Annotated in this window: 42 protein-coding genes and 1 pseudogene (1 of these 43 running past the window's edge); 26 read left to right on the top strand and 17 right to left on the bottom strand. The window is 66.8% G+C overall.

Translation table 11 applies throughout. The features are described 5' to 3' along the window. Positions 1-656 precede the first annotated feature (656 nt). The 3 genes from EV148_RS09515 to EV148_RS09505 all read right to left on the bottom strand — a co-directional run bounded on the left by EV148_RS09515 (position 657) and on the right by EV148_RS09505 (position 4,690). Complete coding sequence (locus tag EV148_RS09515; RefSeq protein ID WP_131997123.1) at positions 657-1,988, bottom strand: delta-60 repeat domain-containing protein; 1,332 nt, start codon at positions 1,986-1,988, stop codon at positions 657-659. A 183-nt stretch (positions 1,989-2,171) separates the two neighbouring features. After that, a complete protein-coding gene (locus EV148_RS09510) occupies positions 2,172-2,984 on the bottom strand; it encodes a C40 family peptidase (RefSeq protein WP_131997120.1) in 813 nt (270 codons plus the stop codon). Positions 2,985-2,998: 14 nt separating this feature from the next. Then, entirely contained in the window at positions 2,999-4,690 is a 1,692-nt protein-coding gene (locus EV148_RS09505) for a GGDEF domain-containing protein (protein ID WP_158287416.1), read from the bottom strand. Between the two features lie 262 nt (positions 4,691-4,952). On the opposite strand from EV148_RS09505, the gene hutU reads away from it, so the two are divergent. From hutU to EV148_RS09450, 11 genes are all read left to right on the top strand, one after another. Further along, complete coding sequence (hutU, locus tag EV148_RS09500; protein WP_131997114.1) at positions 4,953-6,623, top strand: urocanate hydratase; 1,671 nt, start codon at positions 4,953-4,955, stop codon at positions 6,621-6,623. A gap of 182 nt (positions 6,624-6,805) precedes the next feature. Beyond that, entirely contained in the window at positions 6,806-7,195 is a 390-nt protein-coding gene (locus tag EV148_RS09495) for a hypothetical protein (protein ID WP_131997111.1), read from the top strand. A gap of 60 nt (positions 7,196-7,255) precedes the next feature. Further along, positions 7,256-10,240 carry a type I restriction endonuclease subunit R gene (locus EV148_RS09490; RefSeq protein ID WP_131997108.1) on the top strand — a complete coding sequence of 995 codons (2,985 nt, stop codon included), beginning with the start codon at positions 7,256-7,258 and terminating at the stop codon, positions 10,238-10,240. Further along, complete coding sequence (locus EV148_RS09485) at positions 10,237-11,526, top strand: restriction endonuclease subunit S (RefSeq protein ID WP_241988037.1); 1,290 nt, start codon at positions 10,237-10,239, stop codon at positions 11,524-11,526. The genes EV148_RS09490 and EV148_RS09485 overlap by 4 nt, the downstream gene beginning before the upstream one ends. A 25-nt stretch (positions 11,527-11,551) precedes the next feature. Then, entirely contained in the window at positions 11,552-12,298 is a 747-nt protein-coding gene (locus tag EV148_RS09480; RefSeq protein ID WP_131997105.1) for a DUF3800 domain-containing protein, read from the top strand. 322 nt (positions 12,299-12,620) lie between these two features. Further along, positions 12,621-13,631 carry a virulence RhuM family protein gene (locus EV148_RS09475; protein WP_131997102.1) on the top strand — a complete coding sequence of 337 codons (1,011 nt, stop codon included), beginning with the start codon at positions 12,621-12,623 and terminating at the stop codon, positions 13,629-13,631. Further along, positions 13,628-15,253 (top strand): type I restriction-modification system subunit M, encoded by a 1,626-nt coding sequence (locus EV148_RS09470; protein ID WP_131997099.1) that lies wholly within the window; start codon positions 13,628-13,630, stop codon positions 15,251-15,253. Before EV148_RS09475 ends, EV148_RS09470 begins: the two co-directional genes overlap by 4 nt. 139 nt (positions 15,254-15,392) lie before the next feature. Then, positions 15,393-15,629 carry a hypothetical protein gene (locus EV148_RS09465; RefSeq protein ID WP_131997096.1) on the top strand — a complete coding sequence of 79 codons (237 nt, stop codon included), beginning with the start codon at positions 15,393-15,395 and terminating at the stop codon, positions 15,627-15,629. A gap of 287 nt (positions 15,630-15,916) precedes the next feature. Next, positions 15,917-17,344: an MATE family efflux transporter gene (locus EV148_RS09460; RefSeq protein ID WP_131997093.1), complete on the top strand. Its 1,428-nt coding sequence runs from the start codon at positions 15,917-15,919 to the stop codon at positions 17,342-17,344. 146 nt (positions 17,345-17,490) lie between these two features. After that, positions 17,491-18,600 (top strand): M23 family metallopeptidase, encoded by a 1,110-nt coding sequence (locus EV148_RS09455; protein ID WP_131997090.1) that lies wholly within the window; start codon positions 17,491-17,493, stop codon positions 18,598-18,600. Positions 18,601-18,733: 133 nt separating this feature from the next. Beyond that, positions 18,734-19,180 (top strand): response regulator, encoded by a 447-nt coding sequence (locus tag EV148_RS09450; protein WP_131997087.1) that lies wholly within the window; start codon positions 18,734-18,736, stop codon positions 19,178-19,180. Between the two features lie 165 nt (positions 19,181-19,345). Here the strand turns inward: EV148_RS09450 and EV148_RS09445 are convergent, their stop codons facing one another. Next, complete coding sequence (locus tag EV148_RS09445) at positions 19,346-19,750, bottom strand: hypothetical protein (protein ID WP_131997084.1); 405 nt, start codon at positions 19,748-19,750, stop codon at positions 19,346-19,348. Positions 19,751-20,001: 251 nt separating this feature from the next. On the opposite strand from EV148_RS09445, the gene EV148_RS09440 reads away from it, so the two are divergent. From EV148_RS09440 to EV148_RS09425, 4 genes are all read left to right on the top strand, one after another. Beyond that, positions 20,002-20,484 carry an Hsp20 family protein gene (locus tag EV148_RS09440; RefSeq protein ID WP_131997081.1) on the top strand — a complete coding sequence of 161 codons (483 nt, stop codon included), beginning with the start codon at positions 20,002-20,004 and terminating at the stop codon, positions 20,482-20,484. A gap of 508 nt (positions 20,485-20,992) precedes the next feature. Then, the gene (locus tag EV148_RS09435; RefSeq protein ID WP_158287415.1) at positions 20,993-25,534 is read left to right on the top strand and encodes a DUF7507 domain-containing protein; all 4,542 of its coding nucleotides are present in this window, start codon (positions 20,993-20,995) and stop codon (positions 25,532-25,534) included. A gap of 247 nt (positions 25,535-25,781) precedes the next feature. Next, positions 25,782-26,378: an aspartyl/asparaginyl beta-hydroxylase domain-containing protein gene (locus tag EV148_RS09430; RefSeq protein ID WP_199222751.1), complete on the top strand. Its 597-nt coding sequence runs from the start codon at positions 25,782-25,784 to the stop codon at positions 26,376-26,378. Between the two features lie 336 nt (positions 26,379-26,714). Further along, positions 26,715-28,913 carry a choice-of-anchor J domain-containing protein gene (locus tag EV148_RS09425; RefSeq protein ID WP_158287414.1) on the top strand — a complete coding sequence of 733 codons (2,199 nt, stop codon included), beginning with the start codon at positions 26,715-26,717 and terminating at the stop codon, positions 28,911-28,913. Between the two features lie 101 nt (positions 28,914-29,014). Here the strand turns inward: EV148_RS09425 and EV148_RS18905 are convergent. The 3 genes and pseudogenes from EV148_RS18905 to EV148_RS09410 all read right to left on the bottom strand — a co-directional run. After that, a pseudogene (locus EV148_RS18905) lies at positions 29,015-29,647 on the bottom strand (glutathione S-transferase family protein); the annotation flags it as partial. A gap of 78 nt (positions 29,648-29,725) precedes the next feature. Next, positions 29,726-30,205 (bottom strand): VOC family protein, encoded by a 480-nt coding sequence (locus EV148_RS09415; protein WP_131997069.1) that lies wholly within the window; start codon positions 30,203-30,205, stop codon positions 29,726-29,728. A 215-nt stretch (positions 30,206-30,420) separates the two neighbouring features. Then, positions 30,421-30,573, bottom strand: coding sequence for a DUF2200 family protein (locus EV148_RS09410; protein ID WP_241988036.1), 153 nt, complete (start codon positions 30,571-30,573; stop codon positions 30,421-30,423). Positions 30,574-31,148: 575 nt separating this feature from the next. Here EV148_RS09410 and EV148_RS09405 point away from each other — a divergent pair. After that, the gene (locus EV148_RS09405) at positions 31,149-32,267 is read left to right on the top strand and encodes a M12 family metallo-peptidase (protein ID WP_158287413.1); all 1,119 of its coding nucleotides are present in this window, start codon (positions 31,149-31,151) and stop codon (positions 32,265-32,267) included. 6 nt (positions 32,268-32,273) lie between these two features. Then, positions 32,274-32,864: a hypothetical protein gene (locus EV148_RS09400; protein WP_131997063.1), complete on the top strand. Its 591-nt coding sequence runs from the start codon at positions 32,274-32,276 to the stop codon at positions 32,862-32,864. Positions 32,865-32,903: 39 nt separating this feature from the next. On the opposite strand, the gene EV148_RS09395 is transcribed toward EV148_RS09400, so the two are convergent. From EV148_RS09395 to EV148_RS09385, 3 genes are all read right to left on the bottom strand, one after another. Next, positions 32,904-34,331, bottom strand: a complete 1,428-nt coding sequence (locus EV148_RS09395) for a DUF4158 domain-containing protein (RefSeq protein ID WP_131997060.1) — start codon at positions 34,329-34,331, stop codon at positions 32,904-32,906. A 165-nt stretch (positions 34,332-34,496) separates the two neighbouring features. Further along, the gene (locus EV148_RS09390; protein WP_131997057.1) at positions 34,497-34,727 is read right to left on the bottom strand and encodes a DUF2200 family protein; all 231 of its coding nucleotides are present in this window, start codon (positions 34,725-34,727) and stop codon (positions 34,497-34,499) included. 45 nt (positions 34,728-34,772) lie between these two features. After that, on the bottom strand, positions 34,773-36,062 hold the full coding sequence (locus EV148_RS09385; RefSeq protein WP_131997054.1) for a phospholipase D-like domain-containing protein: 1,290 nt from the start codon (positions 36,060-36,062) through the stop codon (positions 34,773-34,775). A 302-nt stretch (positions 36,063-36,364) separates the two neighbouring features. On the opposite strand from EV148_RS09385, the gene EV148_RS09380 reads away from it, so the two are divergent. Next, positions 36,365-36,919 (top strand): hypothetical protein, encoded by a 555-nt coding sequence (locus EV148_RS09380; RefSeq protein ID WP_131997051.1) that lies wholly within the window; start codon positions 36,365-36,367, stop codon positions 36,917-36,919. Here EV148_RS09380 and EV148_RS09375 read toward each other — a convergent pair. Further along, positions 36,888-38,096, bottom strand: a complete 1,209-nt coding sequence (locus tag EV148_RS09375) for a gluzincin family metallopeptidase (protein ID WP_131997048.1) — start codon at positions 38,094-38,096, stop codon at positions 36,888-36,890. The two genes, EV148_RS09380 and EV148_RS09375, sit on opposite strands and share 32 nt — an antisense overlap. 289 nt (positions 38,097-38,385) lie before the next feature. Between EV148_RS09375 and EV148_RS09370 the strand changes: the two genes are divergently transcribed. Together EV148_RS09370 and EV148_RS09365 are read left to right on the top strand one after the other, a co-directional pair. Then, positions 38,386-39,951 carry a GGDEF domain-containing protein gene (locus EV148_RS09370; RefSeq protein WP_131997045.1) on the top strand — a complete coding sequence of 522 codons (1,566 nt, stop codon included), beginning with the start codon at positions 38,386-38,388 and terminating at the stop codon, positions 39,949-39,951. 147 nt (positions 39,952-40,098) lie between these two features. Next, a complete protein-coding gene (locus tag EV148_RS09365) occupies positions 40,099-40,956 on the top strand; it encodes a hypothetical protein (RefSeq protein WP_206750689.1) in 858 nt (285 codons plus the stop codon). A 35-nt stretch (positions 40,957-40,991) separates the two neighbouring features. Here EV148_RS09365 and EV148_RS09360 read toward each other — a convergent pair whose 3' ends face one another. Next, on the bottom strand, positions 40,992-41,909 hold the full coding sequence (locus tag EV148_RS09360; protein WP_131997039.1) for a DUF2268 domain-containing putative Zn-dependent protease: 918 nt from the start codon (positions 41,907-41,909) through the stop codon (positions 40,992-40,994). Between the two features lie 200 nt (positions 41,910-42,109). On the opposite strand from EV148_RS09360, the gene EV148_RS09355 reads away from it, so the two are divergent. From EV148_RS09355 to EV148_RS09340, 4 genes are all read left to right on the top strand, one after another. Next, positions 42,110-42,361: a hypothetical protein gene (locus EV148_RS09355; RefSeq protein ID WP_131997036.1), complete on the top strand. Its 252-nt coding sequence runs from the start codon at positions 42,110-42,112 to the stop codon at positions 42,359-42,361. A 198-nt stretch (positions 42,362-42,559) separates the two neighbouring features. Then, complete coding sequence (locus EV148_RS09350; RefSeq protein WP_131997459.1) at positions 42,560-43,615, top strand: DUF5694 domain-containing protein; 1,056 nt, start codon at positions 42,560-42,562, stop codon at positions 43,613-43,615. Positions 43,616-43,727: 112 nt separating this feature from the next. After that, positions 43,728-44,090, top strand: coding sequence for a hypothetical protein (locus EV148_RS09345; protein ID WP_131997033.1), 363 nt, complete (start codon positions 43,728-43,730; stop codon positions 44,088-44,090). Positions 44,091-44,169: 79 nt separating this feature from the next. Then, positions 44,170-45,075, top strand: coding sequence for a lipase family protein (locus tag EV148_RS09340; protein ID WP_131997030.1), 906 nt, complete (start codon positions 44,170-44,172; stop codon positions 45,073-45,075). On the opposite strand, the gene EV148_RS09335 is transcribed toward EV148_RS09340, so the two are convergent. Further along, positions 45,067-45,300 carry a hypothetical protein gene (locus EV148_RS09335; RefSeq protein WP_131997027.1) on the bottom strand — a complete coding sequence of 78 codons (234 nt, stop codon included), beginning with the start codon at positions 45,298-45,300 and terminating at the stop codon, positions 45,067-45,069. The genes EV148_RS09340 and EV148_RS09335 overlap by 9 nt on opposite strands. A gap of 83 nt (positions 45,301-45,383) precedes the next feature. On the opposite strand from EV148_RS09335, the gene EV148_RS09330 reads away from it, so the two are divergent. Next, the gene (locus EV148_RS09330; RefSeq protein ID WP_131997024.1) at positions 45,384-45,845 is read left to right on the top strand and encodes a hypothetical protein; all 462 of its coding nucleotides are present in this window, start codon (positions 45,384-45,386) and stop codon (positions 45,843-45,845) included. Positions 45,846-45,985: 140 nt separating this feature from the next. Then, the gene (locus tag EV148_RS09325) at positions 45,986-47,746 is read left to right on the top strand and encodes a hypothetical protein (protein WP_158287410.1); all 1,761 of its coding nucleotides are present in this window, start codon (positions 45,986-45,988) and stop codon (positions 47,744-47,746) included. A gap of 18 nt (positions 47,747-47,764) precedes the next feature. Here EV148_RS09325 and EV148_RS09320 read toward each other — a convergent pair whose 3' ends face one another. From EV148_RS09320 to EV148_RS09305, 4 genes are all read right to left on the bottom strand, one after another. Continuing rightward, positions 47,765-48,817, bottom strand: coding sequence for a hypothetical protein (locus EV148_RS09320; protein WP_131997019.1), 1,053 nt, complete (start codon positions 48,815-48,817; stop codon positions 47,765-47,767). 470 nt (positions 48,818-49,287) lie between these two features. After that, positions 49,288-49,863, bottom strand: a complete 576-nt coding sequence (locus EV148_RS09315; RefSeq protein ID WP_131997016.1) for a hypothetical protein — start codon at positions 49,861-49,863, stop codon at positions 49,288-49,290. 53 nt (positions 49,864-49,916) lie between these two features. Further along, positions 49,917-50,813 carry a DUF4198 domain-containing protein gene (locus EV148_RS09310; protein WP_158287409.1) on the bottom strand — a complete coding sequence of 299 codons (897 nt, stop codon included), beginning with the start codon at positions 50,811-50,813 and terminating at the stop codon, positions 49,917-49,919. An 11-nt stretch (positions 50,814-50,824) separates the two neighbouring features. Next, positions 50,825-50,887: the 3' portion of a hypothetical protein gene (locus EV148_RS09305; RefSeq protein ID WP_131997012.1), read on the bottom strand. It continues 423 nt past the right edge of the window; only the last 63 of its 486 coding nucleotides appear in the window; its start codon lies beyond the right edge, outside the window; its stop codon occupies positions 50,825-50,827.

The following is a 50,887-nucleotide window of genomic DNA, read 5'->3' as shown; positions in this document are numbered from 1 at the left end:
CCCGCCGCAATCTTGCGATGCGCGCGACCATCGCGGCGCTTCGGCGGCACGCGCGTCGCGCGTGCCGCCCTGCACGCGCGCGGGTCATCGCGAGCAATGAATCGGGACCTCGCAGGGCGGGTCGAGCGCACAGCGCGAGTCCCGCCGCAATCTTGCGATGCGCGCGACCATCGCGGCGCTTCGGCGGCACGCGCGTCGCGCGTGCCGCCCTGCACGCGCGCGGGTCATCGCGAGCAACGAATCGAGACCTCGCAGGGCGGGTCGAGCGCGCAGCGCGAGTCCCGCCGCAATCTTGCGATGCGCGCGACCATCGCGGCGCTTCGGCGGCACGCGCGCCGCGCGTGCCGCCCTGCACGTGCGCGGGTCATCGCGAGCAATGAATCGGGACCTCGCAGGGCGGGTCGAGCGCACAGCGCGAGTCCCGCCGCAATCTTGCGATGCGCGTGACCATCGCGGCGCTTCGGTGGCACGCGCGTTGCGCGTACCGCCCCACGTGGACACGCAGCCCACCGCGAGCAACGCAAAGACCTCGTAGGGCGGGTCGAGCGCGTAGCGCGAGTCCCGCCGCAATCTTGCAATGCGCCCGACCATCGCGGCGCTTCGGCGGCACGCGCGTCGCGCGTGCCGCCCTACACGCGCGTGGCGGTTGCCCTGGGCTAGCGATCGAACGCGTCGGCGAACACGAGGTCGAAGCGGGCGCGCACGAACGTGACGTAATCGTCGCCGGTGGAGTCGTCTTCGAAGAACGTGCGACCGAGCATGAGGACGCTGTCGTCGGTGCGGTCGTGGGCGATCGCGTGCATCTGCACGTAATCGCCGGTCTGGCCGGCGCCGGTCGGGTCCGCGATCGTGTAGCTGTTCCAGCCGTCGTGGCCGAAGCTCGCGTCGATGCCGCCATCGGCGAATGTGCGCACGAGCGTGTACTGCGTGCGGTGCGTGAACGGCGCGCCGAACGGGAACGAAATCGTGCCCATCACGATGCGCCGGTTCGGCAGGAGCACGACGCCATCGCGCTGTTCGAAGAACGGGAACAACGACGGTTGCGTGGCCAGGCGGAAGATGCGCAGGCCGAACGACGGCACGATCTGCCCGCTCGTATCGAAGCGCGTGAGCATGAGGCAGCAGCTCACGCCGCCGTCGCTGCTCATGCCCGACACGACGAGGCTGCCGTCGTCGTCGAGCGCGAGCGCGTTCGCGATGAGGCGGTCATGGCCGGGCGGCGGTTCGAGGTCGACGACGCCGTCGCCGTCCCATGACGCGTCGGGCGTGCCGTCCTCGTTCAACTGCACGACGACGAGGTTCGGCCCGTGCGTATTGCCGCGATCGCCGCCGACGAGGATGCGGCCATCCGCACGCACGACGAGCGCGTTGATGTCGGCGAAGCCGTTCGTCGTCGGCACGACGACGACGGTGCCGCCGTGCGTGCCGAACGATTCGTCCGCGATGCCGTCCGCGCCGAAGCGATGCACGCGCAGTTCCAGGGGCCCGGCGTTGCCGGCGAGCACGTAACGGTCCTGCGCGTCGCGCGCGAAGCCCGTCGCGTTGAATCCCTTGGGCGGCGCCTCCGTGCCGCCGCCGAAGCCGGCGACGGTGGCACCGTCGGCATCGAGCCGCACGAGGCAGGAGCCCGCCCAGACGACCGCGCCGCCCGCGCCGTCGTCGGCGAGGCGCACGTTGCGGGCGTCTCCGCACGCGGGCAGCGTGACGCGTCCGCCGCCACCGAATGCCGCGTCGGGCGATCCATCGTGCAGCGAGCGGCCGACCCATACGCTACCGTCATCGAGCGGCGCAGCCCACAGGTAGCGGCCGTCGTCGCGCTGCAGCAGGTCGCCGGTCGGCTTGGTGCCGTTGCCGCCGCCGTCGCTCGGTCGCGTGATCGCGACCTGGCCGCCGTCACCGAAGTTCGGGTCGGCGTCGCCGTCGAGCGCGCATGCGCTCGTCGCGACGATCGAGAGGGCGAATGCAAAAGCGGCGATCCGGCATCTCATCGCGGTCCCTCCGAAGGTGGCGTCAGCAGGCGTCGGCCCGCCGTGGTGTGTTCCGCGAAATGCCGTGCCGGGTTGCGGGCTCGGCACCGCGTTTCACGAGGTCCAAGGTGGCACACGGGCACCGCGGCTTCCGCCTTCGCCCTGAGCACAGGCCGAAGGCCGGAGTCGAAGGGTCGGTCCGCATCACGCGGCGAGCGGCAACCGCCCGAGCTTGCGCAACCCGCCGCTGAACTCGAGGTCGGCCGGCAACACGGTTTTCGGGTTCGGCGCGATATCGCCAGTGCCCGATGCCTGCAGGCCACCGATGCCAAGCGTGCTGCGCGCCTGCGCGAGCAGGTCCGGCAATTCCGCGGGCGTCGCTGCGCGCAGCGCGCCTTTCGGGTTCGCGCGCTGGTAATCCTCGAGGCACTCCATCGCGAGCGCGATGAAGTCGATCTTGGGCAGCGGCGTCGATTGCGACGCGCGGTGGGTGATCGGCAGGCGCAACGCATTCGCCGGTCGCGTCACCGCTTCGGCGTAGCCGCGGTAGACGAGTTCGCTGCAGACGACGCGGCTCGGGTCGTCCTGCACGACGAGGTCGAGCGCCATGCGCAGCGCCTGGTGCAGCCGCTCGTCGCCGGGGATCTTGTTGCGCACCGCGCAGACGATGCCGAGCGTGAGCAGCGAGGTCATCGGGTACGGGCGGCCCAGATAGACGTCCGCCGCGGCGAGCAGCGCGGCGATGTCGCTGGTGTCGCGCGGCGTTGGTCGCAGCGGCCGGAACACGTCGATGTAGTCGAAGGCCGTGACCATGCGCGTGCGCTCGACAAGGCTCGCATGGCGCACGCCCTTGGTCGCGGCCTCGATAAGCTCGCCATGGCCGATCACCATCGCCGCATGGCTGTAGGCGCTGTCGCCGACCCAGGCGATGAGCTTGGACAACTCGCCGCGCCCCATGTGCAGCAGGACGTCGCCGGGCAGGAGCTCGGCGACCTGCAGCGTCTTCAACGTGTTCATGACATCCCCTTCGGTCAGGCGCGGCCGGTGGCCGCGAGTGGCGCATGCGTGCAGACGCGGTTGCGTCCCTCCGCCTTGGCGCGATAGAGCGCGGCATCCGCGCGCTCGACGAGCTTGTCGGGCGAGTCGGCGCCGGCGAGCAGGCCGGCGACGCCGATGCTCGCGGTGAGATGCAGGCGCACGCCGTCGGTCTCGATCGACAGGTGCTCGACGCGCTTGCGCAGGCGTTCGCCGGTCGCGATCGCCTCCGCGTGCGTCGCACCGGGCAACACCGCCAGGAACTCTTCGCCGCCGTAGCGGCCGAAATATTCGCCATCCTGCAACTCGTCGGCGAGCGTGTCGGCGACCGCCTTGAGGCAATGGTCGCCGATGAGATGGCCGTGGCGGTCGTTGATCGCCTTGAAGTGGTCGAGGTCGACGAACAGCAGCGCCAGCGGCTGCTTGAGTGCGGTCGCCTCGGCGAACTGGTTCTCCAGGCAGCGCGAAATCGCGCGCCGGTTGAGCACGCCGGTGAGGCCGTCGTACTCGGCCAGCCGCTTGGCCACGTCGCGCTCGCGGCGCGCGCGCAGGGTCGCATCGGCGAGGCCGAGCACGACGATGACGCTGGAGAACGACGTGGTGAACGGGAACCCGTATTCGAGCCACGTCGGCTGTGGCAGGTGCAGGATCAGCTGCGTCACGCGCAGTGCGGTGAAGACCACCTGTGGCATCCACGCGACGAGGAAGAACATTGCCGCGCGGTTGCGGTGCAGCGCCGCGTACGCGACCACCACGGTCGCGATCAGCGCGCCGATCAACAGCATGAGGTTCGCCAGCGGCGGCATCGCGATGTCGCGCGCAGGCCAGTCGACCGGCACGACCAAGGCGAACAGCGCGACCATGTAAGGCCAGCGCATCGCGCCCAGCACCGTGGCCGAGCGCGGTGTCTCGCGCGGCAACTGGCAGAACTCGAGGATGAAGGAGATCGACAGCGTCGCGCTCAGCATGGCGAGGATCCACGAGGCGCGCTGGCCGAGCAGGTCCGGCAGCACGCCGAGCGGCAGGTCGTAGAACTCGCCCGAGACGAGCAGCAGGTAGACGAGCTGAAGGCCGGAGTAGGCGACGAACAGCGCATACACGCGATCGCGCAATGCGAGCCACAGGCACAGCCCGACCAGCACCATCGTCAGCTGCGTGGCGCTGAACAAGGTCACGACCCGCACGTGGCGCAGGTCCGCGGCCTGGTAGCTCGCCATGTCGGTCACCGCGACGACCGGCTTGCGTTCCACGCGCACACGGTCGAAACGCAGGTACAGCGACTGGTCCGCGCGCAAGCCCGCGGGCAGCATGAACGCCATCGCGTGACGGGAGAAGCGCGCCTGCGGGTCGGGCTTGGTCAGCCACAGCGATTGCGCCCGATAGTCGGGCGGTGCGTACAAGGTCACGTGGCCGTAACCGGCATTGCGCACGACGAGCACGGGCGGTTCGCTCGAGGTCCAGTCCGCATCGAAGCGCAGGCGGAACCAGAGCGGCGCATCCGGCACCGCGCGTACCGCGTTGCCCGGATGGGAGAGGAACGACGCATCGTGGTCGCCGCGGGTGATCGCCGCGGCGTCGTCACCGATCGCGGTCGGCAGTTCGGTGATCACCCAGCCCGGCAGGGTCGCCGTCGGTACCTCTGCATGCGCGACGAACGCCTGCAGCAGCGCGAGCAGCAGCACGAACATGCACGCAACGCCTGTCGACGCGAATCGTCGCTCCACGCCCCAGTCCCCTGCAGTCGCGCCCCGACGACGCGGGCGCGCACATGCTACCGGAACGCCGCGCGGCGGCAACCGGGCGGGTCGCCCTGCAGGAGCCATCCCGAGGGCGACCGGCCGTGCGACACCGTTCGATGGATACGGTCGCGCACTCAGGGTGCGCTCCCACAGGGCAGGGCTGCGTCGCGACGGCCTATAATCGCCGCCTGCCTTCCGGAGACCCGCGCGCATGAACGCACCCACTCGCATCGACACCACCCGCACCATCCGCGCGCCGCGCGGCAGCGAGCTTTCGTGCAAGAGCTGGCTCACCGAAGCCGCCTTCCGCATGATCCAGAACAACCTCGACCCCGACGTCGCCGAGAAGCCGAGTGAACTCGTCGTCTACGGCGGCATCGGCCGCGCCGCGCGCAACTGGGAATGCTTCGACGCGATCCTGCGTTCGTTGCGCGAACTCAACGACGACGAGACCTTGCTGATCCAGTCCGGCAAGCCCGTCGGCGTGTTCCCGACGCACAAGGACGCGCCGCGCGTGCTGCTCGCCAATTCCAACCTCGTGCCGCACTGGGCGACGTGGGAGCACTTCAACGAGCTCGACCGCAAGGGTCTCATGATGTACGGCCAGATGACCGCCGGCAGCTGGATCTACATCGGCAGCCAGGGCATCGTGCAGGGCACCTACGAAACCTTCGTCGAGATGGGCCGCCAGCACTACGGCGGCAACCTTAAGGGCAAGTGGATCCTCACCGCCGGCCTCGGCGGCATGGGCGGCGCGCAGCCGCTCGCGGCGAGCCTCGCCGGCGCGTGCAGCCTCAACATCGAATGCCAGCAGGCGAGCATCGACATGCGCCTGCGCACGAAGTACGTCGACGAACAGGCGAGCGACCTCGACGACGCGCTCGCGCGCATCGCCAAGTACACGAAGGCGGGCGAGGCGAAGTCGATCGCGCTGCTCGGCAACGCCGCCGAGATCCTGCCCGAACTCGTTCGCCGCGGCGTGAAGCCCGACGCGGTCACCGACCAGACCAGCGCGCACGACCCGGTCAACGGGTATCTGCCGATCGGCTGGACCGTCGAGCAGTGGTTCGAACGTCGCAAGAGCCAGCCCGACGCGGTGCGCGACGCCGCGAAGAAGTCGATGCGCGTGCACGTCGAAGCGATGCTCGCGTTCCAGGAGCAGGGCATCCCGACCTTCGACTACGGCAACAACATCCGCCAGATGGCGAAGGACGAAGGCTGCACGAACGCGTTTGACTTCCCCGGCTTCGTGCCCGCGTACGTGCGCCCGCTGTTCTGCCGCGGTGTCGGCCCGTTCCGCTGGGTCGCGCTGAGCGGCGATCCGGACGACATCGCAAAGACCGATGCCAAGGTCAAGGAACTCATCCCCGACGACACGCACCTGCACAACTGGCTCGACATGGCTGGGAAGCGCATCAGCTTCCAGGGCCTGCCCGCGCGCATCTGCTGGGTGGGCTTGGGCCAGCGCCACAAGCTCGGCCTCGCCTTCAACGAGATGGTGCGCAAGGGCGAACTGAAGGCGCCGATCGTGATCGGCCGCGATCACCTCGACAGCGGCAGCGTCGCCTCACCCAACCGCGAAACCGAAGCGATGAAGGACGGCAGCGACGCCGTCAGCGACTGGCCGCTGCTCAACGCGATGCTCAACGTCGCCGGCGGCGCGACCTGGGTATCGCTCCACCACGGCGGCGGCGTCGGCATGGGCTACTCGCAGCACTCCGGCGTCGTCATCGTCTGCGACGGCAGTGAAGACGCGAATCGCCGCCTCGCACGCGTGCTCTGGAACGACCCCGGCACGGGCGTCATGCGGCATGCGGATGCGGGGTATGAGATTGCGGCGAAGTGTGCGAGGGAGCAGGGGCTGAAGTTGCCGATGGCGTAGCGCATACGCATCTTTCCTCGTTCCGTTGCGGGAGGGCACAGCGCCCATTGCTCCCTGCTTCGCGTACGAAGAGTGAAGAGTCATCCTTTCCCTCTCCCGCTTGCGGGAGAGGGCAGGGTGAGGGAAACAGGGCAATGGCGATACGAGAGCGATCTCGATTGCCGTTCGGGGGTTCACAGGGAATGCAACGATCACTGGAAATTCGCGAGCTGCTCGTCGCCATCAGCCGCCTTCCCGAAGGCCGGCGCACGCGTCGCGACGTTTGGTACGAGAGCCAGAAGGAACACTGGATCGGCTGGCTGTTCCATTACAACTCTGCCGGCGCCTACGGTCGCAAGATCACTTCGGGCCGCGATGCGAAGTTTGTGTACAACCACGTCGTCTGCCCAGGACTGCTCACCTACCTCGCGGCCGCAGCAGGCGTCTCGCCGACGCGGGTCCGGCAGGCGAGGCGGATAGAGAACTCCGAAGGCTCACTGATGGCGCGCGTCGGAGCCATTCGGCAGTTGCTGCCGTGGGAGCTGGTGCAGGATGCATTGTTGAAGAATGGCTTCGTCCGCATGACGGATTGAGCAGGGTAGCAAGCGACGACGCTCGTCGTCGGACGATGTGACCATCCAGACGGGGTTTTCGTGCGAGTAAGGGAAAGCACCATCGAGCAGGAACTGATCGAAAAGCTCGGCGAGCTCAAGTACACGCTGCGCCGCGATATCCACGATCGCGCGACCCTCGAACGCAACTTTCGCGAGAAGTTCGAAGCGCTGAATCGTGTGCGTCTGACGGATGCCGAGTTCCAGCGCCTACTCGATGAAATCGTCACGCCGGATGTCTTCGCGGCTGCGCAAACCTTGCGCCATCGCAACGCGTTTACGCGAGATGACGGGACGCCTCTGAACTACTCGCTCGTCAACACAAGCGATTGGTGCAAGAACTCTTTTGAGGTCGTTAGCCAGTTGCGTGTCAACACGGACTACAGCCATCACCGATTCGATGTACTGCTCCTGATCAACGGCGTGCCGGCAGTGCAGATCGAGCTGAAGACGCTGGGCATCAATCCGCGCCGGGCCATCGAACAGATCGTCGAGTACAAGAACGACGCGGGCAACGGCTACGCCCGCACGCTGCTGTGCTTCATCCAGCTGTTCATCGTCAGCAATCGCGACGCCACCTATTACTTCGCCAACAACAACACGCGCCACTTCGCCTTCAACGCCGACGAGCGCTTCCTGCCCATCTACCAGTACGCCGCACCCGACAACAGCAAGATCAGCGGACTGGATGCCTTTGCCGATGCATTCCTGCCCAAGTGCACGCTGGGGCAGATGATCAGCCGCTACATGGTGCTGGTGGCCAGCGAGCAGAAGCTGCTGATGATGCGGCCGTACCAGATCTACGCCGTGCAGAACATCGTCGAGTGCATCGACAAGAACCTGGGCAACGGCTACATCTGGCACACCACCGGCAGCGGCAAGACGCTGACCAGCTTCAAGGCCTCCACCCTGCTCAAGGCCAACCCGGCCATCGAGAAGTGCCTGTTCGTGGTGGACCGCAAGGACCTGGATCGCCAGACCCGAGAGGAATTCAACCGCTTCCAGGAAGGCTGCGTCGAGGAAAACACCAATACCGAATCGCTGGTGCGCCGGCTGGTATCGGACGATGCCGCCGACAAGGTCATCGTGACCACCATCCAGAAGCTGGGCCGCGCGCTGGACCCGGCGCGCGCCGACTACCACCAGCGGCTGGAGCCGCTGCGCGACAAGCGCATCGTCTTCATCTTCGACGAATGCCACCGCTCGCAGTTCGGTGAAAACCACCAGGCCATCAAGGCGTTCTTCCCCAAGGCCCAGCTGTTCGGCTTCACCGGCACACCGATCTTCGAGGACAACGCCAGCTACAAGCGCATCGAAGGCGACGAGCAGACGCTGAAGACCACCGACGATCTGTTCCAGCAGTCCCTGCACGAATACACCATCACCCACGCCATCGAGGACAGGAACGTCCTGAAGTTCCACGTCGAGTACTACAAACCGGACGGCAAGCTCGCCCCCAAGCCCGGCGAGACCCTGGCCAAGCGCGCCGTGGTGGATGCCATCCTGGCCAAGCACGATGCCGCCACCGGCGGCCGGCGCTTCAACGCGCTGCTGGCCACCGCCTCCATCAACGATGCCATCGAGTACTTCGTCCTCTTCAAGGCGGCGCAGGCGGAGAAGAAGGATTCCGATCGCGATTTCGTGCCGCTCAATATCGCCGCCGTGTTCTCGCCGCCCGGCGATGTCAGTGCCGACGTGCGCCAGTTGCAGGAAGACCTGCCGCAGGAGCAGGAAGACAACAAGCAGGATCCGGAGGCCAAGAAGGCGGCGCTGAAAGCCATCATGGCCGACTACAACGCACGCTTCGCCACCAACCACCGCATCGAGGAGTTCGACGCCTACTACCAGGACGTGCAGCAGCGCATCAAGGACCAGCAGTTCCCGAATGCGGACCTGCCGATGAAAGGCCGCGAGAAGCTGGACATCGTGATCGTGGTGGACATGCTGCTGACCGGCTTCGACAGCAAGTACCTCAACACCCTGTACGTGGACAAGAACCTCAAGTACCACGGCCTGATCCAGGCGTTCAGCCGCACCAACCGCGTGCTCAACGACACGAAACCGTATGGCAACATCCTGGACTTCCGCGGCCAGCAGGCGGCTGTGGATGCCGCCATCGCGCTGTTCTCCGGGGCGCGCAAGGATCAGGCGCGCGAAATCTGGCTGGTGGATACCGCGCCCGTGGTCATCGACAAGCTGAAGGAAGCGCGCGCCGCCCTCGACAGCTTCTTGGCCTCGCAGGGGCTGGGCGGCAAGCCGGAAGACATCGCCAACCTCAAGGGCACCGCGGCCAAGGTGGCCTTCGTCCAGCACTTCAAGGACGTGCAGAAGCTGCAGACCCAGCTGGACCAGTACACCGACCTGACCGCCGAGCAGCGCGCACAGATCGAGACCATCCTGCCCAAGGACGAACTGCGCAGCTTCCGCGGCCAGTACCTGCAGAAGGCCGAGGAGCTGCGCGCCGACCAGAAGAAACCCGGCGACCTGGACGAGGCCACGCGCAACGAGGTGGAGCAGCTCGACTTCGAGTTCGTGCTGTTCGCCTCCAGCACGATCGATTACGACTACATCATGAAGCTGATCACCGATTTCCAGGCCCAAGGGCCTGTGAAGTCGAGAATGGGGCGAAACGAGTTGATCGGCCTGATCGCAAGCGACGCCAAGTTCATGGGCGAGCGCGAGGACATCAGCGAGTATGTGCGCGGACTGAAGGCGGGCGAGGGCTTGAGCGAGGACGCCATCCGCGCCGGCTACGAGAAGTTCAAGGCCGACAAGGCCGCGCAGGACATGGCCGCGCTGTCTGCCAGGCACGGCCTGCCGGTGGCGAAGGTGCAGGCCTTCGTGGACGGGATTCTGTCCCGCCGCATCTTCGACGGCGAACAGCTCACCGAGCTGCTGGCCCCGCTGGAGCTTGGCTGGAAGGCGCGCGCGCAGAAGGAACTGGCGCTGATGGGTGACCTGCTGCCGCTGCTGAAGAAGCGGGCCGGTGGGCGGGAGATCGCCGGGCTGAAGGCGTACGAGGCATGAGCATGGCGAAGCAGCGGGAGAAGGCGGAAGTGCCGAGGTTGCGGTTTCCGGAATTTCGGAGCATGGATGCGTGGAGAAAAGTACCGCTTGAGCGGATCGCCGAGCGCACGAGTACTAAAAACAGCGACGGGCGTGTGACACGAGTTCTTACAAACTCTGCCGAGTTTGGCGTGCTCGATCAGCGGGACTACTTCGACAAAGACATCGCGACGGTCGGAAAAGTCGATGGCTATTACGTCGTAGGTAAGGGCGATTACGTCTACAACCCACGGACATCAGCTATTGCTCCAGTTGGTCCCATTTCACGGAACAACATCGGAGAAGGTGTGATGTCGCCTCTCTACACGGTCTTCCGCTTCTCGGAAGATCAGACGGACTTCTACGAACACTATTTCAGGTCGTCGGGGTGGCATTCGTATCTGCGCAGCGCAGCGAGCACCGGCGCTAGGCACGATCGCATGAGTATTACGACCGGCGCTTTCATGCGCATGCCGATGCCAGTTCCATCGCGGAACGAGCAGCAAAAAATCGCCGACTGCCTGACCTCGCTGGACCAGGTGATTGCCGCGCAGGGGCGCAAGGTGGAGGCGTTGAAGGCGCACAAGCGCGGCCTGATGCAGCAGCTGTTTCCCCGCGAAGGCGAAACCCGCCCCCGTCTCCGCTTTCCCGAGTTTCGGGATGCGCCGGAGTGGAGAACGCGGCGGTTCTTTGATCTATTCAGGGATGTGCTGGACTTCCGTGGCAGAACGCCAAAGAAGCTTGGGATGGAATGGGGTGGTGGCGACATCATTAGCCTTTCTGCAAACAACGTGAAGAATGGCTTCATCGACTACAGTGCCGAGTGTTATCTCGCGAGCGATGAGCTCCACTCTCGATGGATGGCAGGTGCGAACCTTGAGAAGGACGATATCGTCTTCACGATGGAGGCCCCGCTGGGTAAAGCGCTGCTGATACCAGATCAGCGCAAGTACGTTCTCAGCCAAAGGGTTGTCGCGTTCAAAACAAAGCCGGACGTCGTAAACGCCTTCTTGATTCAGCTTATTTGGAGCGATGGCTTCCAAAGGGCGATAGATCTGCTCTCCACTGGCTCGACCGCGAAGGGAGTCAGCCAGAAGTCGCTTCAAGGATTAGTCGTGTCGTTGCCCGAGAAGGATGAGCAACAACGCATCGCCGACTGCCTCTCCTCCCTCGACACCCAGATCACCGCCGAAACCCACCAGCTCGCCGCCCTCAAGACCCACAAGCAGGGCCTGATGCAGCAGCTGTTCCCGGCGCCGGAGGAGTGACCCGGTGATTCAAGGAGGAAACGAGATGTTCTTCGCATACTTCGACGAGAGCGGCGATACGGGTCTGGAGCGGTCGCCCACTGGGACGTTCGCGCTGTCCTGCATCCTGCTGCACGATGCCGATTGGTTGAGCGCGCTGGATCAGACCATCGCGTTCCGTCGCTATCTGCGCGACAACTTTCACATTTCGCCGCGCGCCGAACTCAAGGCCAGTTGGCTGATTCACAACAAGGGCGATATCAAGCCCGCTGGCCTGCGCTACCCGGCACGGCTTGCAGCATATCGAGCCGCCTTGCGATTCCAGCGGAAGTGCGGATTGTTTCGCTCCTTCACGGTACTCATCGACAAGACCAAGATCCAGAAGCGCGACCTCGATGTACGTGACACGGCGTGGCAGTGGGCCATCCAGCGGCTGGAGCGCTTTGGCACAGACAGGAAGGACAACATCCATGTGCTGCCGGATGAAGGGCATGGCGAGTTCATTCGCAAGAAAATTCGCGCCATGCGCCGCTTCAGTCACGTGCCTTCCGCATTTGGCGGCCCCTCGCTGGACCGGAAGGCGCAGAACATCGTGGAGGATTCTTCGGATCGTCGGTCGCACGAGTCCTACTTCATCCAGCTTGCCGATCTGAATGCCTATGCCGCGTTCCGCCGGGTCTTTCCCGGCGAAACGTTCGGTGAAGACATCTACGAGGAACTCGGCGAAGCCAGAGTGACTGAAGTCAACCGCCTATCCGGCGGGCCTACGGGGATCGTGGTATGGCCAAAATAAAAGCCCGCCTTGCGGCGGGCGGGGGGAATCCTACTGCCGGCCAAAGGGCACGGCCTCAGATTCCGCCGTCACTTGTAGCGAAAGTCTCCGCTATGGTCAAGGCCCCGTGCGGTGGCGCGCGGCGATGGTTTGCCTGCTTCTCCTCTGTGTATGGCGTCATTTCAGCCCCGCCCTGCGCTCCGCTCCCTGCTGGCGATTGGTGCCGCCGGATGCAGAGAGAAATTAGAGAAATGCAGAGAGAACTCAGAGAGAAAGACCGTAATTTCAATCGGTTGGGTTGGGAGAGGGTCCTTTTTTTGTCGAGAAGGAGCGCGCTGCCTTCATGAGCGGCCTGATCCTCTACACCAGCGAAGACGGCCGCAGTCGCATCCAGCTGCGCGCCGATGGCCAGGCCGTCTGGCTGACCCAGGCGGAGATGGCGGAGCTGTTCGACGTCACCGCCGACAACATCAGCCTGCATCTGAAAAACATCTTTTCTGACAAGGAATTGGAACCTGAACGAACTACCGAGGAATCCTCGGTAGTTCAACAGGAGGGCGGTCGTGCCGTGCGCCGGCCGGTCACGCTCTACAACCTCGACGCCATCCTGGCCGTGGGCTACCGGGTGCGCTCCCCGCGCGGCGTGCAGTTCCGCCGCTGGGCCAGCACGGCGCTGAAGGAATACCTGCTCAAGGGCTTCGTCATGGACGACGAGCGCCTGAAGAACCCGGATGGCCGGCCGGATTACTTCGACGAGATGCTGGCGCGCATCCGCGACATCCGCGCCTCGGAGAAGCGCTTCTACCAGAAGGTGCGTGACCTGTTCGCGCTGAGCGTTGACTACGACAAGACCGACCGCGCCACGCAGGTCTTCTTCGCCACCGTGCAGAACCTGCTGCTGTATGCGGTGACCGGGCAAACGGCGGCGGAGCTGATCCTGGCCCGCGCCAATCCCGATGATCCGCATTTCGGCCTGCGCGCATGGAGCGGTGGCCGGGTGCGCAAGCAGGACATCCTGATCGCCAAGAACTACTTGAGCGAGGACGAGATCGACACCCTCAACCGGCTGGTCGTGATCTTCCTGGAAACCGCGGAACTGCGGGCCAAGAACCGCCAGGAGATCCCCATGCGCTTCTGGATGGAGAACGTGGGCCAGATCATCGCGTCCAACGGGTTCCCGTTGCTGAAGAGCCCCGGCTCGGTCGGTCACGATCAGATGGAAACCGCCACCAGCGAGCGGTACCTCGCCTTCGACGAACAACGCAAGCAGCAGGAAGCGCGCGCCGCCGATGCTGCCGACGCGGCCGAACTGGCTGCCATCGAAAACAAGATCAAACGACGCCTGAAATCATGACCGACGACGACCAGAAACAACTCGGCAAGACCCTGTGGGCCATTGCCGACCAGCTGCGAGGCAGCATGAACGCGGACGACTTCCGCGATTACATGCTGTCCTTCCTGTTCCTGCGCTACCTGTCGGACAACTACGAGGCGGCGGCGAGGAAGGAGCTGGGGTCGGACTATCCCGATCCGCAGGCCATCGGCAACGGCGGCAAGACGCCGCTGTCGGTCTGGTATGCGGCCAACCCGGACGATGTGGCGGCGTTCGAGCAGCAGATGCGGCGCAAGGCGCATTACGTCATCCAGCCAAAGTACCTGTGGGGCAACATCGTCCACTTGGCGAAGACCCAGGACGGCAGCCTGCTGGACACCTTGCAGAAGGGCTTCAAGCACATCGAGGAAGATTCCTTCGAGAGTGAGTTCCAGGGCCTGTTTTCGGAAATCAACCTGACCTCGGACAAGCTGGGCAGGAAGTACGAGGACCGCAATGCCAAGCTGTGCTCGATCATCAGCGAGCTGGCCCGCGGCATGGCGCTGTTCTCCACCGAGGCGGACACGCTGGGGGATGCCTACGAGTACCTGATCGGCCAGTTCGCCGCCGGCAGCGGCAAAAAGGCGGGCGAGTTCTACACGCCTCAGCAGATTTCCAACATCCTGTCGGCCATCGTCACCCTTGACAGTCAGGAGCCCAAGACCGGCCCGCGCCGCAAACTGGACAGCGTGTTCGATTTCGCTTGTGGTTCGGGCTCTCTGCTGCTCAACATCCGCCACCGCATGAAGGAAGCGGGCGGCAGCATCGGCAAGATCGTGGGGCAGGAGTACAACGTCACCACCTACAACCTGGCGCGCATGAACATGCTGCTGCACGGGGTGAAGGACACCGAGTTCGAGATCTATCACGGCGACACGTTGAAGAACGACTGGGACTGGCTGCGCGAAACCAACCCGGCCAGGAAGCCGCGTTTCGATGCCGTGGTGGCCAACCCGCCTTTCAGCTACCGCTGGGAGCCGGGCGAGGCGATGGCGCAGGACCCGCGCTTCAAGAACCACGGCGTGGCGCCCAAGAGCGCAGCCGACTTCGCCTTCCTGCTGCACGGCCTGCATTACCTGAAGGACGACGGTGTGATGGCCATCATCCTGCCGCACGGCGTGCTGTTCCGTGGCGGCAAGGAAGCCGACATTCGAAAGAAGCTGTTGACCGACGGTCACATCGACACCGTGATCGGCCTGCCTGCCAATCTGTTCTTCTCGACCGGCATACCGGTATGCATCCTCGTGCTGAAGAAGTGCAAGCAGCCGGACGATGTCCTCTTCATCAATGCCGCCGAGGAGTTCGTCAAAGGCAAGCGGCAGAACCAATTGAGCGAAGCGCACATCAAACGCATCGTGTCGACCTATCAGCAGCGCCCGGAGAAGCCGATCGAGCGATACGCGCGGCGGGTGCCGATGCAGGAGATCATCGACAACGACTACAATCTCAACATTTCGCGCTACGTCAGCACGGCTGAGACGGAAGCGGAGATCGATCTGGCCTCGGTACACGCGGAGTTGAGCACGATCGAGAAGGCACTGGCGGAAGCGAAGAGCCGCCATAATGCGTTCCTCATCGAGTTGGGACTCCCGCCGTTGCCTTGAGCGCTCGAACACGAGGGCAGAGTGCGCGCTTGCACGCCGATTCGCTGGACCAGAGCGTACGGTCGTGCCGTCGATCCGAATACCATTTCTTGCCGCGAGCGAGGTAGTGTCTCCGGGTCGGCCATTTAGCGGAGGGGCCATGAACGCGTTCTGGGGCAATCGGCTCTTCAGGATTGGCGCGATCATCGCGTTGATCGGATGGACGCCGCTGTTCGCGATCATCTTGCTCGCGGCGATCGGGTTGTGGCCTGATCGGCACCCCAATCCGATCGGACCTGGGCTGTTGTTCTTCGTGACGTTCTGGCCGGCGGTGATATGCCTTGGGATCGGGGCGTTGCAGGTGTCGCGTCGTCGTGGGGAACGCGATGATGGGTGATGTGGCGGTGGGGTAGGCGTTGGGGTCGCGCACAGGGTGCGCTCCTGCAGTGCTTCATGTGGGTGAAGAGCATCGCCGTTGAAGCCGCTCCCTCGGAAAGCGCCAAGAGCGGGGGCGCGTCCAATTGGGCGACTTCGGTTGCGATGCCTTCGCGATGTCGATTCGCGGCCTGTCCGTACGTCGTCGTGATGAAGAAGGCTGCAACGGCACATCCAGGCGGTTGACCACCGCGATGCGCTGCGTGCGGCCTGCGTTTACCATCCCCTGTCGCTCGCGAGGTTTCCTGCATGCAACCTGTCGCCAACCCCGCGTTACCCGAACCCGTCGTGCCGCGCACGCTGTTCGGCCAACTGCGCGAGGCGATCCGCGGCACGCAGGCTGACTACACGAAGATCCCGCTGCGTCGCGCGGTGTTCCTGCTCGCGGTGCCGATGGTGCTCGAGCTGGTGCTGGAGTCGACGTTCGCGGTGGTCGACATCTTCTTCGTCGCGCGGCTCGGGCCGTCGGCGGTCGCGACGGTCGGGCTGACCGAGAGCTATCTGTTCCTGCTGTATTCGATCGCGATGGGGCTCGCGATGGCGGTGACCGCGGTGGTCGCGCGGCGGGTCGGCGAAGGCCAGGCGGACGAAGCGGCCGTGACCGCGGTGCAGGCGATCATCGTCGCGCTGCTCGCCTCGCTGCTGCCGGCTATCGTCGGCATCCTGTACGCGCCGGACCTGCTCCGCCTGATGGGCGGCGACGACTGGACGATCCAGCACGGTTACCGCTATGCGCAGTGGATGCTCGGCGGCAACGCGGTGATCATGCTGCTGTTCGTCATCAACGCGATCTTCCGCGGCGCGGGCGATGCGGCGATCGCGATGCGCGTGCTGTGGCTGTCCAACGGCCTCAACATCCTGCTGTGCCCGCTGCTGATCTTCGGCGTCGGTCCGTTCCCCGAGTGGGGCATCGAGGGCGCGGCGATCGCGACCAACATCGGTCGCGGCACCGGCGTGCTGGTGCAGCTGTGGGTGCTGCTGCGCGGTGGCCAGCACATCCGCGTGCTCGCCTCGCACCTGCGCTGGCAGGGCGCGGTGCTGTGGAACATCGTGCGCACCTCGCTCGGCGGCGTCGGCCAGATGATCGTCGCGATGACGTCGTGGATCTTCCTCATGCGCATCCTCGCCAGCATCGGCAGCGAGGCAGTCGCGGGCGCGACGATCGCGATCCGCTTCATGATGTTCACGATGATGCCGGCCTGGGGCATGTCCAACGCCGCCGCGACCCTGGTCGGGCAGAACCTCGGCGCGCAGCAGCCCGATCGCGCGGAGGCCGCGGTGTGGCAGATCGGGCGCTACAACATGGCCTACCTGCTGCTCGTCTCGCTCGCGTATTTCTTCCTGCCGCGGCAGATCGTGGGCGTGTTCACCGACGACCCGACCGTCGTGCTCGTCGGCGCGGAGTGGCTGCGCATCCTCTCGTACGCGTTGTTCGTGTACGGCTGGTGGATGGTCAGCGTGCAGGCGTTCAACGGTGCCGGCGATACGGTCACGCCGACGTGGATCAACGTCGTGTTCTTCTGGCTGATCCAGATTCCGCTGGCATGGTGGCTCGCGCTGCACCTCGGCTGGCAGGAGACGGGCGTGTTCTGGGCCGTGTTCGTGTCGGAAACCTCGGTCGGCCTGTTCACGCTGTGGCTGTTCTCGCGCGGGGGATGGAAGCTCGCGCGCGTGTAGACGCGCGTAGCCTCGCCTGGTTCGCGACGAGCCGAACGGCCCTCGCGCCCAGGCGAGGCGCATGCCCGTGACATTCTTCACACGCGCATGCGGGCATGCGCCATCATGATCGGTGACGCGCCTTCGCGCCCACTGCGGATCCGACCATGCCCGTTACCGCCTTCACGCGCCGGCAATTCCTCGGTGCTGCCGCCCTGGCCGCGGCGACGCCTGCGATCGCTTCCACGACCGCGCCGGCGAGGGCGGCGGGTGATGCCGGAACCGGCGGCGCCATCCTCGTCCTGCGCCCGACCCGCGTGTTCAAGGTCAAGGATCGCAGCCACGAGAACACCGAAAGCTGGGTCGTCTCGATCGCGGTGCAGACGCCGGGCCCTGCGACGCTGGAGCCGATCGCGCTCGACGTCGAACTCGCGAAGGACGATCTCGTACTGCGCAGTGCGCACTACGGCAAGCAAGCGTTCGCCGCGATGACGTATCGATCGAGCTTCGCGCCGAAACTGCCGGACGGCCGCGAGTCGCCGACGCCGCTGCACTGGCCGCTGTTCCTGCGCCTTCGCCATACCGAACCCGCAGCGTTCGGCACCAACCGGATGACGGTCGCGGCGACGCTCAGGGACGAGCACGGTCGCACGGTCGCGGCGCGCATCGTCGTGCCGATCCAAACCTATACGCAGGCGACGTCACTCGTATTTCCATTCAAGGGCAAGGGCGTCGTGCTGCAGGCGGGCGCCGCGAACGGCGGTCATCGCAATCGCAGCGGCCAGTTCGCGATCGATGCGATGGGCACCGACGCGGCGTGGTCGGTATGCGCGCCGGGCGATGGAAAGAAGAACACCGACTATCCCGGCTGGGGACGCGAGATTATCGCGCCCGCGGCGGGTGTGGTCGTCGCGTTGCGCAGCGACCGCCCGGACCAGCCGGTCGGTGATACCAGCGATCCGGCGTATTTCGCACCTGAATTCCGCAAGCTCGGCGGCGGCGATCCGGGAAACCACCTCGTCATCGACCATGGCCACGGCGAGTACAGCCTGCTCGCGCATTTCATGGCCGGCTCGCTGCGCGTGGCGAAGGGCGATCGTGTCGCGCAGGGCCAGGTGCTCGGCAAGCTCGGCCATTCCGGCGACACGAACGCGCCGCACCTGCATTACCAGTTGCAGGCCGGACCCGACTGGGAGAACGCCGACGCGTTGCCGTGCCGATTCGCGAATGTGAACGAGGAGATCCTCGATCGCGGCACGTATTTCGAGGCGCGCTGAGCGGCGTGCGCTTGCCACGTGAAGGGGGCGGGGTGACGAACGCGGTCGCAACCGTTATGGTTGATGCACGCGCTCGCGGTCGTTCATGCGCCCGCACGGCGAGGCCGACCCCGTCCGGAGGCGAACGACCGACATGAAACCCGGCTACCGACCCATCCTCATCGTCGAAGACGACGCCTTCGATGCGGAAATGATCGAGGAGGCGCTGCAGGACGTCGGCGCCGCGAACCCGGTGGAACGCGTGGAAGACGGCGCGGACGCGGTCGATTTCCTGTTCCGCCGCAACCGCTATGCGGGGCGGCCCGACGAAGCGCCGGCGCTGGTGCTGCTCGACATCAAGATGCCGCGCATGGACGGGTTCGAGGTGCTGCGCACGATCCGCGAGAGCGACTACACGCGACAGATCCCCGTCGTCATCCTCACCTCGTCGAACGAGAAGCAGGATATCGCCGAGAGCCGCGCGCTCGGCGCGAATGCGTACGTGGTCAAGCCGAGCGATGCCAGCGCATTCACGCAGGCCGTGCGCACCGTCGGCAAGTTCTGGGCGAAGCTCAACCAGCTGCCGGAGCACATGTACTGATCGCATTGGCGCGGCCTGCCGCGCCGGCTCCGGGATTGGCTGCCTTCCTCGAAGCGCATCGCGACTGAAATCGCCCCTCCATTCGCCCTGAGCGCAGGCCGCAGGCCATGGTCGAAGGGCTGCCCTCGAGGGCGGGCGCTTCGACCTCCCGGCCACAGCCTGCACTCAGGGCGCTCGGGTGCGGTCCTGTCGCGCGAGAGCGGTTTCCGCGATCGTTTCAGGACGACCTTGTTCGACGTTCGAATGGCGTGCGTCATCGACGTCCGCCGACGGCGAATGCAGCCACCGTTCACCCGCGATGATGCGGAAGGCGGGCAGGTCACCGGCGTCGGCGATGCTGCGCAACGCGTTCAACAGCCGGTGCGCGATCAGCGCGCACCGACGCTGGCCGCGTCGCGCGTTGACGAGCAGGTTGAACCAAAGGAAGCCGGGCGGCGAAGGAATCCGTTCGAGCCGGAAGTCGAAATCGAGATCGGCGAGGATCGCCGGCAAGTCCGGTGCATTCTCGGCCACCTCGAGCGTGGCCATCAGGCACCACTGCGAAGGATCATGGCGGACGGGAGAGATCATGGATTAGCACCTCTGCAGGTTCGCTGGAAAACACGGCCGCGACGGGCCCGGAAAAAGGGACCGTCGTCCCGCGGAATTGGTTCCCGGGCATTTTCGTTTGCGCGCCCCGACGGGCGCTGAATGCGCCCTCTTGAAACGTGTTCGCCGATCCCTAGATGCGACGTCGCGGGTGCCTTCGGGGCCCGCCGTGAGGGCGTCCTGGCGGACGCCGCTTCATGTCCATGTTGCTTGCAACCCTGGAGGATATGGCTATGAGGACCACACTCGACTTTTCCCCGCTGTTCCGCACCGGCATCGGCTTCGATCGCCTCTTCGACGTGCTCGAGAGCGCCAGTCGCATCCAGCCGATGGACAACTGGCCACCGTACGACATCATCCGCGTGGGCGAAGACGCCTACCGCATCGTGATGGCCGTGGCCGGCTACGACCGCGACGAACTCACGCTCACCGATCGCCCGAACCTGCTCGTCGTGGCGGGCGCGAAGCGCGAAGCCGAACCCGCGCCGGACAGCGTCTACCTGCACAAGGGCATCGCCGGCCGCACGTTTGAACGCCGCTTCGAGCTCGCCGACCACGTGAAGGTCGCGGGCGCGTCGCTGGACAAGGGCCTGCTCACGATCGAACTCCAGCGCGAGATCCCCGAAGCGCTGAAGCCTCGCCGCATCGAGATCCGCAGCGAGGCGGCCGGCACCACGAAGGCGCCGGCGCAGATCGAGGCGCCCAAGGCGGCCTGATCGATGCGGGCAGGCGCCCCGCGGGCGCCTGCCTCCTTTGCCGCGTCGTCGGAACGGAGTGCGCATGCACCTGCACGACCGCGTGCGGGAGGTCCCGGCACGCGCGTCGCGGCATGCCACGCCACTTTCCATGACGGTCCGCGCGATCGCCGGCAGCGCCATCGATCTTTACGAGTCTTGATGCGTTCTTTGCCGGTTTCCCGCCGGCGGCCCTCTGGCGTTCCGTCTGCCGATTGATATGATCGCCACGGCGTTCCGCTCAGAGGCGGAATGCCTTGCTTCCGGGGATGGAAGCCGACGCGATCTGCGTCACCAGGGATGCCCATCGTTTTGTTTTTCCGCACCTTCGCAGTTGCAAGCGAGGGAGAGTCGTACCCGCTTCAGCTTCGTGCAGTGTTTCGCAAGGCGCGCAGGGATATCGCGTGCGATCGGAACTTCATGCGGGCCCGGAGCACTCCCGGCGACCCGCCATCGTCTGGGGGGATGTATGCGCAAATGGTTGTTGGGGATGTTCGCCGTCTCGGCGGTCGCCGCGGGCGTCGCCTATCACATGACGGAACCGTTGCTGGAATCGGAAGCGGACGAAGAGGGTCCGCCGGCCAGCGATTACTGGATCACCCGTTACACGTATCCGACCGGTCACTTCGATCCGCGCTGGGCCACGGAAGCCGCGCGGCAGGAGCGCATGCTGGCACGCGCGAAGCCGATCGGCACGCGCACGTACGACAAGTCGCGCGTGCCCGATTCGCCGCTCGCACTGGATCCCGGTCGCTTCATTCCGCTCGGGCCGATGCCCGAGAACAATACGCAGATGCAGTACGGCAGCGTGTCCGGCCGCATCAACGTGATCGCGGTCGACCCGGTCGATCCGACGATCGCCTATGCGGGTTCCGATGGCGGCGGCATCTGGAAGACGACGACCTGCTGTTCGATGGCCGCGCCGCCGGCGAACACGACGAGCTGGACCGTCGTGACCGACGTGCCGGAAGTGGCGGGCCTGTCGATCTCCGACATCACGATCGACCCGCACGACCACAACACGATCTACGCGGCGACCGGTGACCTCAACTACGGGTCGTTCTCGTTCGGCGCGACCGGCGTGCTGAAGAGCACCGACCAGGGCGAGACGTGGCGCGTGCTCGGCACGGAGACGTTCGGTGGCCACTACGATGCGGCGGGGTTCCCGCAGTACCAGGCGATCGGCAAGGTCGCGGTCGACCCGAACCGTTCGCAAACGGTCATCGCCGGCACGAAGACGAGCGTGTTCTTCTCCTACGACGCGGGCGAGAACTGGGTCGGCCCGTGCTACACCAACCCGTACGCGACCGGTGCGACGCCGCAGCGCCAGGACATCACCGGCCTCGTTCCGGTCGACAACGGCAACGGCACGTCGCGCCTGTACGTCGCGGTGGGCACGCGAGGCGCGCCGACGCCGGTGCAGCCCGATCTCGGCCAGACCGGTTCGAATGGCGTCTACCGGCTCGACGTGATCCCGACCGGCGGCTGCCCCGCGACCAACGCCTGGACCTTGCTCGACAACGGCTGGCCCGCCGGCACCGGCAACGGCGTCGCCGGCGCGACCGACATCGGCCGCATCGAGCTCGCCGTATCGCCGAGCCAGCCATCGACGATGTATGCGATGGCGGCATCGGCCGCGAACAGGAACGTGCTCGGCGTGTGGCGCAGCGATGACGCCGGCGACACGTGGACGCAGCGCGCCAGCACGGCCGCGGTCGCGCGTTGCGGCAGCGACTCGAACTCCGCCGGCGGCGGCTCGCAGATGTGGTACGACGCGGGCCTCACGGTGCATCCGACCGATCCGGAAACGACGATCCTGTCGGGCTTCGACATCTACCGCTCGACCAATGGCGGCTCCAACTACGTCGACATCACCTGCGGCTGGACCACCAAGCCGGCCGGCACGCTCGACCACGTGCACGTGGACCAGCACGCGCGCGCGTTCATCCCGGGCCACCCGAACAAGATGCTCGTGGGTTCCGACGGCGGCGTGTTCTACACCGAGGATGCCGACGCGCCGTTCCCGAGCTTCCGCCAGCTCAACAACACGATCAACAGCATCGAGTTCTATTTCGGCGACATCACCTCGAACTTCGCGAACTCGGCGACGCCGGCGATCGGCGCGGGTGCGCAGGACAACGGCTGCTCGGCGACGAAATTCACCGGCATGCCGACCGGCCCGCAGCTGTGGACCTCGAACTGCTCGGGTGACGGCACGACGACGAAGATCGAGCCGATCGGCAACGCGATCTGGTTCAACTCGAGCCAGTACGGTTCGCTCGCGCGCAGCCTCACCTACGGCAACACGATGTCCGGCACCTTCTCGACCGCCTCGGGCAACACCGGTGGCACGTGGGGCGGTGCGGGCGACCTCTCGAGCACGATCTTCGCGATGTCGTACGACATCTACAAATGGGGCGCGCTCGACGCGCCCGGCAGCGGCTGCAGCACGGCCAACGGCTGCAACCACATGATCGCGGGCACGAACCGCCTGTGGGAAACGGTCGACATGACCAACCCGACGACCTCCGCCATGCGCGCGTCGTGGAAGGCGCGCACGCCGAACCTCACGAAGAACAACCTGCTGATCGGCAGCGACAACCGCTCGTACATCAACTACGTCGCGTACTCGTTCACCGACCCGACCGTCGCGGCGGTCGGCACCAACGACGGCAACGTGCAGCTCGTGTTCGGCCTCGGTACCGCGGCGGCCGCGAACTGCCCGGCCGCACCGCCGCTCGACGGCAACTGCGCGACGGCCGTCAACGTGACCGACGACAACAACGTGCTGCCGAACCGGCCGATCTTCGGCGTGCGCTTCGACCCGCGCACTGCCCTCGTCGCGTACGCGGCGGTCGGCGGCTTCAACCCGAACACGCCGGGCCGCCCGGGCCACGTGTTCCAGGTCACCTGTTCGGACTACAACTGCCCGAGCTTCACCTGGAAGGACAAGACCGGCAACCTGCCGGACATCCCGGTCGAGCAGATCATGCCGAACCCGAACCGGCCGGACCAGGTGTTCGCGGGCACGGACTGGGGCCTGTACTACACCGACGACATCTCGGCCGACTCGCCGACCTGGTATTACTTCGAGGACTTCCCGCGCGTGATGGTGTGGGAGCTCGTCGTCGACCGCGGCTTCACGACGCTCGCCGCCTTCACGCGCTCGCGCGGCGCCTGGGTGTGGCCGTTGCCCGACGCGGCGATCGGTACCGGCGCCGACCTCGCCGCTGCGATCTCCGGCAGCAGCAGCGTCAATGCGGGCGGGCAGGTGAGTTACGCGATCACGGTCACCAACAACGGACCGAACGCCGCCAGCAACGTCACGCTGTCGAGCCCGGTTCCGGCGGGCCTGCTGCCGGTGTCGGTGAGCGGTGACTGCACCTCGCTGCCGTGCTCGTTCGCGCACCTCGCGCGGACCGCGAGCCGCACGGTCACGGTGGTCTACGGCGTGCCGGCCGACTATGCCGGCGCAAGCATCGTCGCCAACGCGAGCGTCACGAGCGCGACGGTCGACGAGACGCCGGCGAACAACAGCGCGAGCACGAGCACGACGGTCTCGCAGGTGGCCTCCGCCGATCTCGAACTCGCGATGGCGGCGCCGGCCACCGCCGGTGCCAACGCGAACGTGAGCTTCACGTTGACCCTGACCAACCACGGCCCGGCCACGGCCAACGCGATCAGCGTCGCCGACGCGACCCCGGCCGGCCTCACGTTCGTGTCGAACGCGGGCGATTGCGCCCATGCGTTCCCGTGCACGTTCGCGAGCCTCGCGCCGGGTACGAGCAAGACGATCATCGCGACCTACGCGGTGCCCGACGGCTACGCCGGTGCGTCGATCGTCAATACGGCGACCGTCACCAGCGCGAGCGACGACAACCCCGCCAACGACAGCGCGAGTGCGACCGTCGCCGTCACGCGCGAGGCCGACCTCGCGGTGGCGATACAGGCGACCTCGAATGCGGTACGCGGAAGTACGTTCACCGTCACCATTGCCGTGACGAACAACGGGCCCGCCTCGGCCTCCGCCGTGAACGTCGCCGCTTCCGCGCCGGCCGGCGTCGCGTTCGTCGCCAACACGGGCGCATGCACGACCGCGTTCCCGTGCTCGTTCGCAAGCGTGGCTCCGGGTGCGCCGCGCCTCATCACGACGACCTACTCGGTGCCGTCGACCTATGCGGGCGCCGACCCGATCGTGATCAGCGCGAACGCGACCGCCGCGACGACGGATCCGCAATCGGCGAACAACGTCGCCAGTGCCAACGTCGCGCTCGCGAACTCGGCCGACCTCTCGGTGACGCAGTCCGGGCCAGGCGCCGCGCTCGCGGGAACGACGGTCAGCTACACGATCACCGTCGCCAACGCGGGACCGAGCGATGCGGCGAACGTGATGCTCTCCGATCCGTTGCCGGTGGGCGTCACCCTGCTCGGCGTGGGCGGCGATTGCACGGCGTTCCCGTGCGTGCTCGGCACGATCGTGCCGGGAAGCGCGCGCACCGCGACCGTGACGTACGAGGTGCCCGCCGACTACAGCGGCGCGAATCCGCTCGCGAACGTCGCCTCGGTGACGAGCAGCACGGACGATCCGAACCTCGGCAACAACATCCACTCCGCGACGACGACCATCGGCGCCGGTGCGGATGTCGCCATCACGTTCGAAGGGCCCGACTTCGTCGAGCGCGGCAGCGAAGCCACCTACATGGTGCGTGTGACCAACAACGGCCCCAGCAGCGCGACCGGCGTTGAAGCGACCAGCACGCTGCCGAGCGGCGTCATGCTCGTCTCCAACGTGGGTGATTGCTCGGGCGCGTGGCCGTGCACGTTCGGTACGCTCGCGGCGGGCGAAACGAAGACGGTGGCGATGACGGTCTGCATCGGCACCGCTGCGGCGCAGCCGTTGCATTTCGTCGCGACCGCGACCGCAGCCACGACCGACCCGTATGCCGGCAACAACACGGCCGGGGCGAACGTGCTGTTCTCGCTCGAGTCGATCTTCCGCAACGGCTTCGACGCGGCGGGCGGTTGCGGGTGAGGCAAGCATCACGCTGCGACCGGTGCAATGCCGGTCGCAGCGATGGAGTGGAAGGGGTAGGGCGGCTCGAGGCCGAAGGCCGAGCCGCCGAATGCGAAGTCGCGGGAACGACGAAGGCGGATGCGCCGCTGCGCGGCTTGATCCACCCTACGACCTTTCGGCAGGCGTGGCCTTCCGCGGCCAGGCGCGGGACAATGACGCGTCGATCGCGCATGCGCGGCGGATGTGGCGAGAGGGCGGGCCGACGATGAATCTTCCGATGGTGGCGGGAACCTTGCGCTTCCCCGATCGCGTGCGCCTGCCATTGGCGTTCGACGTGCCTTCGCTGCTGGCGGATGTAACCGCGCTGCAGGCAGACGACTGGATCGCGCATTTCGTGACCCAGAACTACGCCGGTGACTGGAGCGTGGTGCCGCTGCGCGCGCCGGCGGGCGAGACGCATCCGATCCGCATGATCTATTCCGATCCCTCGGCCACCGAATGGGTCGATACGCCATGGCTCGACCGCGCGCCTGCGTTGCGCCACGCGATCGCGCTGTTCGACTGCCCCGTGACGGTCGCGCGCCTCATGCGCCTCGCGCCGGGATCGTGCATCCACGAGCACAGCGACCACGACCTCATGGCCGAGACTGGCGTCGCGCGCGTCCACGTGCCGATCACGACGAACCCCGGCGTGACCTTCGTGCTCAACGGCACGCCGGTCGCGATGCGACCCGGCGAAGCATGGTACCTGCGCCTCGCCGATCCGCATTCGGTGCGCAACGAGGGTTCGAGCGACCGCGTGCACCTCGTGCTCGACCTCCACGTGAATGCATGGCTAGAGAGGTTGCTCGCCTCGTCGTGAGCTACCGAACCAAGCGTGCGCGCATGGGCCGCTACCGCGGTTCGCCACGCGTCCTCGCGGGCACTGCCGTCTTCGAAGGGCATCGCCGGTTCCGTCGCTCCCGCACGCAATCAGCACGTGGCCCTTGTGCGAAGGGCGGAAGTCGCAATGCACTTCGCGCCTCGCTCAGCCCTCGATCCCAGCTTCAGCCCTCGGGGCATCGCATGGACTGCAGCACGGCACGCAACTTGCAACCAGCATGGCCCGAACATTCCAGGGGGAGTCGTCACTCATGTTCGTTGCATCCGTTGTCCACATCAGCCAATGCGTCGCAACTTCCAACTTCGGAGATCGGGCATGAGCCGGGCGAGCCTCCGCATCGCCGCGGGCGCATTGCTCGCCGGAGTCTCCGGCCTGGCTTGCGCCCAGGCGTACACCGAGAACTTCGACAACGTCGGCCTGCTTGCGGGCAGCGGCTGGGTCATCCAGAACAACAGCCAGCCGCTGGGACCGAACTCCTGGTACCAGGGCATACCCGTGAACGCGACGCCGGACCCGGGTCCGTTCGATGCGTTCAACGGCGCGCCGAACGCGTACATCGCGGCCAATTACGCCGCGACGACGGGCAGCACCGGCGTGATCAGCGACTGGCTGATCACGCCCAACCGCACGTTCCGCAACGGCGACGTCTTCCAGTTCTATACCCGGCGCCCGACCACGCCTGCCGGCGGCACCGAGTATCCCGATCGCCTCGAGCTGCGCCTGAGCACGAATGGCGCGAGCACCAATGTCGGCGCGGGTGCGTCCGCGTTCGGCGACTTCTCGACGCTGCTGCTGTCGATCAACCCGACGCTCGTGACCAATGTCTACCCGGCGGTGTGGACGCAATACACGGTCACGATGTCGGGGCTTCCCGCGCCGACATCGGGCCGCATCGCATTCCGCTATTTCGTCACCGGTGCCGGTCCGTCCGGCACGAATTCCGACTACATCGGCGTCGATAACGTGGTGTACACGCCCTACGTGTGTCCGGCCGTCACCGTGACGCCGTCCTCGCTGCCCGATGCGTCGTGGGGCCAGCCGTACAGCCAGGCGCTGGGTCAGACCGGTGCGCTCGGTGCGCCATCGTTCGCGATAACGGCGGGTGCACTGCCGCCGGGCCTGACGCTGGGCGCGGGCGGCACCCTTTCCGGCACGCCGACCGCGATCGGGACCTTCAATTTCATCGTGACCGCGCATGACAACAGCGGGTGCAGCGGTTCGAGGCCGTACGCGATCATCGTCGCGCCCTTGCTCCCTGCCGCGCCGCAGAACGTGACCGCGGCTGCGGGCGACGCGCAAGTGGTCGTGGACTGGCAGCCGGTGAGTGACGGCGGCGCGCCGCCGGTCACCTACAACGCGACCTGCAGTGGCGGCAACGTCGTGAGCGGATCGGGCGAGCCGCCATTGACGCTGACGGGCCTCGTCAACGGCACCACGTACACCTGCACCGTGAAGGCGACGAACGGGGCGGGCGAGGGACCTGCAGGCGTGAGCAACGCGTTCACGCCGATGGGCAACCAGACGATCACGTTCGGGCCGCAATCGGGCCAGACCTACAGCCCGGGCGGAACGTTCGCGATCGACCCGCCCGCGAGCGCGAGTTCCGGCCTCGCCGTGGCCTACGGTTCCTCGACGCCCGCGACCTGCACGGTCAGCGCCTCGACGGTGTCGATCGTCGCCGCCGGAACCTGCACGATCACCGCCGACCAGCCGGGCGACGCGGCATGGAATCCTGCACCGCAGGTGTCGCAATCAGTGGCGATCGCGCAGGCGAGCCAGACCTTGACGTTCCCGCCGCAGACCGAGCAGACGCGCTGGTTCGCCGCAGGCAGCGCGTTCGCGATCGCGCCGCTCGCCAGCAGCGCAAAGCCGAACTCGGGAGCGCCGATCCTCTACAGCTCGCTCACTCCCGGCATCTGCACCGTGAGTGACACGACGGTGACGATGGTCGCGGCGGGTGGATGCGTCCTCGCGGCGGACCAGGCGGGCAACGACAACTACGCCGCGGCGCCGCAGCAGGTGTCGGTGGTGTTGCTGGTCGTGCCGACCGAAGCGGACCTGTGGATCCAGAACACCGTCGATCGCCCGCGACCGGCGCTCGGCGACACCGTGACCTACACCATCCTCGTCGGCAACGACGGCCAGGCAGATGCCGCGAATGTGCGCGTACTCGACGTGGCGCCGGTGCGGCTCGATCCGGCCACCGTGGTGTGGCAGTGCGTCGAAGCCATCGGCACCACGTGCCCCGCGCTCACGCCGGGCAGTGCCGTGCTCGATGCGACGATCGCTTCGTTCCCCAAGGACGCGGCGCTGCACTTCGAGATGAGCGGCGAGGTGATCGTGGCAGCCGATCCCGCGGACGACTACGTGGAGTTCTTCAACATCGCGAGCGTCGCGCTGCCGAAGGGCTCGGGCTTGACCGATCCGCCGTCCAACAACCAGAGCAGCGCGGGTGTGCAGGTGTCGGACGTGCTCTTCGCGGACGGGTTCGACGAGGCGCCGCCAGCGCGGTAAGGCGGCACGGAGAGCCGGTTCCTGCAACGGGACCGGCTCGCAACGCAGCGACGTGCGGACCCAGGGCGCGAACGATGGCGAGGGGATGGCCTACGCGTGCGCGTGAACACCGCGAGTTGCGCCGCGAACGCGCGTTGGAACGCGGGCCGCGCTTCGCCGCGCGCGACGTAGGCAGCGAGGTTCGGGAATTCTTCGAGCAGGCCGGATGGCTTCAGGCGCATGAGTACGCCGATCATGAGCAGGTCGCCCGCGCTGAATGCGCCATCGAGCCAGTCGGCGTCGTCGAGGCGCGCGGCGAGTTCGCGCAGGCGCCGGCGGTTGCGGTCGAGCACGAGCGGCAGTCGCTCCGTCGCCCAGGGCTTGTCAGCCTCGGCGAACTTCGCGACCTGCAGGTCGAGGATCGGCGGCTCGATCGTGTTGATCGCCGCGAACATCCACGCGATCGCGCGCGCCCGTGCGTCCGCTTCGCGCGGCAGCAGGCCCGCGTGGCGCCCGGCGATGTGCAGGATGATCGCGCCGGATTCGAACAGGACGAGATCGCCCTCCTCGTAGGTCGGGATCTGTGCGAACGGATTGCGCGCGCGGTGCGCGGGTTCCTTCATCGCGGCGAACGAGACGAGGCGCACGTCGTAAGGCTGGCCGACTTCCTCGAGCGCCCAGCGCACGCGCATGTCGCGCGCGAGCCCGCGGCCACGATCGGGCGAGCGCTCGAATGCGGTGATCGTGGGTTTCATTCGGCGATGCTCCATCGATGGCGCGACGACTCGCCGCGCCTTGCAGGTTTCCGGGGAGGAAGGTTGGACGGCGCGGCGTCAGCCGCGCCGCGCAGCCTCGATCGTCGCGATGTCGAGCTTGGACATCGTCATCATCGCTTCGAACGCGCGCCTGGCCGCCTTGCGATCGGGGTCGGTGATCGCCTCGAGCACGACGCGTGGCGTGATCTGCCACGACACGCCCCAGCGATCCTTGCACCAGCCGCATGCGCTCGCCTTGCCACCGTTGCCGATGATCGCGTCCCAGAGCCGGTCCGTCTCGGCCTGGTCCTCGGTCGTGACCTGGAACGAGAACGCCTCGTCGTGGGTGAACATGGGGCCACCGTTGAGGCCGACGCACGGGATGCCCATCACCGTGAATTCGACCGTGAGCACATCGCCTTCCTTGCCGTTCGGATAGTCGGCGGGCGAAGCATGGACCGCGTCGACCGTGCTGTCGGGGAAGGTGTCCGCATAGAAACGTGCGGCATCGAGGGCGGTGCCGTCGTACCAGAGGCAAACCGTGTTCTTGGCAACCATCGCAACGTCTCCATCAGGGGCAGGAATGCCCTGTACCCATCCCGACGAACGGACGCGGCCGGAATCGACAAAGCCCATCCCCACCGTATGGCGGCTCGAGGTCGACAGCCGGAGCCGCCGGGTGCGCCGATGCGCAGCACGAAGGCGGATCGGCCGCTGCGCGGCTTGATCCGCCCTACGCACGCCGGACGGTCGACGCGCGGCAGGTGCGAGCCTCACCGCAGGATCTTCTCCATCGCCTTGCCTTTCGCGAGCTCGTCGATGAGCTTGTCGAGGCAGCGGATCTTGCGCATCAACGGGTCTTCCACCGCCTCGACGCGCACGCCGCAGACGACGCCCGTGACGGGGTGATCGCTGTTTCCGTGCAAAATGTAGCGATCAGAATGTAACCTATTGTATTAAAAGCCTCTGTCAGGGCCTGGCGTTGGCCCGCGAACGTCCGGGCGCCCTCCGCGAAAGCCGCTAGCGGCGGTGGGGTTGAGTCCCGCCCCTACAAGTGCCCTCCATAGTTGCTCACCCGCTCGACCGCGTCCCGGTCTCGTTCCCACGCATCGCGGGCATTGGTATTCCGGCGCCCTGCGCGACTAGCGCAATCGCTCGGATTGAGACGCCTCCGTTCGACACTCGGTCCCGTCAAGCCTGAGTCAATCAAGGCGCCATCTGTAGGAGATTTCCTACAGGTCAGCACCGAATTCGCTTACACCATTACCGCCTCTGCCCGGCGAACATCATCGAGCGCACGCCTGCGCAACAGGGGAAATGATCTATGCGAATGAACGAGGCCTGGAGGGTCTTGGCGGGATATTGTTTATTGTGTGGGACTGCGTTCGGGAGCGTTGGCGCCCAATCCTTTGTCGTGGTTTCAAGTCCGCCGAGTTCTCAGGCATTTTCCAGTGTCGGCGCTCCTATGCTGCCGGCGCCGGGGGCTGGATCAGGAGCTACGGTGTCATGGCCGATCGAAGTGAACACGCCGCTTCTCGCCACGCTGCCAGCGACTTTGCCGTTGAACCTACCGGACCGCGCGCTCATTTCGTTCTCTCGGGTCCGGTCGGAACGCCGAGGCGCCAATGCCTTTGTGTGGATGGGAAAGGGCGCCGACTGCACCGCGCTATTCAGCGTCACCGGCGATGACACGCGAGGCACGATCTCTTGCCTCGAAGGGCAATATGGAATCAGCCATACTGCCGGTACCAGTGCCACTTACCTCAGCCGCTACGACAACTCCGCTTACGCCTCCGAGAACGAGCCTCCGCAGGCGCCCACCCCAGGTCCGCTGGCGGCAACCGTCACCGGAACAACCAGCAGCGACACAACGGTCGATGTGCTGGTGCTCTTTCCTGCAAATGCGACCGGCAACATCTGGGCGACGGCCCAGTATTGCATCGACCAGACACAGCTGGCTCTCGTGAGCAGCACCTCGCCTGGACATTCGACGATTGCGCAGCTGAGATTGGCCGCCGCCGCCAGGACGTCACGAGTGAGTTCCGACGACGTACCGGGCGACCTCGGTTTCATTCTCAATAACACAGAGGCACTCAATCTCCGTAACTACTGGGCCGCCGACGCTGTCGTGTTCATCAGCAACGGTAGTGGCTTGCCAGGCACCGCCTTGGGACAGGCCCAAGTTCCGGGTTACGAGGGCGAGCCTTTGCCGGGCCCCGCCTTCGCGAATCACGCGGCGGCAGCGGTGCTGAGGAGTTTTGCGACTCAAGAGGGACAGTACGTGTTCGCGCATGAACTCGCCCACACGTTCGGCGCGAATCACAACCAGGATCACTTGCCGGTCAACACGACCCCCGTGGAACCGTATGCGTTCGGGCGATGGGCTCGAAACAATGCGAAGGGCACGGGCGCTCGTACAATCATGTCGTATGTGCAGGAATGTACGGGAAGCCCATGCCCCCGCATCCTCAACTATTCCAATCCGGACGTGTACTACGACTGGTTCAGGACAGGTCTGCCGCTCACCGCGAACAATGCGGGCGTGCTGCAGGAGATTGCGCCAATCGAGGCACAGTACCGTGCTAGTGTAGGCCGCATCTTTGCTGACGGGTTTCAATAGTCCAGTATGCGACCGCAGTTGCTTCGGTGGCTATTTGCGGCGAGCTCGATCTTCGGATCGAGCTCCGCCTTGGCGGGGGTCGCCATTCCGTCTGACGTCTCGGTGGATGTCCAGGCGAGTCAGAGCAGCAATCTGCATCCTGGTGACCGTATTACCTTCACGGTATCCGCCACCAACCATGGTCCGGAGGTCATTTCAGAATGGGCGTTCCGCAGCAGTCCAATCTACGATGAACTCGACATTGGAAGCATATCGACCGACTGTTTCGGACAGTTTTTTGTTTCCGTCGTGGATCTGGAGAACAGTTTTTACTACGAGTTTGACTGGTATCCACCTCATCAACCTGTGCAACCGGGACAATCTCTCATCTGCCACGTCAGCATCGACTACACCGCCTATGCACCGCCGTCCTATCAGTTTGGGTACTTCTTGTCGTCGTACCTGACCGACCTCGATCCTTCCAACAACGCCTCATTTGTCGAGTTGACGCGCGCTGCGGCACCGCCGTTGGCTGTGTCTGCGATCAGCAACCGAGGTCTGGTCGCGCTGTTCGCTCTCATCGTCATCGCCGCTTGGCGTCGATCGCGAGTGCAGTGAGCGGCCGACTGGCCAAGCATGACCCGATTGGCGGCCTCCCTACACGGGCCTGACGAGCATGGCCCGATTGACCAGGAGCTCAGGTTTCATCGTCTCGATCATGGACCACATCGTGTCGACGCCAGGCTGCCACCGCGTCGTATCAACGATGATCTCGGCATCGAATCGGGCCCACCATGACTCACGGAGCTCAACCAGATCGTCGGCGGATTCGACGGTGACATCCCGCTCGTTCTCGAGTTTCATGCTTTCGGGCCAAGACGTGGCGAATGTCACCTCGCATTGGGTCTCGAAGCTCAATGACAGCGCCCATTTATCATCCCCGCTAGGCGAGGCAAGTGAAATCGTCAAGAATTTGATGGCCTCGGGAACCGGGTAGTCGATGGTTGCTCCATACACGGTGACGCCGACAGCCTCCAGGCCGTCTATATCCTCGTGTTCGAGATGGAGGTCTTCGATCTCGTCATTGCCCGCCCGCAGCCAGCCCGCGATCCTGTCGAGATTCTCGACGCTGAGAAACGCGTCCGAAAGTTCGCGGATTTTTTGCTCGGTGGCCAACGCTTCCCTAGCTTCGCGGATCGCCGGCGCGTCAAGGAACTGTAGCAAGCTTTCATGGAATTCCATTCCAAATCGGCCGGCAGCGGCCCGAAGATGCTCGTCAGCTGTCACCAAGTGAAAGTGTTCATACTCTGGGGCGACCGCGCAGGCGGAACTTAGAATAAGTGCGTCCGGGAAGTCTTTCCTAGACTTACGGCTGCTGAAGGCTCCCGTAGACGGACTGTGGCGACGGGGCGGCGTCTTGAGCCACCGGACCACCGACTCGCTCCTTTGCCCATGTGAGCGCAGCGAAAAAATTTCCTTGCAGCACGCCTTGATTTGCGCGGCAGGAATGGCCTTCTTAATCAGCCGAAGCGTGTCCTTCTTTGTGACCATGAACGCGTCGGCCGCAAGTTCGCGCAACCGGCGGTCACCCGGAATCAGGATCTTTTGCTCATGCAGCCAGACCTGCGCCCACTTCATCAATTCATCGTGCGTGGTCGCACCGCCAGCATGCGCTGCCATGACCTCGCGAACACGCTCGATGACCTCGTCGCTGAAGGGCTGAAGCCCCAGGTGCTCTCGCGCCCACAGCTGGTGCTGGTGGGCAGTCATTCGGCGGCGGTAGATGGCCCGTAACGACGCGATATTCGGCGTAGCGACGCTGAGCATCGCGCCAATGTGACGCAGGAGCGGCGCAGGGATCAGGGATACGCTATCGAGGGTCCGACCCGTGGTGCGCATGAATACCACCTGCGCAGCCATGGCGATCATGCGATCAACTGAGCCAGGCTTGCGGTCCTTCTCGAAGCGATCGCGGATCGCTTCTACCGACTCCGGCGACAGCTGGAAGTGGATATCGACGTCAAAATCGGACAGGTTGCGCGGCAGGCGTGCGGCGCCGATGTAGCGGCTCAAGTAGCTCGACATGGAGAGTTTCCCCGTAGCTCGCGGGCGGGAAAACAGTAGGTCGACGGAAACCGACGCGCAACGATCCGGAGAGAGCGATCATTTCAATCTGCTGGAACAATGCCGCCTATGCCTCTGTTTTGCAAAGGTAACCATTGATCGCTACATTTTGCACGAAAACAGCGATCACCCCGTGACGAGGGACGCGTTGGGATGGATCGCCGGCGCTTGGGCGAAGAAGGTCGCGACATCGACATTCCGCCGGAGCTGTTCTGCGAGGCCGGCCTCGTCATAGCCGGTCAGCCAGCAGATGATCCGGTCGACGTCGGCGCCGCTGCGGCCCTTGCGCTCGGCCTTCTGCACGTACATCGGATGGATCTTCGAGAAAGCGGTGGCGAAGACGCGGTGTTCGGTCATTGCTTCGTGGCCCCTCATGCCGGAATCGGTGGGCCAAGGCCCAGCCTACAACTGCGAGGATACCCATGAGGCGATGGATTCGTACACGCGTTCCTTCATGCTGCGTGACTGCCAGTCCTGCAGCGAGTAGGTGCGGCTGCGCGCGAGGTCCTGTTCGAACAGTTCGGCCTGCCGCGCCGCGAACGTGGTATCGAACACGTTGAGGCTCGCCTCGTCGTTGAGGCGGAACGAACGCTCGTCGAAGTTGGTCGAGCCGACCGAAGTGAAGTAGCCGTCGACGACGAGCACCTTGCAGTGGAACATCGTCGGCTGGTACTCGTGGATCGACACGCCGGCAGAGAGCAGCATGCCCCACTGGTTGCGCGAGGCATACCGCGTGATCTTCGCGTCGTTGACCGGCCCGGGTACGATCACGTCGACGCGCACGCCGCGCCGGCGCGCCTGCAGCAGCGCTTCGACCGTGCGGTCGTCCGGGATGAAATACGCGGCTTCGAGCAGGATCGAGCGCTCGGCGGCGGCGATCGCGAGCAGGTACATGATCTCCATGTTCTCGCTGCCGCCCGCAGGGGAGCTCAGGAACATCTGCGCGCCGACGCCGGGCTCGCGTGGCTCGATCGCCGGGAAATAGCGCGGCTCGTGGTGGACCTCGCCGGTCACCTTGATCCAGTTGTCCTCGAACGCGGCCTGCATCTGCGCCACGACGGGCCCTTCGACGCGGAAATGCGTGTCGCGCCAGTGCGACGGATCCTGCGCGTGGCCGGTCCACTCGTCGGCGATGCCGACGCCGCCGGTGAAGCCGACGCGTCCGTCGACGACGAGCAGCTTGCGGTGCGTGCGGTTGTTGAGTCGCGCGAGCGTGTACCAGCGCAGTGGGTGGTAGATCTCCACTTGCGCGCCCGCGTCGCGCATGAGGCTCAGTGCGTCCTCATCCATGCTCTGGCTGCCGACCCAATCCAGCAACACGTGCGCGCGCACGCCGGCCTTCGCGCGTTCGGCGATCGTCCGGGCGAACGTGCGACCGGTTTCTCCCTTCCAGTAGATGTAGGTCTCGAAATCGATCGTGTGTTCGGCCGAGCGGATCGCTTCGAGCATCGCCGGGAAGATCTCGTCGCCATTGACGAGCGTGTCGACGCGATTGCCGCGCACGATCGGTGGCCCGAGCAATGACCCGACCACGCGCTCGAACGCGGGATCCCGGACGCCGTACAGATGCGTCGGTGTCGCGAGCACATGCTTCTCGGAACCCACGAAATTGAGGCCGATCACGACGAGCAGGAACGTGGCGATCGCGACGCCGATGACGGTCTTCCACGAAGGGCGGCGCCACTTCTTCATGCTTGCGTGCATTCGTGCGGGCGCGTGCGGCGCATGGCAGGAAGGGGACGCACGACGACCGGGGTTCCTGTCCCTGCGGCTCCGCCGCATCCAGTCCGGTCTTCGCGGTCCATCGGCATCCTCCCTCGTCGTGGCGCCGTATCGTGATCGACGATCGACAACCGCATGTGAACGGGCGAATCGCCGTCCAGTGCAGCATTGGCGGCCCACCATAGCGGGCGCTGACTGCGACGCGCGCGCGTCAGATGCCGTACAGACAGCGCCTGCCAACGTTCGACCCACGCCCCTACCGGAGAACGGCCGTGTCGAAGCAACTGTTCAATGGCGATCATGCCTCTTTGCAGGACATTCCGACCACGATGAAAGCCGCCGCGGCCGACGTACTCGCCGAAGCGACGGCAGCGCGCCATCATTTGCGCGACACGGCGGCCCAGCTCGCCGACGACATGCGCAGCGCCGCGCAGTCGATGCAGGTGCATGCCCGGCGCGCACGCGTGCTGGGTACGAGCGTTGCGCGCGACGCGATGGAAACCGGCGCCAAGGCCGGTGCGCAGGCATGGCGCGAAGCGCGACGCCACGCGGTCGAATGGGGTGGCGCGGCGGTGAAGCAGGCGCGCACGCGTCCGGCCGCCGTGCTCGTCGGCGTCGCGGTCATCGGCGCCGCCATCGGCTTCTGGTTGTGGGGCGCAAGCCGCCGGGCGACGACCGCGCGCGCGACGGACGCATCGGCCTCGACGCGTACGCGTGGCCCGGACGGACGGTCGTCGCGATCGGCGGCCACGCGCAAGTCGAACGGCCGCAGCGGCGGCCGTCGCAGCAACTCGACTACCGCACCCCCGACGTCGTCCGCGCACTGACGCGCTGGACCATCGCGGCGGAGTAGGGTGCGCCGCTGCGCTCGGTCTCCGCGAGCAGGCGTCGCCACAGTTCGACCGGGCCCGTCGGGTATGCCGCGAAGCGTTCGTAGCCGCAGGTATAGGCTTCTCGCGACGTGTCGGCCGCCTGTCCGGCGGCCTGCGCCGTGCGGATCTGCACGCACTCGGCGTGCAGCTTCGCCTTGAATGCGGTCGCGGCCTGCGCGTTCCACAACCCGCTCACCTCGAGCGCGGCGAGCGAAAGCGCCTGCGCGCCGCCTTCATGGATCCAGGATTCGGTGGCCTCGCCGGTACCGCCGCGGCGCACGAGGCCCTGCCAGATGTGGGCGAGTTCGTGCGCGACCAGTTGCTCGAACATCGTGCGCAATTGCGTGTCCCCGCTTGCCGCCTGCTGTCCGGCGATCTTGAAGAACAGCTCGCCGGGCAGGGCGCCGCCCTTGATCGAGAAGCCGGGCTCGTCGAGCCGGCCGGCACCGATGATGAGCAGCGGCGACGCCTTCCACGAGCGGCGGAATGCCTGCTGGTAGAACGAGGAGACCGGGGCTACCACGGCGTCGATCGTGTCGCGGATCCAGCGTGGCGTCTGCGGATCGACGACGAGGCGGACCGCGCCGGCGTCGATGGCCTGCTGCGGACCGAAGTATGCGTACGTGCCCTGGTCGTCATTTGCCTGTTCGGCGAGCAGCACGTTCTCGCCGTGCAGGCCGACGAGCTCGAACGTGACGAGCAGGTTGCGTTCGCGCGTGCCCTGGCGTACCGAGCCCATCAGATGACCGAGGTAGAACGCATGGCCGCCATCGGAATGGCGATCGATCGGAATGTACTGGTCGTGCGCCCACGGCGCGTAGTCGGCGATTTCGACGATCGCCCGGTCGAATGACTTGCCGCCGCGAATCGACTCGCCTGCCGCATCGCGCGCGAGGGACAGTCCCGGCGACTTCAGGCTCCAGGCGCTCGCGCGGTACTCGACGATCGGCGGACCCAGTTCGATCGCGTCGACCGGCTCCGACAGGCGGTACTCCGCCCGCCAGGCCGCATCGCTCGCGTGCACGAGCGTGACGGTCGCGCGCACCGGTGAATCGGCGGCGCGCGCGTTCGCAACACAGCCCGCCAGCGCGCAGGCGGTGACGAGGAGGCGGGTCCAGGCGATGGGCAGCATGGTCGTTTTTCCGGGGCGGGACGGTCCTGTATGCCATCAACGGAAGCGCGCGGACAATCCCATCACGCGGCCGCAAGCGTGCCTCGGAGCGCGACGGCGACCCGATGCGGGCGGCGCGCAGCACCCCGGCACCGTCGGTCGAATGGCCGGTTGCCGCCCAAAAACCGCGGGGAAACCGCCCCGGGGCGGGCGGGCCGGCAAGCCGCCACGTGGTGGACCGCCTGGGGCTTCGGGCATAGACTGGCCCGGCAGGGGGCCAGCCATGGCTTTGGACATCCGATCCACGATCGTGATCGCGGCGATTCTCGCGCTGATCATCGGCATCAGCCTGCGTTTCGTCCTGCGCGATTACCCGGCCCCGCTGCGGGCGAGCCTGCGGCTGTGGATGTCCGGCACGCTGCTGCTGCCGACCGGCTGGATGGTGTATGCGTTGCGCGATGCGATTCCCGACGTGCTGTCGATCGTCGTCGCCAACGGCTTGCTCGGCCTCGCGTTCGCGCGCCTGGTCGAGGCGGTGCGCAGCTTCGCAGGATTGCCGCGGCGGCGGTTGCTGTCGCTGCTGCCCGTCCTGCTGATCCTCGCCTGCGAAACCGCCTTCACCTACATCGAGCCGAGCCATCGCCTGGGCGCAGCGAGCGTCTCGGCGATCATCGGGCTGCAGCTCGCGATCGCGGTGTGGGTGCTCATCGTCCACGGCGAACGCATGCGCAGCCGCCTCCTGACGGTCATTGCGTTCGCGGCGTTGTCGGCGGCGTTGCTGCTGCGCGCGGCCAGCACCTTCGTGCCCGGCTTCGAGAATTCCGGCCCGTTCGCGCCGGGCTTCATGCAGAGCATCGCCTTCGGACTGGGCGCGGCGTTCCCGATGGCGGCGTCGCTGGGCTTCCTGCTCATGTGCAACGAACGCCTGACACGCTCGCTCGCGCAGAAGGAGAAACACCTGCGCGCGATCGCCGACAACCTGCCGGCCGTGGTCGCCTACATCGATACCGACGAGCGCTTCACGTTCGCCAACAGCTACTTCGCGCGCATGCTCGGCGTCGACGCGCGCTGGATCGTCGGCCGCCGCCTGTCCGACGTCGTCGGGCGCACGTTCTGCGATGCGCTGAAATCGCACATGGCCGCGGCGCGGCGTGGCGAGACGGTCACGTTCGAGACCGAATGCGATTTCCGCGACGAGCACCGCTACTTCGAGGCCGCGTGCGTGCCCGACTTCGATGCGCGACGCGCCGTGCGCGGGTTCTTCGTGCTCATCTTCGAGGTGTCGCGGCTGGAGCGCGCCAAGCAGCAACTCGCGCGACTTGCGCAGACCGATCCGTTGACCGGGCTGGCCAATCGCAAGAAGTTCGGCGAAGCCCTCGCCGGCGCGCTCGCGCGTGCCGAGCGCAGCGGTGATGCGGTGGGCGTGCTGTACGTCGACGTCGACCGGTTCAAGCCGATCAACGACACCTACGGCCACGCGGTCGGCGACGCAGTGTTGTGCGAGTTCGCGCGCCGCCTGCAGGCGGACCTGCGCGCCGGCGACCTCGCCGCGCGCATGGGCGGCGACGAGTTCGCGATCCTCGTCGAAAACGTCGAATCGATGGATGCCCTGGAAGCGATCGCGACCAAGCTGCTCGCCGCCTTCGAGCGCGACATCGTCGTCGATCCGCTCGCGCTCACGGTCGGCGCCAGCATCGGCATCGCACTGTCGCGCCGCGGTCTCGGCGCCGACGCGCTGTTGCGCGAGGCCGACGCAGGCCTCTACGAGGCGAAGCTCGCGGGCCGCAACACGGTTCGCATCGCCAGGCGCGCACCCGTGCCCGAGGCACCGCGTGCGCCGATCCCGTTCCGCACCGGCCGGCATCGTTCGCCCTGAAGCGTTTGCGACGCCACATGGGCGGGCGCGGCCAGGGCCGAATGCGCCGACGTCACGGCCGGGTCCCCTTTTCCGCGCGCGGTCCGCATCGAACGCCCCCACGCATCGCACATGGGCATTGTCGTCCGATTGCGGCAAGCTTGCGTGATGCCAGGACCGAATCCCCCGTCGCCGGTGCCCGATCGCAGCGAGTGGCTCGACCGTCTCGAACACGATGTGGCGCTCGACCTCGCCGAATCCGTGCGCGAGCGTGGCGAGGTCCTCGATCGTCTCGAGACGTGCTTCCCCGCGTACCCCGATCCGGCCACGGCTCGGCGCGTCGAAGCGCTGCGGGCGCGCTTCGAAGCGGTCGATCGTCGCCTCGCGGCAGGCTTGCGCGCCGACCTCCGCGCCGGACGTGGCCGTGAGCGCCTGTTGCGCCTCGCGGCGACGAGTGGCGCCGTGCGGGGCGACCACTACGATCACCTCGACGATCTCGTCGCCGGGCTGCTGCAGCTCGAAGCGCCCGCGGCCGTGCCCGAACCCGAGGCCGAGATGGTGTTCTACCAGCCGACACCCGCGCGCCATGTCTTCGATCTCGTCGCGCGCTTGGCGCTCGGCGCAGGCGACGTCTTCGTCGATCTCGGCTCGGGCCTCGGCCACGTCCCGATGCTGGTCGGCCTGTGCACCGATGCACGCGCAACCGGGATCGAATGGCAGCCGGCCTACGTCGAACGCGCGCGTGCCGCGGCCGCTGCCCTGCAGCTGCAGCGGGTCGTGTTCGTCCAACAGGACGCACGCGCCGCGGATCTGTCCACCGGTACCGTGTTCTACCTCTACACGCCGTTCACCGGCTCGATCCTGCGCGCCGTGCTCGATGCGTTGCGCGTCGAGGCCGGGAAGCGTCCGATCCGCGTCTGCAGCTACGGGCCGTGCACGCACGTGCTCGCACGCGAGCCGTGGCTCGCATCGCCGGAACCCGTCGAAGCAGACCGCATCGCGCTGTTCGGTCCCTGCATCGGCTAGCCGCGCGGGCCGTCGTCGACGGCGCGGCGAGCACTTCAGCGGAGGTCGATGCCGGGATGCCAGCCGCTCGCGGCGAGGAACGCATGCGCATCGGTCATCGCGAAGATCCCGCGCAGCGCTTCGTGCTTGTCGCGCGCATGCTGGTAATACGCCTTGACGATGCGATAGCCGACCCAGTAGCCGAGGTCGGCGGGCTTGTCGGGCTTGCTGTTGTAGAGCCAGTCGGAGAGATCGGTCTTGTCGACGTCGGCGGCGAAGGCGGTTTCGATCGACTTTCCGCGTCCGGCCGTCATCGCCGCGAGATAGTGGTAGGACACGTGGCCGGTGACGAGTTCGGTGACGAATTCGGCGGCGCCCTCGGCGAGCGAACCTTCCAGGACGGTCGGGTGCTCGTTTTCGGCGAGCGACGCGGCCTGCTGCGTGTGCGCGTACTCGTGGGTGATCACGGTGACGAAACGCCGCTCGACGTCGGGATCGAGCCAGTCGGTCGCGCACAGTGCTTCGAGTCCGATCTGCACGCCCGTGCGTGGACCGCCGATGCCGATCGGCTTGCCGCGGCCGATCGCGATCGTCACCGGGGGCAGCCGCGCTTGCGGATACAGCGCAGCGAGCTTCGCGATCGCCTTCTCGAGGCGGTCTCGCACGCGCGGCAGCACGGCCATGCAGCGCTTCGCATCCGCGTATACCGCGGGGCGCTTGGCGAGCGTATCGGCGATGCGCTCGCCCGTGACGTTGCGCTGCCGGGCGAGTTCGTGCAGCCCTTCCGAGCCCGCGTCGAGATAGTCGCGTTGCAACTGCTCGGCGGTCGGATGCCCGCCGGTGGCATCGTAGAGACGGTAGAAGAGGTCGACGTCGTCGGTGCGCACGACGGCGCGCGGGGCTTCGCCCGCGAAGGCGGGAATCGGCGCCGTGGCGGCGATGGCGAGGATGAGGGCGCTCAGACGCGGGTTCATGGCGATCCAGTCGTTGAGGGAGTGCCGACGCTACCTGCCACCGCACCCATGCGCATGTGTCCTCGGTAACGGCACGGGCTGCGCGCGCTGAATCGCAGGCGAACCCGTGCGCGGTCGCGCAGACGCCGTTCATTCGCGGCCTGCTATTCCGGCCGTCGCTGCGCACCGCGCAGACAATCGGAACGAACGGGAGCACGCAGATGGGCGACGAAAAGATCCAGGGTGAAGGCGACTACGAGTCGGCGCGCCGTTACCGGCAGGAGACCGAACGCTTCGTCAAGGAACACACGCGCGACGGCGAAACGATCCGCGGCAATGCGGACGAGGCGACCGACGAGCTCACGCCTGCGGAACGGGAAGGACTTTCCCACGCGCGGGACGGTGACGAGCGCGACGCCGAAGTCATGCGCGAACTCGACGACCGGCCGCCGACGGACCAGGGTGGACGATAGCATCGTTTAAACGCTCCGCTTCCATCGTGCATCGAAGCGCGACAGAAGCGAGCGTACTTCGCCACGCGCGCCGCTGCGTCGCGCCTTCGAGCGCGCGTCGTGCGCGTCGCGCGCCACGACATCGCCGCTTCCGCCATGGGCGCGTCGCGCGCCCGGGGACAAACCCGAATCGGAGCGATGTGAATGAAGAGGCAGTGGATGGTATTCGGAGCGACACTGGCCGCAGTGGCCTGCGCGAGTGCGCGGGCAGGCGTGGACCTGTCGGTGCTGGACAAGTCGATGGCGGGTCCGCGCGCGCAGGTGCTCGTGCTCGGCAGCGTGCACCTGTCGGGCATGAAGGAACTGCAGCCGGGGGCGCTCGACCCCGTGCTCGAGCGCCTCGCGGCGTTCAAGCCGGATGTAATCACGATCGAGGGCATATCGGGCGAAGGTTGCGACCTGCTCGCGCGCCACCCGGCGGTGTATCCGCCCGACAACATCGAGCCGTTCTGCGCGAATCCCGATGCAGCGCGGAAGGCGACGGGACTGGACGTGCCGTCGGCGATCGCCGAAGTGAACAGGACGCTCGCGCAGTGGCCGGAGCGGCCGACCGCGGCGCAGCGCCGCCATCTCGCCGCGCTGTTCCTCGCCGCGAACGATTCCTCGTCGGCCGTCGTGCAATGGTGGCAGCTGCCGGAGGCGGAACGGCATGCCGGCGACGGTCTCGACGACGCGCTCGTCGCGTTGCTGGCAAGGCGCGGCTCGCGCAACAACGAGAGCGACCAGATCGCGGCCCGGCTCGCCGTGCGCCTCGGCCTGCAGCGCGTCCATCCGATCGACGACCATACCGGCGACAACGTCACCGTGGCGGATGAAACGGCCTATGCCGATGCGATACGCAAGGCATGGGAGGCGGGGCGCGTGAAGGCCAAGCCGATGCGCGATCGCGAGGAGGAACTGAAGAAGGCCGGCGACATGCTCGCGCTCTATCGCTACATCAACAGTCCCGAGGTGCTCCGCGCGGTGGTCGACGCCGACTTCGGTGCCGCGATGCGCGAGCCGTCGCCGCAGCACTACGGCCAGTTCTACGTGGCCGGCTGGGAGACCCGCAACCTGCGCATGGTCTCGAACATCCGCGCGGCGTTCCGGGAGCGGCCGGGCGCGCGCGTGCTGTCGATCGTCGGCAGTTCGCACAAGCCGTGGTTCGACGACCTGCTCGGCCGCATGCAGGGCGTCGACATCGTCGACGCGGAAAAGACCCTGGGCGGTCGCTGAGGGGAAATTCCCTCAGCGCACCCGCGTGCGAGATTCATCACATTTGTACTCGGCGGCAAAAGCCAACCTCGGTACCGCCGCGACGCGCGTCGCGGCACCGAGGAGGTTCGCCATGGACAGAAGCAACAGGGCCGGTGCGTGGCAACGCATCGCGGTGTTCGAGATCGACGCGGACGCGCCGGTCGTCGACGACCTGCGCGGCAACGCGCCGGATTCCCGCCACCTGATCATCCCCGCGCGCGAATCGCCGCCCGGCTTGCGCTGGTACGAAATCTACGTCGACTTCGGCATCGGCGAAGTGCTGGCGATCCGGCTGGCGCAGGCACAGCTGCAAACGGTGCAGCGCTGGGCCGCGGCGGGGCGCATGCCCGGCTATCGCCTGGTCAGCGGCCACGAGTGGCTCACCGCGGACGGCACGCGCCCGCGCCCGGGCTGGCGCCTCGACCGCGTGTCGGGAGCCAGCGACCTCGATTGATGCGCCCCCGGCGGGACGGCTCACCGGAAATGGTGTATACATTGCGCACAAAGCAGGATTTCCCTGCGGGAGGAGCGTGATGGCTACACAACCGACGAAGAGCCCGCCGATGTACTTTCCGCCGACCTTCAATCTCGGCGAGGCCGCGATCTGCGCGTCGCTGGTGCTGACGGCGTACGACCAGTTCAACCAGTGGCAGGCGCAGGGCTACCCATCGCAATCACGGTTCCAGTGGACGCCGAAGGGGCTGCCGTTGAACTACGGCGCGTCGCTGTGGGCGAATGTCACCGTGCTCGGCGTCGCCTGGCCCGAGCCGTTCGGGTTCGTCGCCTGGGACGGCGCCGGCAATGCGTTCATCGCGCTGCGCGGCACGATGACGAAGGCAGATGCGGTCATCGATGCCGAGGTCGACCAGACGCCGTACACGCTTGCTGCCGGCTTCGGCAACGTGCAGGTCGGCTGGAACGACGTCTATGCGGCGCTGAGTCCGGCGCTGCTCGGCCAGCTCGGGCAGATCGGTGCGGTGAGCCGGCTGTACTTCACCGGCCACAGCATGGGCGCGGCGCTGTCGACGCTCGCGGTGCCCGATGTCGCGACGAACTCCGCGATCAAGCCGGCCGCGGGGCGCAGCTACGTGCATTACAACTTCGCGAGCCCGCGCGTCGGTGACCCGGGTTTCGCCGCAGGCACGAACTGGGGCATCGCGGTACCGACGTTCCGCATCGTCAACACCGAGGACATCGTCCCGGACGTGCCGCCGCCGTTGCTCGGCTCGACCGTCTACCAGCACGTCGGTACGCCGGTCGACTTCACCGCCGAATACCTCACGACCGACGGCAACCACAGCATGGCCGACTGTTACTGGTACGCGATCAACCACGTTGGCCAGCCGCAAGGCCCGGTATCGGGGTCGCTCGCGATGAACCGGCTCGTGCGCGTCGACGGCGGCGTCACCGACTACGCACCGTTGCAGCAATCATCCTGAGGCGGCGCCGCGGCCGGCATCGAGTCCATGCTCGCGCAGCATCGCGTCGATGCGATGCTGCGCATGCCGGCGGTCTTCCTCCGAGCGCGTCGAACGCAGGATGTCGTCGGCACGCTCATGGAACGTGGCGAGTGCGTTCGCGCGATCCGGGTTCCCGACGAGGCCCGGGAGGTCCGCGGCGAGCTGGTCGAGGTTGCCGTCGAGCTGGGCGCGTGAGAGCTGCATGCGACCACCGTACTCGCTGCAGCCCGCTCGGCGCTGAACAGGCGAGGCGCGACGTTGTCGCGGACCGGCGATATAGTGCGCCCATGCACCGCAAGCCCTCCAAGCGCCGCCGCGCCTGCGCCGCGTTCCTCCTCGCTGCATTGGCGAGCAGCGGCATCGGTCCCGCGCTGGCGGAATCTTCAGGCACCGCATTCTGGGTCGGCTGCTATCGGCTCACCTTCGGTGACGACGCGTCGAAGACACGCGACGTGCGGCTCACCGACGCTGAAGTCCCGGCGCACCCGGGCAGCTACGCGGTCGAGTCCGTGCCGGCGTCCGATGCCGATCTCGCGAGCGTCTGGCGTCCGACCGGCGCGACGTCGTTCCGCATCGGCATGAGCAACGGCCGCACCGGCTGGTCGGCCGAGCTCAAGGCCGCCGACGGCGCATTCACCGGCACATCGCACTGGGTCGACGACGCCGGCAAGAGCGGCTCCGGCTATGTCGTCACCGCGACGAGCATCCCGTGCGCCGCGGGCGCGACGGGCACGCCGGCGGAACACTGAACGGAACCGCGGCACGAGCGGGATGATCGGCAGCAATGGATCCGTCGGCCGCATCGGTGGCCGGAGCCGTGCTCCTTGCGGCCGCGATGTCTCATTTTCGTGCCGTTGATCGTTGTTGGCGGAAAAAGGGAGATCCGCAGATGCCTCACGTCGCACGCTGGTCGTCGTCGCTGTCCGTCCTCGTTGCCTTGCTCGCCGCACCCGCGGCAACGGCGCAGTATGTGTTCGTCGGTCCCGCAAGTGATCCGGATTGCGACTACACGACCATCCAGGCTGCGGTCGACGCGTGGGCGGCATCGCCGAGTCCCGACTTCCTCGCGATCTACGTCACCAGCGCGCAAGCCTACACGGCGACCGCGATCACGATCCCGACGCCCGCGGCGAGCACGGGCCTGGCGATCAGCGGCGGCATGCCGTCGTGCCATCTGCAGGCCGCGAACGGACACGTCGTGCTCGACGGCACGGGCAATGGCGGCGTGCCGGTCATCACAGTGGATGGCTCGGTCGCAGGTGACGAGCACCGGTTCGAGGTGACGCTCGGTCCGTTCGAAGTCACCGGCGGCCACGTGCCCGGCAACGGTGGCGGCGTGCGGGTGCGCGGCAACGTCGTCGTGACCCTGTTCGAAACCGACGTGCACGACAACAGTGCCGTGAATGGCGGCGGCGTGAGCATCGAGGAGGCGGTCGCCGGCGCGCCCCACCTCATCCTCGTCGGCAACCAGGCACCCGCGACGATTCGCGACAACGTCGCCGATCATGACGGCGGTGGCCTGTACTGCACGAATGCGACGATGTATTGCGATCGCTACTGCGCCGTGGCGGGCAACCAGGCCGGCGTCGACGGCGGCGGCATCGCGCAACAGGCGTGCGGCACCGCGTTGTACCCGGCGCCGTCATCGGCGAGCGACCCCGAGGTCGGCATCCGCTCGAACACGGCCGTGGGATCCGGCGGCGGCGTCTGGGCCTCCGGCGGCTCCTTCAACCTCGGCACCTCGACGCCGCTGAAGCCGGTCCCCGTATCGGGCAACCATGCGGGCGGCAGCGGCGGAGGCCTCTACCTGACGGGCGTCGGCACGGGTTCGTCGCTGACGTTCCGCGGCGTGCACTTCGACGACAACAGCGCCGGCGGCAACGGCGGCGCGCTGTACGCGGATGCGAGCCTGTTGATGGTCGACGCGCCGATCGTCGTCAACTGCGGCCGCGCGTTCGACGGTTGCCCGCGCTTCAAGGGCAACCATGCGGATGGCGCCGGCGGCGCACTCGCCCTGGCCGGTGATGCGAGCCTGCTCGCCTGGAACGCCGTGTTCGCGGACAACGACGCCGCGCAGGCGAGCCTGGTGCAGGTCGCCGCGCCGCCCACGGGGGTGACACTCATCAACACGCACGTCGCGGGCAACCATGGTGCGCCCGAACTGCTGCGCTCGTCCGGCGGCTACGTCGACTTGCGCTACGTGACGATCGCCGACAATGGCGCCGACGACGACGCCCTGGTCCGCTTCGACGCCGCCGGCATCTTCAGTGCGAACAACAGCATCCTCTGGGACGACAACGGCGCCTCGAGCGGCGTCGTGCTCGCGGCCCCGACGGGCATGACATTCAACGTGGACTGCGTGCTCGTGCACGAGGACGGCATGCTCGCCGGCCAACCCGGCGTGACAGGCCTCGTCGTCGCCGACCCCGCATGGGACACGAGCGGTACCTATCCCGCGGGCATCTACGCGCCCGGCGCCGATTCGCCCGCCGTCGATGCCTGCGGACCCGGTTCGGGCAACATTCCCGACCTCATCGGTACGCCGCGTCCGCAGGACTTGCCCAAACCCGACGGGGCCGGCACGTTCGACATGGGAGCAATCGAGCGGACGCCGGACACCATCTTCGCCGACGGCTTCGAGGTGCCGTAGCGCGTCGCGCGTCGGCGCTCAATCGCCGCTGTCGAAGCCGTCCACGAAGATCGGGCCGGCGAGGCCCGAGATGACCCAGCTCGCCGGCACGTACGCGGTGCCGACCCGGTGCGTGCCGATTCCGGCGAGGACGTCGCCGTCGTCGCTCGCCGCGACCACTTCGTCGAGCATCCAGTCCGAAAGATCGAGGCCCTGCGCCTGCGCGTAATCGACGAGCTTGATCGTGCCCGAGGCAGCGGACCACAGGCTCGCATCCTGGAGGAACATGAAGAGCGAGCCATAGATGCGCGTCGCAGCGCCGTCGATGGCGAGCGCATTGCCGGGACTGGTCGCGCCCCACTCGGCCGAAGGCAAATCGGCGAGGCCCGTCGCTGCGGTCCAGCGGAACTGCAGCGGGCGCGCGCCGACGCCCGGGCTGCCGTAACGGCCAACGACCACCGAGCCATCGGCGTTCGTCGCATTCGCTTCCGCCCACGCGTCGGCGGACAGCGCAGGCGAGATGTCCTGCATGCCGTCCTGCGCGGTCCAGCGGAACGCATGGGTTCCCGAAAATCCGACCACGACGCTCCCGTCGCGGCTGATCGCACGGGCGCTGCCTTGCGTCGCGTCATCGAGTGCGCCGAGGCTGCGCATGCCGCCGATCGCATCCCAGATCCACGGTATCGAACCACTCGCGCAGATCGAGCGACCGACCACCGCGTTGCCGTCGGCACTGACGCCGAATGCATCGCTCGTCGTGCAGCCGGGCAGGGTGCCGAGATCCTGCAATCCGTCGGCTTCGGCCCAGCGGAACGCATGCGGCGGCGACGTCATCGAACCGACGACGACGGAGCCGTCCTGGTTCGCCGCGACGGCGATACGGCCCCCGGGGATCGCGTGCGCGCTGCCGTCCCAGCGGATCGCGCCGCTATCGTCGGCGCCGACGACGACCCGGCCATCGGCGCAGATGCCGGACACGCCGATGCCGGGATCGACGATCGCCAACCCCGCGTGCAGGTCGGTCGCGAGAGCGCCGGCGAGCAGCACGCCAGCAAGCACGCGGCCGGCCCTCTGGATCCTGGGACGTGACATCGTCGTTGCGCCCGTTCTTCCGGTCTCGAGTATACGCACGCTGGCTTCGCGCGTCCGACGTCCGGGAGCCGAGGCTTTACGACCGCATTACGGCGCGCCATGGAAAATGCGCGCGGGTGCGCGCCTACCGGTGACATGTGCCGCGCTTGTGCAGGCGAGCGCAGCGTCGCGATGCGCCGAGGCGCGACGGTCGCGCACGGGGTGCGCTCCTACGGGTGATATGCGCCGTGTTTGTGTGGAAGCGGCGGAAGCCGGGATGCTCTTCCGCCACAGCCCGCCAAACGACCGTAGGGCGGTTCAAGGCGGAAGGCCGGAGCCGCCACGTACGAGACAGGCACGTTCAAGGCGGATCGGCCGCTGCGCGGCTTGATCCGCCCTACGGCTCTTCGCGAAGGCGCAAGGGCGCACGCTGCGCGCTTCGGCGCTCGGCCCTGTAGAAGCGTCGCGACTCCTGCCGCTCCGGCAAGGCATCACTCCGGCGTCCCGGACGCCGACGCCACGCGCGTGTCGGTCGCGATCCAATTCGTTTCCCAGTGCTGCCCGCCGTCGTCGGAGTAGGACTGCTCGAAGCGGCACGTGTCGTGCGTCGCGCAGGTGATCACGAAGCGCACGAAGATGCTGCGGCCGGCGAGCGTGTCCTGGCCATGGAACTCGCCGCGGCCGTCCTTGAAGCGGCCGAACAGGGGTGGCGTGAGCTGGCCGGCGTCGAGACTTGCGTAGTGGATGCTCCATTGCCGCGCGGACGCGTCGTAGAAGCGCATCGCAAGGCCACTGATGTGGCCGGAGGGTCCGCTGATGTCGAGCTCGACCGTGTTCGCGCGCCCGTCGAGCACCTTGCGCACGACGCTGGTGCCGTCGAGCTCGACCCATTCGTTCGATCCGCTCAATGGGTGCAGCCGTCGCGTGACGTGCGTCTTCCACGTGCCGATTTCGAAGTCGAAATCGTGCGATGCGTCCGCTGTCTTCGTCGCCGCGTGCGGAGCCGCCGCGGGAATCGCGAACGCGGATGCGAGCAGCAGGCGACGCAGGCTCGGGAGTGCAGGCATGAAGGGATCCTCGAATCGGCCAGGCCACAGTAGGCGTCGGTGCGTCACTCACCTCAAGGACCACTCCAGGCAGGACGGGACCAAGCCATTCGCGCCCGTGTCCAGGCGTGCGGCTGCCCAGGCGCCGGTGCGCAACCGAACGCCAGGCTCGAGAACGTCGTCGCGAAGTCGGCTTCGGCGCCCGCGGGCAACGCCCTCGTCCACACGACGTTGAGCAGCCAGTTTCCGGCCGGTGGCAGGTCGAACGTCGCACGTCCCGTCGCATCGGTGATACGCACGGCGACGGGCTCGGCATCGTCCTCGAGCAAGGTGAGCTTGAGCGTGGCACCGGCCAACCCTTCGCCGCGGTGGAGCACGCGCACGGGCAACGTCGATGCATCGCGAGTGCCGCACGGATCGCGTTCCGGCACGATTTCGAGCTCGAGGCCGATGGGCCTGGTCGCGGCGTCGTCCTGGGTCGCCATGCCGGCGCCGACGCGCACGAGCGCCTTGGCGATACGGCGGTAGATCTCCGAGCCGTCGGCATCCATGCGCCCGGTACGTCTTCGTTGTTCGAGTGCGACGACGAGGCCCTCGCTTTGGAGATAGTCGTTGAAGCGCAGTGCGGGCAATCGGCTGTGCGCGCGGTCGTCGGTTTCGAGCACGAGCCGCCAGGTGCCTGCAACATCGAAGCGCAGGTCGGCATCGGAGTCATCGCGTCCCGGGTGCAGGCGCCCGTGCAGCGTGAGCACCTGCCCGTCCGCAGCGATCGCGTCGAAGCGCTCGATGCGTTGCAACGGGATCGGCGAGCGCTGGCGCGCTGCGCCATGCCCCACCAGCAAGGCGAGTGGCCATTCGCTGCCGGCTTCGACCGCAAAGTTGCGTGGCTGCAGCCAGAAGTCGTGCGCGCCCGCAGGCCCGCCCGCGAGTGCCAGCATGAGCACGAGCGCACGATGGATGTTCGATCGCATCGGCATGTCCCCTACTGGAGATGATCCGGCTGGTCGCCCGGCGTGACGTGCAGGTCGTGCACGCTCGCGACGAG

This window comes from Dokdonella fugitiva, assembly GCF_004342425.1.
GTDB classification, from domain to species: Bacteria; Pseudomonadota; Gammaproteobacteria; order Xanthomonadales; family Rhodanobacteraceae; genus Dokdonella_A; species Dokdonella_A fugitiva.
Note: the sequence above shows the minus strand (reverse complement) of the source record. Positions and strands in the feature narration are given on the sequence as shown.

Excerpts from the sequence above, each read along its gene's own strand:
- EV148_RS09515 (WP_131997123.1), bottom strand. The coding sequence starts at position 1,988 with ATGAGATGCCGGATCGCCGCTTTTGCATTCGCCCTCTCGATCGTCGCG.
- EV148_RS09510 (WP_131997120.1), bottom strand. The coding sequence starts at position 2,984 with ATGAACACGTTGAAGACGCTGCAGGTCGCCGAGCTCCTGCCCGGCGAC.
- EV148_RS09505 (WP_158287416.1), bottom strand. The coding sequence starts at position 4,690 with ATGTTCGTGCTGCTGCTCGCGCTGCTGCAGGCGTTCGTCGCGCATGCA.
- hutU (WP_131997114.1), top strand. The coding sequence starts at position 4,953 with ATGAACGCACCCACTCGCATCGACACCACCCGCACCATCCGCGCGCCG.
- EV148_RS09495 (WP_131997111.1), top strand. The coding sequence starts at position 6,806 with ATGCAACGATCACTGGAAATTCGCGAGCTGCTCGTCGCCATCAGCCGC.
- EV148_RS09485 (WP_241988037.1), top strand. The coding sequence starts at position 10,237 with ATGAGCATGGCGAAGCAGCGGGAGAAGGCGGAAGTGCCGAGGTTGCGG.
- EV148_RS09480 (WP_131997105.1), top strand. The coding sequence starts at position 11,552 with ATGTTCTTCGCATACTTCGACGAGAGCGGCGATACGGGTCTGGAGCGG.
- EV148_RS09475 (WP_131997102.1), top strand. The coding sequence starts at position 12,621 with ATGAGCGGCCTGATCCTCTACACCAGCGAAGACGGCCGCAGTCGCATC.
- EV148_RS09470 (WP_131997099.1), top strand. The coding sequence starts at position 13,628 with ATGACCGACGACGACCAGAAACAACTCGGCAAGACCCTGTGGGCCATT.
- EV148_RS09465 (WP_131997096.1), top strand. The coding sequence starts at position 15,393 with ATGAACGCGTTCTGGGGCAATCGGCTCTTCAGGATTGGCGCGATCATC.
- EV148_RS09460 (WP_131997093.1), top strand. The coding sequence starts at position 15,917 with ATGCAACCTGTCGCCAACCCCGCGTTACCCGAACCCGTCGTGCCGCGC.
- EV148_RS09455 (WP_131997090.1), top strand. The coding sequence starts at position 17,491 with ATGCCCGTTACCGCCTTCACGCGCCGGCAATTCCTCGGTGCTGCCGCC.
- EV148_RS09450 (WP_131997087.1), top strand. The coding sequence starts at position 18,734 with ATGAAACCCGGCTACCGACCCATCCTCATCGTCGAAGACGACGCCTTC.
- EV148_RS09445 (WP_131997084.1), bottom strand. The coding sequence starts at position 19,750 with ATGATCTCTCCCGTCCGCCATGATCCTTCGCAGTGGTGCCTGATGGCC.
- EV148_RS09440 (WP_131997081.1), top strand. The coding sequence starts at position 20,002 with ATGAGGACCACACTCGACTTTTCCCCGCTGTTCCGCACCGGCATCGGC.
- EV148_RS09435 (WP_158287415.1), top strand. The coding sequence starts at position 20,993 with ATGTTCGCCGTCTCGGCGGTCGCCGCGGGCGTCGCCTATCACATGACG.
- EV148_RS09430 (WP_199222751.1), top strand. The coding sequence starts at position 25,782 with ATGAATCTTCCGATGGTGGCGGGAACCTTGCGCTTCCCCGATCGCGTG.
- EV148_RS09425 (WP_158287414.1), top strand. The coding sequence starts at position 26,715 with ATGAGCCGGGCGAGCCTCCGCATCGCCGCGGGCGCATTGCTCGCCGGA.
- EV148_RS09415 (WP_131997069.1), bottom strand. The coding sequence starts at position 30,205 with ATGGTTGCCAAGAACACGGTTTGCCTCTGGTACGACGGCACCGCCCTC.
- EV148_RS09400 (WP_131997063.1), top strand. The coding sequence starts at position 32,274 with ATGCGACCGCAGTTGCTTCGGTGGCTATTTGCGGCGAGCTCGATCTTC.
- EV148_RS09395 (WP_131997060.1), bottom strand. The coding sequence starts at position 34,331 with ATGTCGAGCTACTTGAGCCGCTACATCGGCGCCGCACGCCTGCCGCGC.
- EV148_RS09390 (WP_131997057.1), bottom strand. The coding sequence starts at position 34,727 with ATGACCGAACACCGCGTCTTCGCCACCGCTTTCTCGAAGATCCATCCG.
- EV148_RS09385 (WP_131997054.1), bottom strand. The coding sequence starts at position 36,062 with ATGAAGAAGTGGCGCCGCCCTTCGTGGAAGACCGTCATCGGCGTCGCG.
- EV148_RS09375 (WP_131997048.1), bottom strand. The coding sequence starts at position 38,096 with ATGCTGCCCATCGCCTGGACCCGCCTCCTCGTCACCGCCTGCGCGCTG.
- EV148_RS09365 (WP_206750689.1), top strand. The coding sequence starts at position 40,099 with ATGCCAGGACCGAATCCCCCGTCGCCGGTGCCCGATCGCAGCGAGTGG.
- EV148_RS09360 (WP_131997039.1), bottom strand. The coding sequence starts at position 41,909 with ATGAACCCGCGTCTGAGCGCCCTCATCCTCGCCATCGCCGCCACGGCG.
- EV148_RS09355 (WP_131997036.1), top strand. The coding sequence starts at position 42,110 with ATGGGCGACGAAAAGATCCAGGGTGAAGGCGACTACGAGTCGGCGCGC.
- EV148_RS09350 (WP_131997459.1), top strand. The coding sequence starts at position 42,560 with ATGGTATTCGGAGCGACACTGGCCGCAGTGGCCTGCGCGAGTGCGCGG.
- EV148_RS09345 (WP_131997033.1), top strand. The coding sequence starts at position 43,728 with ATGGACAGAAGCAACAGGGCCGGTGCGTGGCAACGCATCGCGGTGTTC.
- EV148_RS09340 (WP_131997030.1), top strand. The coding sequence starts at position 44,170 with ATGGCTACACAACCGACGAAGAGCCCGCCGATGTACTTTCCGCCGACC.
- EV148_RS09335 (WP_131997027.1), bottom strand. The coding sequence starts at position 45,300 with ATGCAGCTCTCACGCGCCCAGCTCGACGGCAACCTCGACCAGCTCGCC.
- EV148_RS09330 (WP_131997024.1), top strand. The coding sequence starts at position 45,384 with ATGCACCGCAAGCCCTCCAAGCGCCGCCGCGCCTGCGCCGCGTTCCTC.
- EV148_RS09325 (WP_158287410.1), top strand. The coding sequence starts at position 45,986 with ATGCCTCACGTCGCACGCTGGTCGTCGTCGCTGTCCGTCCTCGTTGCC.
- EV148_RS09320 (WP_131997019.1), bottom strand. The coding sequence starts at position 48,817 with ATGTCACGTCCCAGGATCCAGAGGGCCGGCCGCGTGCTTGCTGGCGTG.
- EV148_RS09315 (WP_131997016.1), bottom strand. The coding sequence starts at position 49,863 with ATGCCTGCACTCCCGAGCCTGCGTCGCCTGCTGCTCGCATCCGCGTTC.
- EV148_RS09310 (WP_158287409.1), bottom strand. The coding sequence starts at position 50,813 with ATGCGATCGAACATCCATCGTGCGCTCGTGCTCATGCTGGCACTCGCG.